Source organism: Thermocrispum sp. (assembly GCF_002919275.1).
GTDB classification, from domain to species: Bacteria; Actinomycetota; Actinomycetes; order Mycobacteriales; family Pseudonocardiaceae; genus Thermocrispum; species Thermocrispum agreste.
This window is the reverse complement of the sequence record NZ_PKFA01000003.1, coordinates 1-57,671: the sequence shown is the minus strand read 5'-3', so window position 1 is coordinate 57,671 and position 57,671 is coordinate 1. Positions and strand designations below refer to the sequence as shown.

The 57,671-nt window shown below is 69.8% G+C and carries 48 protein-coding genes, 1 tRNA gene and 1 pseudogene (1 of these 50 running past the window's edge); 20 read left to right on the top strand and 30 right to left on the bottom strand.

Translation table 11 applies throughout. The features are described 5' to 3' along the window. The 4 genes from CXP56_RS01070 to CXP56_RS01055 form a co-directional block, all read right to left on the bottom strand. Positions 1–311, bottom strand: the 5' portion of a protein-coding gene (locus CXP56_RS01070) for an NfeD family protein (protein ID WP_038044206.1). Its footprint begins 127 nt before the window's first position; the window shows 311 of its 438 coding nt (coding positions 1–311); it begins with the start codon at positions 309–311; its stop codon lies off the left edge, out of view. Between the two features lie 135 nt (positions 312–446). Continuing rightward, entirely contained in the window at positions 447–1,256 is an 810-nt protein-coding gene (locus CXP56_RS01065; protein WP_028845964.1) for a DUF3097 domain-containing protein, read from the bottom strand. 119 nt (positions 1,257–1,375) lie between these two features. Continuing rightward, positions 1,376–2,170 carry an SCO1664 family protein gene (locus CXP56_RS01060; RefSeq protein WP_028845965.1) on the bottom strand — a complete coding sequence of 265 codons (795 nt, stop codon included), beginning with the start codon at positions 2,168–2,170 and terminating at the stop codon, positions 1,376–1,378. A 2-nt stretch (positions 2,171–2,172) separates the two neighbouring features. Next, entirely contained in the window at positions 2,173–2,751 is a 579-nt protein-coding gene (locus CXP56_RS01055; protein WP_028845966.1) for a DUF3090 domain-containing protein, read from the bottom strand. 132 nt (positions 2,752–2,883) lie between these two features. Between CXP56_RS01055 and CXP56_RS01050 the strand changes: the two genes are divergently transcribed. Further along, on the top strand, positions 2,884–4,827 hold the full coding sequence (locus tag CXP56_RS01050) for a prolyl oligopeptidase family serine peptidase (RefSeq protein ID WP_286899223.1): 1,944 nt from the start codon (positions 2,884–2,886) through the stop codon (positions 4,825–4,827). On the opposite strand, the gene mptB is transcribed toward CXP56_RS01050, so the two are convergent. Next, positions 4,824–6,383, bottom strand: coding sequence for a polyprenol phosphomannose-dependent alpha 1,6 mannosyltransferase MptB (gene mptB, locus CXP56_RS01045; RefSeq protein ID WP_245566501.1), 1,560 nt, complete (start codon positions 6,381–6,383; stop codon positions 4,824–4,826). The genes CXP56_RS01050 and mptB overlap by 4 nt on opposite strands. A 119-nt stretch (positions 6,384–6,502) precedes the next feature. Between mptB and CXP56_RS01040 the strand changes: the two genes are divergently transcribed. Further along, the gene (locus CXP56_RS01040; protein WP_028845968.1) at positions 6,503–7,492 is read left to right on the top strand and encodes a malate dehydrogenase; all 990 of its coding nucleotides are present in this window, start codon (positions 6,503–6,505) and stop codon (positions 7,490–7,492) included. Positions 7,493–7,555: 63 nt separating this feature from the next. Here CXP56_RS01040 and CXP56_RS01035 read toward each other — a convergent pair whose 3' ends face one another. Genes CXP56_RS01035 through CXP56_RS01025 form a run of 3 tightly spaced genes read right to left on the bottom strand, consistent with a single transcriptional unit; the run spans position 7,556 to position 10,240 of the window. Next, complete coding sequence (locus CXP56_RS01035; RefSeq protein ID WP_028845969.1) at positions 7,556–8,272, bottom strand: histidine phosphatase family protein; 717 nt, start codon at positions 8,270–8,272, stop codon at positions 7,556–7,558. Positions 8,273–8,321: 49 nt separating this feature from the next. Further along, positions 8,322–9,158 carry an undecaprenyl-diphosphate phosphatase gene (locus CXP56_RS01030; RefSeq protein ID WP_028845970.1) on the bottom strand — a complete coding sequence of 279 codons (837 nt, stop codon included), beginning with the start codon at positions 9,156–9,158 and terminating at the stop codon, positions 8,322–8,324. Continuing rightward, positions 9,158–10,240 (bottom strand): LLM class F420-dependent oxidoreductase, encoded by a 1,083-nt coding sequence (locus tag CXP56_RS01025; protein WP_286899218.1) that lies wholly within the window; start codon positions 10,238–10,240, stop codon positions 9,158–9,160. Before CXP56_RS01025 ends, CXP56_RS01030 begins: the two co-directional genes overlap by 1 nt. Before the next feature lie 81 nt (positions 10,241–10,321). Between CXP56_RS01025 and CXP56_RS01020 the strand changes: the two genes are divergently transcribed. From CXP56_RS01020 to CXP56_RS01010, 3 genes are read left to right on the top strand one after another with little or no spacing between them, the layout of a single operon-like run. Then, entirely contained in the window at positions 10,322–11,293 is a 972-nt protein-coding gene (locus CXP56_RS01020; protein WP_286899216.1) for an aldo/keto reductase, read from the top strand. After that, the gene (locus tag CXP56_RS01015; RefSeq protein WP_051309375.1) at positions 11,286–12,059 is read left to right on the top strand and encodes a YncE family protein; all 774 of its coding nucleotides are present in this window, start codon (positions 11,286–11,288) and stop codon (positions 12,057–12,059) included. Before CXP56_RS01020 ends, CXP56_RS01015 begins: the two co-directional genes overlap by 8 nt. After that, positions 12,056–12,304, top strand: coding sequence for a DUF5703 family protein (locus CXP56_RS01010; RefSeq protein ID WP_245566502.1), 249 nt, complete (start codon positions 12,056–12,058; stop codon positions 12,302–12,304). Before CXP56_RS01015 ends, CXP56_RS01010 begins: the two co-directional genes overlap by 4 nt. A gap of 15 nt (positions 12,305–12,319) precedes the next feature. Here CXP56_RS01010 and CXP56_RS01005 read toward each other — a convergent pair whose 3' ends face one another. Next, positions 12,320–13,663, bottom strand: coding sequence for a M20/M25/M40 family metallo-hydrolase (locus CXP56_RS01005; protein ID WP_286899211.1), 1,344 nt, complete (start codon positions 13,661–13,663; stop codon positions 12,320–12,322). Positions 13,664–13,788: 125 nt separating this feature from the next. Here CXP56_RS01005 and CXP56_RS01000 point away from each other — a divergent pair. Then, positions 13,789–13,872, top strand: a tRNA-Leu gene (locus tag CXP56_RS01000). Between the two features lie 74 nt (positions 13,873–13,946). On the opposite strand, the gene CXP56_RS00995 is transcribed toward CXP56_RS01000, so the two are convergent. The 12 genes from CXP56_RS00995 to CXP56_RS00940 form a co-directional block, all read right to left on the bottom strand. After that, positions 13,947–14,201: a hypothetical protein gene (locus CXP56_RS00995; RefSeq protein WP_028845975.1), complete on the bottom strand. Its 255-nt coding sequence runs from the start codon at positions 14,199–14,201 to the stop codon at positions 13,947–13,949. Between the two features lie 575 nt (positions 14,202–14,776). After that, positions 14,777–15,484, bottom strand: a complete 708-nt coding sequence (locus CXP56_RS00990; protein ID WP_028845976.1) for a GntR family transcriptional regulator — start codon at positions 15,482–15,484, stop codon at positions 14,777–14,779. 81 nt (positions 15,485–15,565) lie between these two features. Further along, positions 15,566–16,303 carry a DUF1275 family protein gene (locus CXP56_RS00985; RefSeq protein ID WP_051309377.1) on the bottom strand — a complete coding sequence of 246 codons (738 nt, stop codon included), beginning with the start codon at positions 16,301–16,303 and terminating at the stop codon, positions 15,566–15,568. Beyond that, the gene (locus CXP56_RS00980; RefSeq protein ID WP_051309379.1) at positions 16,290–16,751 is read right to left on the bottom strand and encodes a hypothetical protein; all 462 of its coding nucleotides are present in this window, start codon (positions 16,749–16,751) and stop codon (positions 16,290–16,292) included. Before CXP56_RS00980 ends, CXP56_RS00985 begins: the two co-directional genes overlap by 14 nt. Before the next feature lie 20 nt (positions 16,752–16,771). Then, positions 16,772–17,884 (bottom strand): FAD-dependent monooxygenase, encoded by a 1,113-nt coding sequence (locus CXP56_RS00975; RefSeq protein WP_028845977.1) that lies wholly within the window; start codon positions 17,882–17,884, stop codon positions 16,772–16,774. 34 nt (positions 17,885–17,918) lie between these two features. After that, positions 17,919–18,713, bottom strand: coding sequence for an alpha/beta fold hydrolase (locus tag CXP56_RS00970; protein ID WP_051309383.1), 795 nt, complete (start codon positions 18,711–18,713; stop codon positions 17,919–17,921). Between the two features lie 111 nt (positions 18,714–18,824). Next, entirely contained in the window at positions 18,825–20,636 is a 1,812-nt protein-coding gene (locus tag CXP56_RS00965; RefSeq protein WP_028845979.1) for a dipeptide ABC transporter ATP-binding protein, read from the bottom strand. Beyond that, on the bottom strand, positions 20,633–21,505 hold the full coding sequence (locus tag CXP56_RS00960) for an ABC transporter permease (protein WP_051309386.1): 873 nt from the start codon (positions 21,503–21,505) through the stop codon (positions 20,633–20,635). Before CXP56_RS00960 ends, CXP56_RS00965 begins: the two co-directional genes overlap by 4 nt. Next, a complete protein-coding gene (locus CXP56_RS00955; RefSeq protein ID WP_028845981.1) occupies positions 21,502–22,509 on the bottom strand; it encodes an ABC transporter permease in 1,008 nt (335 codons plus the stop codon). The genes CXP56_RS00960 and CXP56_RS00955 overlap by 4 nt, the downstream gene beginning before the upstream one ends. Beyond that, on the bottom strand, positions 22,506–24,098 hold the full coding sequence (locus tag CXP56_RS00950; protein WP_286899201.1) for an ABC transporter substrate-binding protein: 1,593 nt from the start codon (positions 24,096–24,098) through the stop codon (positions 22,506–22,508). The genes CXP56_RS00955 and CXP56_RS00950 overlap by 4 nt, the downstream gene beginning before the upstream one ends. An 86-nt stretch (positions 24,099–24,184) precedes the next feature. After that, positions 24,185–25,987 carry a gamma-glutamyltransferase family protein gene (locus CXP56_RS00945; protein ID WP_028845983.1) on the bottom strand — a complete coding sequence of 601 codons (1,803 nt, stop codon included), beginning with the start codon at positions 25,985–25,987 and terminating at the stop codon, positions 24,185–24,187. 676 nt (positions 25,988–26,663) lie between these two features. Next, a complete protein-coding gene (locus CXP56_RS00940; protein ID WP_342665079.1) occupies positions 26,664–27,626 on the bottom strand; it encodes a bile acid:sodium symporter family protein in 963 nt (320 codons plus the stop codon). 320 nt (positions 27,627–27,946) lie between these two features. Here CXP56_RS00940 and CXP56_RS00935 point away from each other — a divergent pair, with 320 nt between their 5' ends. Both CXP56_RS00935 and CXP56_RS00930 read left to right on the top strand, forming a co-directional pair. Continuing rightward, positions 27,947–28,567, top strand: coding sequence for an MEDS domain-containing protein (locus tag CXP56_RS00935; protein ID WP_286899198.1), 621 nt, complete (start codon positions 27,947–27,949; stop codon positions 28,565–28,567). Next, on the top strand, positions 28,564–30,267 hold the full coding sequence (locus CXP56_RS00930; RefSeq protein ID WP_286899196.1) for a PucR family transcriptional regulator: 1,704 nt from the start codon (positions 28,564–28,566) through the stop codon (positions 30,265–30,267). Before CXP56_RS00935 ends, CXP56_RS00930 begins: the two co-directional genes overlap by 4 nt. A 109-nt stretch (positions 30,268–30,376) precedes the next feature. Here CXP56_RS00930 and CXP56_RS00925 read toward each other — a convergent pair whose 3' ends face one another. After that, positions 30,377–31,774, bottom strand: coding sequence for an aldehyde dehydrogenase family protein (locus tag CXP56_RS00925; RefSeq protein WP_028845987.1), 1,398 nt, complete (start codon positions 31,772–31,774; stop codon positions 30,377–30,379). A gap of 220 nt (positions 31,775–31,994) precedes the next feature. On the opposite strand from CXP56_RS00925, the gene CXP56_RS00920 reads away from it, so the two are divergent. Together CXP56_RS00920 and CXP56_RS00915 are read left to right on the top strand one after the other, a co-directional pair. Next, positions 31,995–33,569, top strand: a complete 1,575-nt coding sequence (locus CXP56_RS00920) for an FAD-dependent oxidoreductase (RefSeq protein ID WP_028845988.1) — start codon at positions 31,995–31,997, stop codon at positions 33,567–33,569. Beyond that, on the top strand, positions 33,566–34,312 hold the full coding sequence (locus tag CXP56_RS00915; RefSeq protein WP_028845989.1) for an SDR family NAD(P)-dependent oxidoreductase: 747 nt from the start codon (positions 33,566–33,568) through the stop codon (positions 34,310–34,312). Before CXP56_RS00920 ends, CXP56_RS00915 begins: the two co-directional genes overlap by 4 nt. Here the strand turns inward: CXP56_RS00915 and CXP56_RS00910 are convergent. From CXP56_RS00910 to CXP56_RS00890, 5 genes are read right to left on the bottom strand one after another with little or no spacing between them, the layout of a single operon-like run. Continuing rightward, positions 34,266–35,789: a lyase family protein gene (locus CXP56_RS00910; RefSeq protein WP_286899192.1), complete on the bottom strand. Its 1,524-nt coding sequence runs from the start codon at positions 35,787–35,789 to the stop codon at positions 34,266–34,268. The genes CXP56_RS00915 and CXP56_RS00910 overlap by 47 nt on opposite strands. After that, positions 35,786–36,754 (bottom strand): 1-aminocyclopropane-1-carboxylate deaminase/D-cysteine desulfhydrase, encoded by a 969-nt coding sequence (locus tag CXP56_RS00905; protein ID WP_286899189.1) that lies wholly within the window; start codon positions 36,752–36,754, stop codon positions 35,786–35,788. Before CXP56_RS00905 ends, CXP56_RS00910 begins: the two co-directional genes overlap by 4 nt. After that, positions 36,751–38,091: a 3-sulfopropionylcysteine synthase XcbD gene (gene xcbD / locus CXP56_RS00900; RefSeq protein WP_286899187.1), complete on the bottom strand. Its 1,341-nt coding sequence runs from the start codon at positions 38,089–38,091 to the stop codon at positions 36,751–36,753. The genes CXP56_RS00905 and xcbD overlap by 4 nt, the downstream gene beginning before the upstream one ends. 5 nt (positions 38,092–38,096) lie before the next feature. Next, complete coding sequence (locus CXP56_RS00895) at positions 38,097–39,008, bottom strand: XcbA family protein (protein WP_286899185.1); 912 nt, start codon at positions 39,006–39,008, stop codon at positions 38,097–38,099. Next, complete coding sequence (locus CXP56_RS00890; protein ID WP_245566503.1) at positions 39,005–39,769, bottom strand: phosphosulfolactate synthase; 765 nt, start codon at positions 39,767–39,769, stop codon at positions 39,005–39,007. The genes CXP56_RS00895 and CXP56_RS00890 overlap by 4 nt, the downstream gene beginning before the upstream one ends. A 172-nt stretch (positions 39,770–39,941) precedes the next feature. Between CXP56_RS00890 and CXP56_RS00885 the strand changes: the two genes are divergently transcribed. The 6 genes from CXP56_RS00885 to CXP56_RS00860 are packed head-to-tail and all read left to right on the top strand — an operon-like array spanning position 39,942 to position 47,089. Next, a complete protein-coding gene (locus CXP56_RS00885) occupies positions 39,942–41,306 on the top strand; it encodes an FAD-dependent oxidoreductase (protein WP_286899181.1) in 1,365 nt (454 codons plus the stop codon). A gap of 17 nt (positions 41,307–41,323) precedes the next feature. Further along, positions 41,324–42,097 carry an SDR family NAD(P)-dependent oxidoreductase gene (locus tag CXP56_RS00880; protein ID WP_286899179.1) on the top strand — a complete coding sequence of 258 codons (774 nt, stop codon included), beginning with the start codon at positions 41,324–41,326 and terminating at the stop codon, positions 42,095–42,097. A gap of 15 nt (positions 42,098–42,112) precedes the next feature. Further along, entirely contained in the window at positions 42,113–43,033 is a 921-nt protein-coding gene (locus tag CXP56_RS00875) for a CoA transferase subunit A (protein WP_286899177.1), read from the top strand. Beyond that, positions 43,030–43,860: a CoA-transferase subunit beta gene (locus CXP56_RS00870; protein WP_286899174.1), complete on the top strand. Its 831-nt coding sequence runs from the start codon at positions 43,030–43,032 to the stop codon at positions 43,858–43,860. The genes CXP56_RS00875 and CXP56_RS00870 overlap by 4 nt, the downstream gene beginning before the upstream one ends. Next, the gene (locus tag CXP56_RS00865) at positions 43,854–45,920 is read left to right on the top strand and encodes an acetate--CoA ligase family protein (protein ID WP_286899172.1); all 2,067 of its coding nucleotides are present in this window, start codon (positions 43,854–43,856) and stop codon (positions 45,918–45,920) included. Before CXP56_RS00870 ends, CXP56_RS00865 begins: the two co-directional genes overlap by 7 nt. A gap of 44 nt (positions 45,921–45,964) precedes the next feature. Then, positions 45,965–47,089, top strand: coding sequence for a cobalamin-independent methionine synthase II family protein (locus CXP56_RS00860; protein WP_286899171.1), 1,125 nt, complete (start codon positions 45,965–45,967; stop codon positions 47,087–47,089). Here CXP56_RS00860 and CXP56_RS00855 read toward each other — a convergent pair. Both CXP56_RS00855 and CXP56_RS00850 read right to left on the bottom strand, forming a co-directional pair. Continuing rightward, entirely contained in the window at positions 47,086–47,673 is a 588-nt protein-coding gene (locus CXP56_RS00855; RefSeq protein ID WP_051309390.1) for a cysteine dioxygenase family protein, read from the bottom strand. The genes CXP56_RS00860 and CXP56_RS00855 overlap by 4 nt on opposite strands. 166 nt (positions 47,674–47,839) lie before the next feature. Then, positions 47,840–51,466 carry a WD40 domain-containing protein gene (locus tag CXP56_RS00850; protein WP_286899168.1) on the bottom strand — a complete coding sequence of 1,209 codons (3,627 nt, stop codon included), beginning with the start codon at positions 51,464–51,466 and terminating at the stop codon, positions 47,840–47,842. Between the two features lie 357 nt (positions 51,467–51,823). Here CXP56_RS00850 and CXP56_RS00845 point away from each other — a divergent pair, with 357 nt between their 5' ends. Further along, positions 51,824–52,051: a hypothetical protein gene (locus CXP56_RS00845; RefSeq protein ID WP_028845995.1), complete on the top strand. Its 228-nt coding sequence runs from the start codon at positions 51,824–51,826 to the stop codon at positions 52,049–52,051. A 102-nt stretch (positions 52,052–52,153) separates the two neighbouring features. On the opposite strand, the gene CXP56_RS00840 is transcribed toward CXP56_RS00845, so the two are convergent. After that, positions 52,154–52,744 (bottom strand): Rv1733c family protein, encoded by a 591-nt coding sequence (locus CXP56_RS00840; RefSeq protein ID WP_028845996.1) that lies wholly within the window; start codon positions 52,742–52,744, stop codon positions 52,154–52,156. 1,018 nt (positions 52,745–53,762) lie between these two features. Between CXP56_RS00840 and eccCa the strand changes: the two are divergent. The 3 genes and pseudogenes from eccCa to CXP56_RS00820 all read left to right on the top strand — a co-directional run. Continuing rightward, positions 53,763–55,579 (top strand): annotated as a pseudogene (gene eccCa / locus CXP56_RS00830) (type VII secretion protein EccCa); the annotation flags it as partial. Further along, on the top strand, positions 55,524–56,582 hold the full coding sequence (gene eccCb, locus CXP56_RS00825; protein ID WP_286899160.1) for a type VII secretion protein EccCb: 1,059 nt from the start codon (positions 55,524–55,526) through the stop codon (positions 56,580–56,582). The pseudogene eccCa and the gene eccCb, both read left to right, overlap by 56 nt. After that, positions 56,579–57,671 (top strand): S8 family serine peptidase (locus CXP56_RS00820; protein ID WP_286899158.1); only part of this gene is annotated, 1,093 nt, incomplete at its 3' end. The genes eccCb and CXP56_RS00820, both read left to right, overlap by 4 nt.

The window sequence follows — 57,671 nt, the reverse complement described above, 5'->3', positions numbered from 1 at the left end:
AGCTTCACCAGGCCGCTGTTGCTGTCGATCTCGGACAGCGCCACGGCCTTGGCGCCGATCAAAGCCTCCGTGTTGGTCTTCATGCCGATGCCGTGCAGGAAGCGGCGCTTGAGCGCAGGCCGGGCGAAGATCAGCAGGCCCAGCGAGGCGATGCTGAACACCGCCACCGCGATCCACTGATTGTCGGTGAGCGCCGATGCGCCGGCACCGGCGAGCGCGCCCACACCGACCAGCACCAGCCAGAAATCGCCCGACAGCATCTCCGCGGCCATCAGGGCGATGCCCGCGCCGAGCCAGATCCACGCTGCCATGCGGCCTATCGTGTCAGATATCGCCCAGGTGTCAGTGACGATAGGCGCTGGCGTGATCTTGCCGTGATGTTCCGGGGCCGGTTCGGCGCCCTGGTATCACCCGAACGAAGGACAAGCCTGGTGCGGAATGCACCGTCAGCCGGACGTCCCCGTGGTGACGAAATCGATCAGCCGTTCCACCGCGCCGATGAGCGGCGTCTCCACGTCGCGATAGCTGCGGACTTTCGACAGGATGTGCTGCCAGCCCTCGTAGGGTTCACCCCAGCCCAGCGCAGCGCACACGCCTTCCTTCCACGGCCGGCCCGGCGGCACCGCCGGCCACTCCCCGATACCCAGCGACGCGGGTTTGATCGCCTGCCAGATGTCGACATACGGGTGTCCGGTCACCAGCACGTCGTCGTCGTCGATCGCCTGCACGATGCGGGACTCCTTGCTGCCGGGCACCAGGTGGTCGACCAGCACACCCAGCCGCCGGTGCGGGGCGGGACCGAAGTCGGCGACGGCGGCGGGCAGCAGGTCGATGCCGTCCAGCGGCTCGACCACGACCCCTTCGACGCGCAGGTCGTGGCCCCAGATGCGCTCGATCAGCTCGGCGTCGTGCTTGCCTTCCACCCAGATCCTGGACGCGCGGGCGGTCCGGGCCCGCAGCCCCTCCACGCGCACCGACCCCGATGCCGACAGGCGCTTGGACGGCTGCTTGCCCGAGCGCGGTTTGACCAGGGTGACCGGCTTGCCTTCGAGCAGGAACGCGGCGGGGGCCAGGGGGAACACCCGGTGGTTGCCGTGCCGGTCCTCCAGTACCACGCTGTCCTGCTCCACGCCGACGACGGCGCCGCAGAACCCGCTCGCCGGATCCTCGACCACCAGACCGGGATCGGCCGGAACCTCGGGAACCTGGCGCCGGCGCCTGCCGGAGAAGATGTCGCCGTAGGAATGAGCTCGCACGCGGCAGAGGGTAACGGCCGGGGCGGCGCCGCAGCGCCGTTCTCGCCCGCGCGTCGCCGGTTCCGCCGTGGTGGCGGCGTTCACGCCCCGCCGTCACGCGCTTGCGTCGGGGCGCGGCGTCAGAACAGCGGCCAGGGTATGGCCCGTACCTGCTCGGCCGGTGTGGGGAACACTCCGGCAGCCAGCAGCTTGTCCGTGCGATCGGCCAGTGCCCGGATCTCCGCGGACGTGATGTGTTCGGCCAGGTGCTCGCCGAGCTCACCGTCGATGGCGGCGCGCAGCTTGGCCAGCTTCTCGCGCGCGGTTTCCGGCAACGGCTCCCCCGCCCAGCCCCACAACACCGTGCGCAGCTTCGGTTCGGCGTGCAGGCAGATGCCGTGGTCGACGCCGTAGGCGCGGTCGCCCGGCCCGTGCAGTACATGGCCGCCTTTGCGGTCGGTGTTGTTCACCACGACGTCCAGCACCGCGAGTTCGGCCACGTCCGGGCGATCGGCGTGCGCCAGCACCACCGGTTCGCCGGATCGGTCGCGGGCGACGAGCACCTGGCGCCAGCCGTCCGGCACCTCGTCGGGCCGGTGCACGTCGACCAGCTCCTCGCCGGCGGTGTCGATCCACAGCTGGACCATCCCCGGCCCGAACGGCCCGTCCCGCAGCACGGTCGGTGGAATCAGCCCGAGGCCGCTATGCCGGGCGATCGTGTACGTGGCCACTTCGCGGCCGGCCAGTGTGCCGTCCGGGAAGTCCCACAGCGGGCGCTCCCCGGCGATCGGCTTGTACACCGCGTGCGCGGTGCGGCCGTCCAGCTCGACGGTGCAGAACAAGGTGGCGTTGGAGGCGTCGACCAGGCGGCCGGACAGCTCGAGGGTGCCGTGGGTGATCAGGGTGAGGTCGTCCGGCTCCGGCTGCCGCGTCACGGTCACTCGCCGCCAAACAGGCCGGGTTCCCGCCGGTACCCGTTCTGGCGCGGGCAGATGTGGCCGTCCGGGTCCAGCGGCTCGGCGCACAGCGGGCACGGCTTGCGTCCCGCGGCGATCACCCGCCCGGCACGCTCGGCGAACGCCCTGGCGTAGGCCGGTGACAGGAACACCCGGACCGCGTCCGGCCCTTCCTCGGTGTCGTCGAGGACCACCGTCTCGTCGATTTCCTCGTCGGTGACGGCCAGCAGTTCGATCACCACCGAGTCGGTTTCGGCGTCCCAGCCCAGCCCCATGGTGCCGACCCGGAACTCGGCCTCCACCGGCACTTCGAGCGGGTCGTTGTCGATCATGTCGGCCGGCGCCTCCGCCGGGATGTCGGCGTCGAATCGTGCGGCGACCTCGTCCAGCAGCGTGCTCAGCCGTTCGGCGAGCACGGACAGCTGCTGCTTCTCCAGCAGCACGCTCACCAGCCTGCTGTCGGAGCTGGCCTGCAGGTAGAACGTGCGGTCACCTGGCTGCCCGACCGTTCCGGAGACGAACCGGTCAGGATGGCGGAATACGTGAATGACCCTGGACATGGCAGCTCGAGACTAGGCTACCCAAATCTGCCCGGCATGATCGACCAGCGCGTTCGCCCGTGGCGTACGCGGCGGGACGGCACGGGGCGCAATGCGCAGCGGCGCAGGCGCGGTCGTGGCAAGGTGGCTGCCGTGACGACGATTGCCCCGTACGGAAGCTGGACATCCCCTATCACCGCACAGCAGGCCGCGGAAGTCGGCAGGCCGCCGCAGTGGACCGGATTCGTCGGTGACGAGGTGTGGTGGGTCGAGCCGCGCAGCACCGAGGGCGGCCGCTACACCGTCGTGCGGCAGACACCCGACGGGCCGCAAGAGCTGCTGCCTGCTCCGTGGAACGCCCGCAATCGGGTGCACGAGTACGGCGGCCAGCCGTGGACAGCCGTCGACGGCACGCTGGTGTTCACCAACTGGGACGATCAGCGGGTCTACGCCGTCTCCGTGGACGAGCAGGCGAAGCCGCGGCCGCTGACACCCGAGCCGGATCGCCCGCACGGGTACCGCTACAGCGACCTGCAGCCCGGGCTGCCCGGCGAGGCATGGATGGTGCGGGAGACCGTGACCGGACCGCATCCCACGGACGTGGTACGCGACCTGGTGGCCGTGACGCTGACCGGCGAGGTGCGCAGGCTGGGCGCCAGTCACCATTTCATGACCGCGCCGCACCTGTCGCCAGACGGTCGGCTGGCCGCGTGGATCGGCTGGGACCACCCGAACATGCCATGGGACTCCACGGAGCTGGTTGTGGCGGAGGTGCAGGCGGACGGCACGTTCGGACCACACCGCGTGGTGGCCGGTGGCCGGGACGTCTCGGTCTGTCAGGTCGCCTGGGATGCCGACGGTTCCTTGCTGGCGCTCATGGACCCCGACGGCTGGTGGAACCTGCACCGCCTCACCCTCTCCGCCGACGGGATGACGACCAAGTGCCTGTTCGCGGCGGAGGAGGAACACGGCGGGCCGCTGTGGACGCTCGGCCTCCGTTGGTTCGCACCGCTGGGCGGCGAGCACGCCGGCAAGTACGTGCTGCTGCGCAAGGGGCGGCCCGCGGTGCTCGACCCCGCAGCGGGCACCCTCACCGACGTCGACGTCGACCTCCCGTCGTGGGCACCGTCGCTGGCTGCGCGCGGTGGCCGGATCGCCGGCGTCGCCGCAGGCCCGAAGCAGCTCGGGCGGGTGGTGACCGTCGACCTGGATGCCGGGTCGGCCGTGGCCACGCTCAGCCATCCCACCACCGAGCTGCCCCCGGCCGAGTACCTGCCAGAACCGCAGGAGCGTTTCTTCAGTGGACCGGACGGGGACGTCCCGGCGTTCGTCTACCCGCCGACGAATCCCGACTTCGCCGCCCCGGAGGGCGAGCTGCCGCCGTACGTGGTTCACGTGCACGGCGGGCCGACCAGCGCGGTCAGCCCCACGGCCGACCTGCAGATCGCCTACCTCACCAGCCGCGGCATCGGCGTGGTCGCGGTCAACTACGGCGGCTCCACCGGCTACGGACGGGCCTTCCGGAACCGGCTCCGCGGCAACTGGGGCGTGGTCGACGTCGCCGACTGCGAAGCCGTCGCCAAGGCACTGGCGGCCGAGGGCACGGCCGACGGCAAGCGGCTCGGCATCCGGGGCGGCAGCGCCGGTGGCTACACGTCGGCGCTGTCGGCGGTGACGTGCACGACGTATGCGGCCGCGACGATCATGTTCCCGGTCATCGACATGCTCGGCTTCGTCGAGGGCGGTACCCACGACTTCGAATCCCAGTACCTGTTCGGCCTCGTCGGCACGCTGCCGGAGGACCGCCAGAAGTACGTGGACCGCTCCCCCATCACCCACACCGACTCGCTGGCCTGCCCGGTGCTGCTGTTGCAGGGCCTGGAGGACGAAGTGTGCCCGCCGGAGCAGGCCCAAGCGTTCGTGGACGCCATCCGGGGCCGCGGCATCCCGCACGCCTACGTGGCGTTCGAAGGCGAACAGCACGGGTTCCGGCGCGCCGAGTCGATCGTCACCGCGCTGGAGTCCGAGCTGTCCTTCTACGGGCAGGTGTTCGGATTCGAGCCGGCCGGTGTGCCGACGCTGCGGCTGGAGCGCTAGCGGTCGGGCGTTCGGCTGCGTCGCGGCTGCTCGCCGGCCTCGGCGGTGGCGCTGGGGGCTGCTCGGCGCGGGCGGATCTCCTGCCACCCCCGCGCCAGCAGCTCCCGCAGCGCCAGCGGTTCCGGCTGCACCATGGCCCGCGCCGCCAGGTACATGGCCACGAACACCATGGCCATGTACCACCAGTTGTAGAGCGCCTGCTCCCCGGTCGGGTAGAAGGCCAGCACGAGGAAGACCGAGCCGCCGACCACCACGGCCATGGCCCGTGGCGTCCAGGTGAAGCCGGCCGCCACCACCAGGGCCCAGGAGAAGTACCACGGCAGCGTCGGCGGTGCCAGCATGGCGACCGCCAGCAGCGTGATCGCCAGGTGCTTGACGGCCGTGACCCCGCCGTTGCGTGCTTGCCACCACTGCCAGGTCGCGAAGCAGGCCAGCACCAGCCAGGCCACCCCGCGCGCCCCGGTGACGAACGGCGATTGCGGGACGTCGACGAACAAGTCGGCCACGAAGTGCAGCAGCTGGCCGATCCCGGTCGGGAAGTTCAGCCAGTTCTTGATCAGTTGCGGGCCGTCCAGGGCGCCCAGCCAGCCGAAATTGATCGAGCCGAGCGACAACCAGGTGCCTGCGGCGTAGACCACGGCGAACAGGCCGACGGCGGGCACGAAAGCGGTGACGAAGTTGCGCACCCGCCCGCGCTCGGCGGGCAGATGGTTGGCCCAGATCCACACGATGAACGGCAGGACCAGCGCGCCGGTCGGCTTGATCAGCATGGCGAGGGTGCCGAGGAACACCGCGAGCAGGTGCTTGCGCTGCAGCGCGGCCAGTACGCCACCGGCCAGGAAGGCCAGCATGATCAGCTCGTTGTGCGGGCCACCCCACAGATGCACCACCATCATCGGGCTGGCCACGGCCAGCCACAGCGCGATCGCCGCCCGTCCGCCGAGGTGCGGGGCGAGCTTGGTCAGCACCCAGACCAGGGCGAGCAGGCCGGGCAGCAGGGCCAGCCGCAGCACGATGACGCCGAGGATGGGGTCGTCGCCGGTCAGCGTGACCACGCCCTTGGCGATGGCCAGGAAGAGCGGACCGTAGGGCGACGGGGTGCTCTGCCACGCCGTGTAGACGTTCTGCACTACGGTCGGCAGGCCCTCGACCATGTTCGGCGCGTTGGTGTAGGGGTCGAGGTCGTACAGCAGGGCGCCCTGGGCGAGATAGACGAACGCGTCGCGGGTGAACAGCGGCGGCGAGATCAGCAGCGGGGCCATCCAGCACGCCGCGGCGACCAGCACCGCGGTCGCGTCGGCCTTGCCCCGCAGCACGTACCGGCCGAGCCGGATCCACGCCAGCACGGTCAGCCCGAACCCGGCGTACAGCACCCAGGTGGCCAGCCATCGGCCGTGCCCGTAGCGGATCCACGACAGCGGGCCCGCTCCGATGACCGGGTCGGAGATCAGGATCCCGCCCGCGCCGAGCGCGGCGAGCATCATCAGCACGCTGCCGACCGTTCCGGCGGCGATCGTGCGCAGCGGCAGGCGCGAGGCAACGAATGTTGCGCGCACCTCGCGTCGAGACTGTTCCATATCGGAGATGAACGCTACACCGCCGCCCGGAGGCGGTGCCCAGGCGCTCTGGGTGGGATAGCATCCGCAACGATTCGACGTCGCGCATAGGAGTGCTCATGACCAACGCCCCTGTCAACGTCACCGTCACTGGTGCGGCTGGCCAGATCGGCTACGCCCTGCTGTTCCGCATCGCTTCTGGCCAGTTGCTCGGCGCGGACAGGCCGGTGCGGTTGCGGCTGCTGGAGATCCCGCAGGCGATGCGGGCGGCCGAGGGCACCGCGATGGAGCTGCAGGACGCGGCCTTCCCGCTGCTGGCCGGGGTGGACATCTTCGACGACCCGCGCAAGGCGTTCGACGGCGTCAACGTGGCGCTGCTGGTGGGGGCCCGGCCGCGCACCAAGGGCATGGAGCGCCGGGACCTGCTGGAGGCCAACGGCGGGATCTTCAAGCCACAGGGCGAGGCGATCAACGCGGGCGCCGCCGACGACGTGAAGGTGCTGGTGGTCGGCAACCCGGCGAACACCAACGCGCTCATTGCGCAGCAGAACGCGCCGGACGTGCCCGCCGAGCGGTTCACCGCGATGACCAGGCTGGACCACAACCGCGCCAAAGCGCAGCTGGCGGCCAAGCTCGGCGTGTCGGTGGCCGACATCTCGAAGATGACCATCTGGGGCAACCACTCGGCCACCCAGTACCCGGACCTGTTCCACGCGGAGGTCAACGGCAAGCCGGCCGCCGAGGTGGTCAACGACCAGCAGTGGCTGGAGAACGAGTTCATCCCGCGGGTGGCCAAGCGGGGCGCCGAGATCATCGAGGTGCGCGGCGCCTCGTCGGCCGCGTCCGCGGCATCGGCGGCCATCGACCACATCCACGACTGGGTCAACGGCACCCCGGACGGTGACTGGGTGTCCATGGCCGTGCCGTCCGACGGCTCCTACGGCGTGCCGGAGGGCCTGATCTCGTCGTTCCCGGTCACCTGCGCCAACGGGGAGTACTCCATCGTGCAGGGCCTGGAGCTGAACGAGTTCTCCCGTGCCAGGATCGACGCTTCCGTGCAGGAACTGGCCGAAGAGCGGGACGCGGTGCGCAACCTCGGCCTGATCTGATCCAGCGCCTCGCGCGTGCGACGGCCCGGCAGGGCGTTCCGGCCCGCCGGGCCGTTCGTCGTGTCAGGCTCCGGTCGTTCCGCCGACGACCGCGTCGGATCCGTCCGCGGGCGAACCGCTCCCCTGCCCCGGCTTCTTCTCGTCCGGCCTCGGGACGATCGATTCCAGCGAGCCGCCACAGTCGTTGACCCGCAGCACGAACGTGCGCAGCGGACTGTAGCGGACCACCGAGATGGACGCCGGGTCGATCACGATGCGCTGGAACGAGTCCAGGTGCTGGCCCAGCGCGTCGGCGAGCAGGGCCTTGATCACGTCGCCGTGCGAGCACAACAGCCACACCGCGTGCTCGCCGTGCTCGCGGGTGATGGCCGCGTCGAGCCTGCGCACCGCGGCCACGGCGCGCGCATGGACGTCGGCGAGCCCTTCCCCGCCCGGGAAGACGGCCGCTGACGGGTTGTGCTGCACCACCCGCCACAGCGGCTCCTCCACCAGGTCGGACAGTTTGCGCCCGGACCACTCGCCGTAGTCGACCTCGGACAGCTGCTCCTCGACGATCGGTTCGAGGTTGCGCTCCCTGGTCAGCGGCAGCACCGTCTCCGCGCACCGCTGCAGCGGCGAATGGACCACCGCGGCCAGCGGCACCTGGGCCAGCCGCCCGATCAGGTCGGTGGCCTGCCCGCGGCCGTGGTCGTCCAGCCCGACACCGGGCAGGCGCCCGGCCAGCACGCCGTCACCGTTGGCCGTCGAGCGAGCGTGCCGCAGCATGATCACGGTGCCCACGTGGTTCAGGTTAGCCGCAGATTCCGGCTCGTGGCCCGGGCGGCAAGGATCAGATGTCCGGACCCGCCTGCGGATCCAGCACCCCGGTGAACACCAGCACCAGCAGGACCACGCCGAGCACGATGCGGTAGATCACGAACGGCAGGAAGCTGTGCCGCTTGATGTAGGCCATCAGCCACGCGATCACCGCGTAGCCGACGCCGAACGCCACGACGGTGGCCAGCAGCGTCGGACCCCAGTCCGGTGAGGCGCCGTTGCCGATCTCGCGCAGCTCGTAGATGCCCGAACCCAGGACCGCGGGGACGGCCAGCAGGAACGCGTACTCGGCGGCGTCGGCCCGCTTGTAGCCCAGCAGCCGACCCGCGGTGATCGTGCCACCGGAGCGGGACACCCCCGGGATGAGCGCCATGGCCTGGGCGAACCCGAAGCCGAGGCCGTGCGGGACGGTCAAGTGGTCGAGGTCGCGGACCTGCCTGCCGTAACGGTCGGCCAGCCACAACAGGACGGCGAAGACGATCAGCACCATCGCGGTCAGCCGCAGGTCGCGGAACACCGAGTGGATCTGCTCCTGGAACAGCAGGCCCAGCACCACGATGGGGATCGAGCCGACGATGATCAACCAGCCCAGCCGGGCGTCCGGGTGATGCCGGTAGTCACGCCGGTACAGGGAGAAGAACCAGGCACGCAGGATCCGCCCGATCTTGCCCGCGAAGTAGATCACCACGGCAAGCTCGGTGCCGATCTGCGTCACGGCGGTGAACGCCGCACCCGGGTCACCCCAGCCGGCCAGGGCCGCGGTGATCCGCAGGTGTGCGCTCGAAGAGATCGGCAGGAACTCGGTCAGTCCCTGCACGATGCCCAAGATTGCCGCTTCCAACCACCCCACTACGAGACTCCTGCCTTGTCACATGCCTCGGCGGCCGCGCGCAGCGTCGCGACCGCGTCGAGCGAACCTGAACCACCGCCTGCCGGAAACGGCAGGACATTGAGGGTGCCGACACCGGCATCGGCGTACGCCTGCAGCCGGTCGGCGATGCGGTCGACCGGACCGAGCAGCGACGTGGCGTCCAGGAACTCCACCGGGATCGCCTGCATCGCCGCCTGGTAGTTGCGCTCGAGGTAGAGCCGCTGCACCTCGTCCGCCTCGCGCTCGAAGCCCATGCGGCGGGCGTGCGCGTTGTAGAAGTTCTTCTCCCGGCTGCCCATTCCGCCGAGGTAGAGGGCGGCGTAGCCGCGGACGGCGTCAGCGCACTTGCGCCAGTCCGGGCCCACCACCACCGGCACCGACGGAGCGATGTCGAAGCCGCCCGGCCCGGTGAGGGGCCGCCCGGCGGCGTCGGCACCGGCGCGCAGGTGGCGCACCTGCTCGCCGGCGTGCTCGGGCGAGAAGAAGACCGGCAGCCAGCCGTCGGCGATCTCGCCGGTCAGTTCCAGGTTGCGCGGGCCGATGGCGGCCAGATACACCGGCAGCTCGGCGCGTGGTGGCCGCAACTGCAGGTGCAGTGGCTTGCCTGGGCCGTCCGGCAGCGGCAGCGTGTAGTGCCTGCCGGAATAGCGCAGCTTCTCCCGGCGTAGTGCGCGCCGCACGATCTCGACGTACTCGCGGGTGCGTTCCAGCGGTGCGTCGAAGCGGACGCCATGCCAGCCTTCCGAGACGACCGGCCCGGAGACCCCCAGGCCGAGACGGAACCGGCCGCCGGTCAGGGTGTCCAGCGTGGCGGCCGTCATGGCGGTCATGGCGGGCGTGCGTGCGGGGATCTGGAACACCGCAGCGCCCAGGTCGATCGTGCTGGTGCGAGCGGCGAGGTAGCCGAGCACAGTGGCAGCGTCCGAGCCGTACGCCTCGGCGACCCACACGCAGGAGTAGCCCAACCGTTCGGCCTCGACGGCCACGTCGAGCCAGGCTTGCGCGCGGGCCGGATTGGCGGCCGTGCTCGACCAGTACCCCACGTTCAGTCCGAGTCGCACGGGCACGGACTCTATGGCTCGTGCGACTCGCCACCGCACGGGGGTGGCGCGAAGCGATCATCGCTGACATAGGCTGCCTGCATGCGGCAACGGCGGCTGGGCAATTCGGGTCTGCGGGTCTCCCGCCTGGGCCTGGGCACGATGAGCTGGGGGGAGGCCACCGACGCCGACGAGGCGGCCAGCCAACTGGCGGCCTTCGTCGAGGCGGGCGGCACCCTGGTCGACACCGCCGACGTGTACTGCGACGGCGAGAGCGAACGCATCCTCGGTGGGTTGCTCGACGACGTGGTGCCGCGTGACCACATCGTCATCGCCACCAAGGCGGCGGCGAAACGCAACGACGGACCGTTCGGTTCCGGGGCGTCGCGCGGTGCGCTGCTGAATGCGTTGGACGGGTCGCTGCGGCGGCTCGGGGTGGACCACGTCGACCTGTGGCAGGTCCACGTCTGGGACGGCCAGGTGCCGCTTGAGGAAACCTTGGCGGCGGCGGACCACGCGGTCGCCACCGGCAAGGTGCGCTACTTCGGGGTCAGCAACTACACCGGCTGGCAGCTGGCCGCCGCGGCGGCCGCTCAGCAGGGCGGGCCGAACCCGATCGTGTCGGTGCAGTCGGAGTATTCGCTGCTGGAGCGCGGGATCGAGCGCGAGGTTGTGCCTGCTGCCCGGCATTTCGGCGTGGGCTTGTTGCCGTGGGCGCCGCTCGGACGCGGAGTGCTGACCGGCAAGTACCGCGGCGGGACGCCGCCGAACTCGCGCGGCGCGGATCCCGGCTATGCCGGCTATGTCGATCATCACCGCAACGACCGGGCATCTCGCATCGTGGAGGCGGTAGCCACCGCGGCGGAAGGGTTGGGAACGTCACCGCTGGCGGTGGCCCTTGCCTGGGTACGCGACCGGGACCTTGTCGCGGCACCGATCGTCGGCGCCCGTGACACCGCCCAGCTGGCCGCTTCACTGGCGGCGGAGGAGCTCGAGCTGCCTGCGGAGATCACCGCGGCGTTGGACGACGTGAGTGCCATCGAGTTCGGATATCCGGAGCAACGCCGTGGCTGAGCGCGCGGTGGCCAGCTTGCTGGTAGCCGTGCTGGCGCTGACCGGGTGCGCGGACGGCGGTGACGGCACCAGCATGCCGGACGATCCCCTGCAGGTCACGGACAAGCTGGTCGCCGCCACCCCGGCCCGCTCCCCCGCCACCACGACCGAGCCTGCGGGCACGGTCCGGCCGGGTGAGCCGCTTCAGCAGGCGCATCGCACGGCTCGGCTCGGCGAATGGACGCTGATCGCACGCGGCAGGGACGGCATCGAGGTCCGGCGTGGCGGCAAGCGCGTGAAGATGATCACCGACGACCTGGCGAGCGCGGACCAGGTTTTCGTCGCCGACGGGCATGCCGCGGTGCTGGACCGGCTGCGCAGCGCGCTCTTCCAGGTGGACGTGGAAGCCGGCGAGGTGCGGCTCGGGTTGCGGGCGGGGCAAGGCGCCACGAACGGCACTGTCGACGAGTTCGGGCGGGTGCTGGTGGTGGACACCCGGCGCGGGGCGCTGCTGGCTTTCAGCCTCGAGCCGCTGCTGCTGCGGCAGCGCTATCCCGTGCCGGGGTCGCCTTACGGCATCGCCTACGACGCGCGGCGGAACGTCGCCTGGGTGACGGTCACCGAGACGAACGAGGTCGTCGGGTTCGACGTCGCGGGTGGCGAGCCGCAGGAACGATATCGGTTCCCTACCGTACGGCAGCCGAATTCGGTTACGGTCGATGCACACACAGGTGACGTGCTGGTGGCTTCGGGCGCCGGCGAAGGGAACCAGGTGATTCGACCGTGACTACCGGGGCGGTGGACGACGGGGACAACCAGACGGCGGTGGTCGACGGGAAGTGGGAGTACCGTCGGCTGCGCATTCCGCCTGGCGTGTCACGACCGACGGCTGCCATGCAGCTGGCCATCCATGCGGAGTTCTCCGGTTGGGAGCTGTCCAACGTGCGGCTGTACGCCGACGGGTCGCGCCGGGTGTGGCTGCGCCGCAAGCAGCAGCCTTCCAACGTGGGCCTGCCCGGGCTGATCACCTGACGCGACCGTAGCGCGTCAGCAGCTCCGCAGGAACCGGTCGAGCACGCGGGTGCCGAACTTCAGCGCGTCGACCGGGACGCGCTCGTCGACCCCGTGGAACAGCGCGGTGAAGTCCAGGTCGGCGGGCAGCTTGAGCGGGGCGAACCCGAAGCAGCGGATGCCGAGCTTGCTGAGTGCTTTGGCGTCCGTGCCCCCGCTGAGCATGTACGGCAGCGTGTGCGCCTCCGGGTCCTCCGCCCGCACCGCGGCCTTCATCGCCTCGACCAGCGGGCCGTCGAAGGTCGTCTCGACCGGGGGCAGCTCCAGCCACTCGCGCTCGACGTCCGGCCCCAGGATCTCGTCCAGTTCCCGGTTGAACGCCTCCATGCGGCCGGGGAGGATGCGGCAGTCCACCGTGGCCTCGGCGACCGACGGGATGACGTTGGCCTTGTAGCCGGCCTTGAGCATCGTCGGCGTGGCCATGTCGCGCAGGGTCGCACCGATGACACGGGAGACGTTGCCGAGCTTGGCCACTGCGGCGTCGAGGTCGTCCTCGGGAAACTCCAGGCCGGTGATCTCCGAGACGCCGGCGAGGAATTCGCGGACGGAGTCGGTGAGCACCAGCGGGAAGCGGTGATTGCCGAGCCGGGCGACCGCCTCGGCGAGCTTCGTCACGGCATTGTCGTGGTTGATCATCGACCCGTGCCCGGCCCGCCCCCGCACTCGCAGGGTCATCCACCGGATGCCCTTCTCCGCGGTCTCGATCAGGTAGGCGCGCTGGTCGTTGTTGAGCGTGATGGAGAACCCGCCGACCTCACCAATGGCTTCCGTGGCGCCCTCGAACAGGTCGGGGCGGTTGTCGACCAGCCACTGTGCGCCGTAGGTGCCGCCGGCCTCCTCGTCGGCCAGGAAGGCGAAGATGATATCGCGCGGCGGCACGATGCCTTCCCGCTTGTAGTACCGGGCAATGGCCAGCGTCATGCCCAGCATGTCCTTCATGTCGACCGCGCCGCGGCCCCAGACGTAGCCGTCCTGGATGGCACCGGAGAACGGGTGCACGGACCACTCGGTGGGGTCCGCGGGCACCACGTCGAGGTGACCGTGGATCAGCAACGCGTCGCGGCCGGGATCGGCCCCGGGCAGCCGGGCGAACACGTTGCACCGGTTCGGGGCACCGGACTCGACCATCTCGGTTTCGTAACCGACCTCCTGGAGCTTGGCGGCCACGTACTCGGCCGCTTCCCGCTCCCCCACGACGGTGGCCGGATCACCGGTGTTGGTCGAGTCGATCTGGATGAGTTCACTGGTCAGCACGACGGACTCGGCTGCGGCGGCGTCGATCCCGCCGGCAGCGGCCGGGCTTTCGTGGTGGGCGCACACATAGGGATTCCTACCATTGCCCGCCGCTGCGCGTGGTGAGGCCGACTGCGCCGCGCCGTGGTGAACGTCAACGGGACCCCCCGTGGCATTGATCTTGCCGCATCCGCTACCCTGGACGCCGCAAAGTCCGGGTGGCGGAATGGCAGACGCGCTAGCTTGAGGTGCTAGTGCCCGTTAAGGGCGTGGGGGTTCAAGTCCCCCTCCGGACACGGTTGCTAGTTCACCCGCGCTGCGGGCTGCATGGTTGCAGACGCGATCTTGTCCTCGGGCGCGTGCAGGACGTTCAAGCCCAGCGTCGAGTAGGCTTCGGCAAGCCGCTCTGGCTTGCCGTGTTCAAGGCATTTCGGACGTCGCCCAGCGAGTCGATCATGGCGTAGATCTCAGCCTCTGCGATGGCGTCGCTGACTGCTGCCGTGCTGAGGACCGCCCTGGCTGCGTCGCGTTCGGCACGGGTGGCGTTGATCGATTCGACCAGTGCGGCGGACTCTCCCCCGACTTCGATGGCGTCCCTGCAGCCTTCGTAGCCGCCTTTCGGCATCTCTCCGCGTACACTCCGCTCGCTCCCGCGCCGATGAGTCGACTTGAGTGCCGCCTGTCGATTGCGAACAGACCACAGCGGCAACCGTCGCATCGACATCGGCGCGGTAGAACAGCTGGCCAACCCAGTCATCGACCACATCCGGACAACGTCCGCCCGGATACAGACGGCTGGCGGGTGCTCAGCCACAGCAGCCGAACCGGGCGAGCGTGCGGGCTGGGCAGCGGACACCGGATGTCCCGGCGTCGGGTGAGCCGGACCTGCCAAGTCGGTGAAACGGCGGACACCGTGCCCACGCCGCCGCCCCCTACCACCCAATTCATGGTCAGCGCACCGATCCACTGCCAGCCGGTAGACGCGCTGAGCAGGGGCGAGATCTTGCAGCAGTTGCGCGCTGGATCGGCCCGTTCGATCTGCCGCGGCGGCATGGACGGCGCGTCAAGATGAATTGCGTCAGAGTCCTCGCGGGCGACCGCTCGCCGTGGCTTCAGCGTCTCACTCGCGCCGGACGGCCATACCGAGAGCCGGTCCCAGCCACAGATGCCGCCCGTTACGGACGTTCGGGACGCCCCGGTTCATGCCCGCCGCTCGTGCTCCTCGACGTAGCGCGCCAGCGACTCGCTGGCCGACTTGATGTGGTCGACCATCGCCCGCCGCGCCGCTTCGGCATCATGCGCCAGGATCGCTTCGGCGATTCGTTGATGCTCCTGCAGGTTCTGCTTCAGCAACCGCGTGTTGCCCTTGTACGCCGGGTAGCTCGAATTGAGCGGGAGCCTGCGGCCGATGTCTTCCAGGCTGAGCATCAGCTGCCGGTTGCCCGACCCGGCCACGATCGCGCCGTGGAAGTCGCTGTTGGCCTTCGCCCAGCGCTCGTTCGCCTCGTCCGACTCCGACAGCTCGGGGCTGCCGGTGTACCGCTCGATGGCGTCGGCGAAATCGTCGAGCGCGCGCTGCATCTGCAGCACCTGGGCGTCGTTGATCCGGTGCACGGCCAGCTCGGCCGCCAGCCCTTCGATGGCCGCTCGGACCTCTCCCAGCTCGCGCACGTCCCGGCCGGAGTGCCCGTTCACCCGGGCACCCCGGTTCTTGACGATCGTGACGATGCCCCGGGCGTGCAGGACTCGGAGTGCTTCCCGGACCGGGGTTCGGCTCACCCCGAACTCCTCCGCGATCGAGTTGTGCCGCAACCACGACCCGACCGGAATGACGCCGTTGAGGATCCGGCGCTGCAGCTCCTCGGCCACCCGGTCGCTGATCGACTCAGAACCCTCGATGTCGTCCATATGGGATACGCACTCCTCGCGATGGAATCCTCACCCCGGCTGTTGGTATGTAACGGGAGGATTATGCATCCACTCGCGTGATCAGCTTGGGGTGGTCCGCCCGAAACGTCTACTGCCAGACGGCAGTACCACGCCCAGCGCGAGGACCAGCACCAGGGGCACCAGTTGCGTCAGCGGTGCCAGCGCCCATGCCTTCGCGGTGAGCACCGCGCCGAGTGCGGCTCCGCCGATCAGCCCGAGCAACAACGCGGCGTTGCGCCCGACGCTGCGGACACCCCCTCCCGTCGCCAGCCGGACGACGAGTCCGGTGAGCGTGCCGGTCAGGTAGGTCGTCGACAAGCCCCTGGCGCCGAAGCGCTGCACGGTGCTGCTCTGCAGGCCCAGCGCCACAGCATGCCCGCCAAGCAGGATCAAGCGCACTGTTTCGCCACGCTCGGGCCCGGTGACCCACCAGACGACCGAGAGCATCACGGTCAGCACGGTCTGCACCGCCAGCGCACGGGTGACGGCGGCCGGCCACACCGGATCACCGGATTGCGGCAAGCCCGCCAGCCGTGCGCCGAGGGCGCACCCGACGACGAAACTGATGATCGCGCTGACCGCCAGCACGATCAGGCTCCCGTCGGCCGTCGCCGCGCCGACGCCGGTGATCACCATGTTCCCGGTCATCACGCTGGCGAACGCTCCGCCGAGCGCCAGGAATCCGATGGCGTCCGTCGCTCCGCTGTTCACCGCCAGCAGCACCGCGAGGCGGTCCCGGACACGTTCCTGCGCGGCGCGACGGGCGTCGTTGCGCTGCAGCTGGTCAGCCCCAGGCATACGTGACGCGCTTCTCCTTGGGCTCGACGAAGTCGTTCGGGTCGATGATGTCGTGGTCGCGACCGGACAGCCCGCGGCCGTTGGACTGTGGTTTGCCCGGTTCCTCGGTCGCCGACTCCCGCACCAGTTCGATGATGTAGTGGGTGACCGGGTGGTCCTCGAGGTTCTTCAGCCGGTGCGGTTTGAGGCCACCATGCCGGCCGACGGTCTTGAAGAACGCGTAGCCCGCCTCGGCGTTCTGGACATGGCTGAACTCTTCTTCCTCGTCGAACTCCATCGACGCGGCGCGGCCCGGCTGTGGCCACAGGATCAGGTGGTCGTACTGGTGCGAGTGGTAGAAGATCGCTTCACCTGGCTGCAGCGTCATCGCCCACACCCGCACGTGCTCGTTGGCGAAGATCAGTTCGTTTCCCGGGTCGGTGGAAAACCCCTGCGGTGTCGAGTTCATGATTTCTCCTTGTCGTCTGGTCACAGCCTGCTGGCTTCGAGTTCGCGCACTTCCTGCAGGTACGCCGCGATGGCCTCGGCGGTCGCGGGCACGTTGCGGTCGATCGACCCCTCGACGCCGGCTTGCGCACGGTCCACGTAGGGGCGCTGGCGCTTCTCGTACTCGGCGAAAGCGGCCGCATGGTCGTTCGGGTGCTTTTCCAGTGCCTCGGCGAGGAAGTAGCTGCCGCTGATGGCAAGCGATGTGCCACGCCCGGACAGCGGTGAGGCACAGTGGGCCGCGTCACCGACCAGTACCACCCGGCCCTTGGACCACGCCGGCATCTTGGTCTGACCGCATTCGTCGAAGTACAGGCCATCGCTTTCGCCCATACGCGCGACGAGCTCCTGGATCCGCCACACGTCGTCCCGGTAGACGCTGCGCAGGACTTCGTGGACAGCTGCCTGATCGCGGTAGTCGATGTCGAGCTTCGGCGACCGGAAGTACCCGGCCACGATCTCCTCGCTCGGCGTCTGCAGCAAGCTGAGCATCCGGCCGGGCGCCAAGTGCATCTGCCCAGGCGTGCCGGCAGGCGCGGGTGGGCCGACCGGCGCCAGGACGACGTAGACCCCGAGGAAGTTGACATAGTCTTCTTCCGGGCCGAACACCAGCGCGCGGGTCCGCGAGTGAATGCCGTCGGCGCCCACGACCAGGTCGTAGTCGTCCTCGGTCCCGTCACTCAGCACGACGTGGACCGAGTCGCCGTTGTCGGACAGCTCGGTGACCGTGGTGGAGAACCGCACATCGGTGTTCTCCTCGAGTGCTCCGGCCAGGATCGGCATCAACTTCGGCCGGGGGATCTCGATGTCGTCTGGCCGGTCGTTGGCGTACCTGGTGGAGAAGCCCGCAATGCGTTTTCCTTCGTCGTCGACGTACTCCGTGCCGACGGTCATGCTGATCTCGGCAGCTCGGATCTCGTGGTAGATGCCCATTTCCCGGACCATGTCCAGGGCATCGCCGCGCACGTCGATCGGCGAGCCGGTCGTCCGGACGGCAGGTGCCTGTTCGATCAAGGTGACCGTGTGGCCGCGGCGCTGCAGGGTGATGGTGGCGGACAGGCCGGCCACACCGGCCCCGGTTACCAGAACTTTCATGAGTGATCCGATCCTGTGGTGAGGTGAACAGCGGTCACGAATCGGTGCGATTCGCCAGCACGTGTTCCCGGACGAGCCGGGCGACGGGTTCCTTGAACTCCGAACTCAGGCCGTGCCGCGCGTCGGGCAGGCAGACGAAGGTGGCGTTGGGGATTCGTTCCGCGATGAACCGTCCGTCCTCGGGCCTGACCAGCGGGTCGTCGGCACCGTAGATGAGCAGCGTCGGCGCCTTGATGGTCCGTAGCTCCTCGTCCAGGTCGTGCGCCCGCAGCGACTGGATCCGGTACGAATCGGGGTCGCTGACCTGCCCGGCCATCATCGTGCGCAACCGCTCCAGCTGCGCCGGGTCGGACTGGCCGGCGGGGCTGAGGATGGCCTGGACCATGATGTCGAAGCGCTCCTCGGGCGGACGGGCCAGAGCGGCCTTGGTGAACTCGTTGACGTTCCGGAAGCTCGCGGGGGCCGCTCCGCAGATCAGGCTCTGCACGCGGTCGGGGTGGCGGATCGCGACGTGCAGCGACACCGCACCACCGAATGAGAACCCCATGATGTGGGCTCGCTCTATCCCAAGGGCGTCCAGCAGGGCCACGCTGTCGTCGGCGATGTCGCCGATTTCGTAGGGCTCGGTGCAGCGGAAGCTGTCGCCCACGTCCCGCTGGTCGTACGAGATGGCGCGAATGCCCTCGCCGAGCAGCGGGGCCAAGCCGGCGTACTGGCCACGATGGGACTCCCCGCCGTGATGCATCAGCAGGACCTCGCCCGAGCCGAGCTCGTGGTAGGCGATCGGCCCGTTTGCGGTCTCCGCCACCTTGACGGTGCTGAAGCTCATCGCGTCGACCTTCTCCTTCCGGACGAATGAATCCAGTTTATCACGTATTGCATCCCATATTGGGTGAAGTGATGCCGTCTTGCCGGTCGTGGCACGGTGTCCGCCCAGGCGCTACTGCTCGACGCGCGGAATCGAGGCGATCAGCCGCTTGGTGTAGTCGTGCTGGGGCCGGTCGAGGACGTCCGGTGTCGGGCCGGACTCGACCACCTTGCCGTGGTTGAGCACGTACACTCGGTCGGTGATCTGCCGGACGACGGCGAGGTCGTGGGTGATGAACACGTAGGTCAGCCCGAGGTCGGCCTGTAGCTCGCGAAGCAGGTTCAGGATGTGCGCCTGGACGGAGACGTCGAGGGCGGAGACGACCTCGTCGCACACCACGATGCGTGGGTTGCGGCTCAGCGCGCGAGCGATGGCCACCCGCTGGCGCTCCCCACCGGACAACTGCCCCGGCCAGCGGCGGGCATATCCGGCAGGCAGTCCGACCCGTTCCAGCAGCTCGGAGGTGGCCGTCTCGAGATCGTCCGCCCCGGCCAGGCGCAGGCCTTCACGGAGCGTGGATCCGATCGTCCTGGTGGGGTTCAGCGTCGACATCGGGTCCTGGAACGCCATCTGGACCAGCCCGCGCACCATCGCCCATTGCTGCCTGGACACCCGCTTCGCGGCCAGCTCCACGCCGCCCACCCGGACACTTCCCGCACTGGGCCGGGTCAGCCCGACCATCATGCGAGCCAGCGTCGTCTTGCCCGAGCCGGACTCCCCTACCAACCCGACGCTTTCCCCGGCGTACACGTCGACGTCGACACCGTCGACCGCGACTTTGTCCTGGAAATTCTTGCGGACGCCACGCATCTTGACGAGGAGGTCGCCCGGCTGGACCGTCTCCGCACCGGCAGCGGGACGGCCGGTCATGTCGTCGGTGACCAGGGTGATCTCATCGGCACGATCGCACCGAACCCGATGGGTCCCGGACTCATCAGTGGTGCGCAGTGACACCGGCGAACTGGTGCAGGCGGCTACCGCGTAGGGGCAGCGCGGGGCAAAACGGCACCCGTCCGGCCGGCTGCCGGGCGACGGGACGGAGCCGGGAATCGTCATCAGCCGCGGCACCCGATGATCCAGCGGCGGTTCGGCGGCCAGCAACGCCGCCGTGTACGGATGTCGCGGCCGGGCGCGGATGGCGTCCGTCTGCCCCGCTTCCACGATCTGTCCCGCATACATCACGTAGACGCGGTCGCAGGTGGCAAACGCGACACGGAGATCATGGGTGATCAGGATCAGACCCAGCTCGTGGGTCCTGCGCAGCCGGTCGAGCAGCTTCAGTACTTCCTGCTGTGTGGTGACATCCAGGGCGGTGGTGGGCTCGTCGGCGATCAGCACCCGCGGGTTCTCCGCGATCGCGGCGGCGATCCCCACCCGCTGCCGCATCCCGCCGGACAGCTGAAACGGGTACTTGTCGACCACGGCCGGATCGGTGATGCCGACCTCGTTCAGCCTGGCCACGGCCTCGGCTCGCCGCTCCGCCCTGGACAGCTTGCGCCCGTCTGCGCCCCGCAGTGCCGCGGTGACCTGGTCACCGACCTTCATCACCGGATTCAGCATGGTGAACGGGTCCTGCATGATGAAGGCGATCTCGTTGCCCCGCAACCGTCGCCGCGCCGCCTCGCTGAGCCGCAAGAACGACGTGCCGGCGACCTTCACGTCGCCCTCGCTGGTCAGCTCGGGCGGCAACAGGCCAAGAAGCGCGCGGGCGGTGACGGACTTGCCGCTACCGGACTCGCCGACGATCGCAATCGACTCCCCGGGTGCGACTCGCAGGCTGATCGACTCCACGATCGGCCTGCGGGCCCGGCCCTGCTCGAGCCAGACGCTGAGTGAGTCCGTGGCCAGACCGGCCTGCCGGCCGGCGGCGATGGTCGGGTTCATCGTTGTCTCCTCGCCTGGTCGTGCTTGCGCTGCAGGTATTCGCCGATCAGGTTGGTCGAGACGGCGAGCAGGACGATCGCCACCGCGGGAACGACGGCGGGCCACACGTTGGTGAAGATCGTCGCCCGGTTGTCCGAGACCATCCGGCCCCAGTCGGGCGCCCCGGGCGGGGAGCCGAGGCCGAGAAACGACAGCGACGAGAACTCCACCACGCCGTAGGTGAAGACCAGGAAGAACGTGGCGACCATGTTCGGCACGATGGTCGGCACCAGGTGCGTCAGGACGACTCGCCATGTGGGCAGGCCGAGCGTGACCGCGGCCTCCATGTACGGCAGATGCGCGCGCTCCATGACGGCGGCGCGCAGGTTGCGCACGTGCAGCGGAAGACCGAAGACGATCAGGACCGCCAACGTGATGCCGAATCCTCCACCGGTGACCCCGGCGACCACGATCGCCACCAGCAGGGCGGGCACCGAGTACAGCAGGTCCACCATTCGGCTGATCACGGCGTCGATGCGGCCACCGAAATAGCCCGCCGCAACGGCCAGCAGCGTGCCGACGACGGTGACGCCGACGGCCAGCAGGAGCGGGCCGAGCAGCGACGTCCGGGCTCCGGCGATGATCCGCGAGAACATGTCGCGGCCGAGCTGGTCGGTGCCGAGCAAGTGCTCGCCGCTCGGCCCTTGCAGGCTGGCGGCGGCGTCGATGGCGCCGGGGTCCACCGGAGCCAGGCCCGGGAAGATCGCGCAGGCCGCGACGGCGAGCAGGAAGAGCCCGGCCAGCGTGGTCAGGACCGGGATCCGCGGCACCGGGAGGCGGGCCGCGCGAGAACGGCTGGACGTGAGCGTGGAGTGTGGCACCGCGGTCATCGTGCGGACTCCAATCGAAGGCGAAGACGGGGATCGACCAGCATGCAGAGCAGGTCGACGACGAGATTGACCACCACGACGAGCGACGCCGCGCAGAGCGTCACGCCTTGGATGACGGGCATGTCCTGGTCGTGGATGGCTTCCACCATGAGGCTGCCGATGCCCGGCAGATTGAACACGCGCTCGACCAGGATCAACCCGGTGAACAGGCTGACCACGATGGTGCCGGACAGCGTTATCAGCTGGACACCCGCGTTCCGCAGCACGACGTTGCGCAGCGTCCACCAGCGTCCGAGGCCCCTGGCGCGGGCGAACAGCGCCTGGTCCTCGGCGAGAATCTGCCCGATCCGGACCCGGCTGATCCTGGTGGTGATGGCCAGCACGGCAATTGCCATGGTGGTCGCGGGCAGGACGAGGTGGGCGACGGTGTCGAGGCCCCCGTCGCCGATCCCCAGCGCCGGGAACCAGCCGAGCTCGATACCGAAGAACCACGCGACCACCGTGCCGAGGACGAACGCCGGAGTGCTTGCCGCGAGCGTCGTCATGCCCAGCGCGAACCGGTCGACACGGGACCCCGCCCGGTGGGCCGTGACGACTCCGATCGCCACACCGGCCACCAGCGCGATGACCCAGGTGAACACCAGCAGCGGCACCGTGACTGCAGCCGCCTCGCCGAGCAGGGCGGCCACGGGCCTGCGCTGGATCACCGACTCACCGAGCTCGCCTTGCAACAGCTGGCCGAGATACGTCCAGTACTGGTCGAGCAGCGGCCGGTCGAAGCCGTAGATCTGCCGGATGTTCGCCAGTTGTTCCTCGGTCGCCAGCTTGCCGGCGATGGCGTATTCCGGTCCGCCCGGAGCGGCATGGACGAACAGGAACACCACGAAACTCACCACGAGCATGACCACGATCGATGCGGAGATCCGCAGCAGCACGTAGCGCAGCAAGCCTGCTGGGATGCCTGGGCGTTTGCGGGCGGCTACCGGGGCTTCGGCGGTGGTCATCGGTTCACCCCCACCAGCAGATCCCAGCGCTGCATCCACCAGTAGTTGGTGAATCCGTTGATCGTCATTGGCTTCTTCAGGCCGAACGTCATGTCGGGAATCGCCAGCGGCAGCGACGCGCCCACGGCGTGGTAAGCCGCCAGCCCGGACAGGAGCGCTTCCCCACGCTTCGGGTCGCCGACCGGGATGGCGTGGCTGCGGGCCACCGCCGCATCGGCGGCCGGGGTGTTCTGACGTGTCAGGTTGAGGTGCGACTTCGCCGGGACGAAGTAGTCCATCGGCATGACCGGGTCGGGCGCGTTGCTGGAGAACTGGAACAGCAGGAGGCCTTCGTGCTTGCCGCGCAGGATGACGTCGACGTAGTCGTCACCCTTCTGCTCGAGCCGGACGTCGATTCCTACCCGTTTGAGATCCTGCGCCAGCGCTTGCGCCACAAGACTGGCGTCCGCGTCGGCGGACTCGACAGGGAGCGTCACACTGAACCCATTCGGCTTCCCGGCCTTGCGCAGCAGTCGTTTCGCCAGGTCGGGATCGAACGCGTTCGCCTTGTCGAACTTGCCAAGGGTGTTCTCGATCGCTTGCTTGCTCGCGACGCGTTCGAGCGTGGACACCGACACCAGGGTGCGGGCCACCTGCCCGTTGCCTGCCAGCGCGGAGTCGACCAGGCCTTGACGGTTGATGGCGTGCCGGACTGCGGCGCGCACGTCCGGATCGTCGAACGGCGGCTTCGTCACGTCCATCATCAGCATGATCAGTGACGTGCCGTCGATCGTGGTGAACGTGAAGTCCTCGACGGTCCGCACCGCTTTGATCTGGCCGGTGGGGATTTCGAAGATCGCGTTGGCCTCTCCGGAGTGCAGCGCCAGCAGCCGTGCCGAATCGTCCGACACGATGGTGAAGGTGATCGACGAGAACGCCGCCTCGTCACCCCAGTAGTGCGGGTTGCGCCCGATCGTCATCGTCTTGTTGGGCTCGAACTTGATCAGCTGGTACGGACCGGTGCCCAGCTGCCCCACGTCCGGGGTGCCCACTTTGTCCCCGTGCTTGTCGTAGAACGCTTTGCTGACGATGCCGGTCCGGGCGACCGTGTAGAGAAACAGCGAGTGGGGCCTCGCGAGCTCGACGGTGAGGGTGTTGCCGGAGACGGCGATCGACTTGATGGTTTTCATGACGATGTGCGTGGTGCTCATGTGGTCGTCGCGCATCGCCTGCTGGAACGTGAACTTCACGTCCTCGGCGGTCAGCTCGCTCCCGTCGCTGAATCGCACGCCGTCGCGCAGGGTGAAGACGAACTTGGTGGGCGTGACCTGTTCGAACGACTCGGCCACGTTCGGCTGGAAGCCTTCCCCGTCGTAGCGGATCAAGGGTTCGTTGACCAGCAGGAGCACGCCTTGCGTGGACACCCCGCCCTGCCATTGGTCGAACACCGGCTGCATCGCCTCGACCAGAACATGCAGCTCATCGGGCCGACCGGAGGAATCCGCGCCGCTGGACACCCCGCAGGCGGCCAAGCCGGCGAAGACGGTCAGCGCGGCAAGAGCCGCAGATAATCGTCGGCGCACGCGCCGTAAGCTCCCGTGCGGTTTCATGGTGCTGCCTCCTCGTGCCGGGTGAGCGGTGAACTTCGTCAGACGTGCGGTACGAACTGGGGCTTTCGGCACCGGGACGGCGGGGGCTACCGCCCCACCGCGTATCCCTGTGCACCACGCGGGTTGGCACCCGCGCGCATCTGGCCGGAGACCGGGTCCCGGTCGACGGCGGACAACCTGCCGAGGTTGCCGGGATTGGACACGGTGACGGCGTGTCCCCGGCGGCGCAGGCCTTCGATGACGTCCGCGCCGAGAGTCGCTTCCACGACCAGTCCGCCCGGGGTCCATTCCCGGGGCCAGAACGACTGTGCGACGGCGGTGGTGTGGAACATCGGCGACTCGATCGCCTGCTGCGGGCTGTAGCCGCCGACCAACGTGCGCAGCAGATACAGCAGTTGCCACTGGTCCTGCTGGTCTCCGCCGGGCGAGCCGAGCGCCGACACCGCGACGGAGCCGCGTTCCAGGATCGTCGGACTCAGCGTCGTCCTGGGCAGGCGGCCGGGACGGAGCGCGGACGGGCTCGCCGGGTCGAGCCAGGTCATCTGCAGGCGGGTGCCCAGGCAGAAGCCGAGTTCGTCGATCGTGGGATTGGACTGCAGCCAACCGCCCGACGGGGTCGCGGACACGACATTGCCGTGCCGGTCGATCACATCGATGTGCACGGTGTCACCACGGGTTTCCCCGGTCGGGCGGACGGTCGGTTCGCCAATCGCGGACGCATTGGTCACCGCGGCGTCCACCTCTGCTTTGGTGCGCAGCGGCGGGAAGTACGGGGAGGTGCCGGGAATTGTTCCCGGCCGCCATTCCGTCGACGCGCGAGACGTGATCAGCGCGGCACGCTGTTTGGCGTATTCCGGCGAAAGCAGGGTCCGCAAGACTCCGTGGTCGTCGCGAGCGTCCCCGTAGTAGGCATCGCGGTCGGCCATCGCGAGTTTGAGGGCCTCGGCGATGGTGTGCACGCCGCGCTCGGTCGACGGATCGAGGTCGGCATCGTCGAAATGGTCGAGGATGGCCAGCGTCTGGAGCAGAACCGGACCTTGTGACCAGAACCCCGCCTTGGCCACCGTGGTGCCCCGGAACGTCAGCCGTACCGGTTCCTCCAGTTTCACGGTGAACTCGGCGAAGTCGTCGACCGACAGCACCCCCGCGTAGTCGTTGCCGTCAGCATGACGGTGCCGGGTCTGGGCCGCTTTCGCGGCGGCGGAGGCGACGAATCCGGTCTTCCATTCGCGCAGCGCGGCCTCGATACGAGCTTCCCGGGTCGCGCCGGTGTCGGCGGCTGCAAGCAGGCGGCGCAACGTACGGGCGTACTGCGGGTTCTTGTGCAGTGTCCCCGGAGCGGGCGCCTGACCGTCGACCAGCCACAGCTTGGCGGACGTCGGCCAGTGGTCGCGGAAGAGATCGGCGACGGACGCGATGGTACTGGCCGCGTTCGGCAGCAGCGGATGCCCCACCTCGGCGTAGTGCAGGACGTACGACAGAACATCACGCAGCTCCCACGTGCCGAGTTCGCGCAAGATCACCAGCCAGGCCTCCACCGCGCCAGGTACGGCACTGGCGAGCGCTCCGGCTCCGGGGACGAACTCCAGCCCGAGCGACCGGTAGTGCGCGATGTCGGCGCCCTGCGGCGCGGGACCTTGCCCGTTGACCACCATGGTGTCTCCGCCGGCTGGAGTCACCAGCGCGACAAGGTCTCCGCCAGGCCCGTTCAGGTGCGGTTCCACGACGTGCATCACGAATCCTGCGGCAACGACGGCATCGAACGCGTTCCCGCCGCGTTCCAGCACGCTTTGCGCCACGGCGGAAGCGACCCAGTTGGTCGACGCGGCCATTCCGAACGATCCGGTCAGGGCTGGGCGGCTCAGGCGGTCAGGCGGAGCAGTGAACATGGCGGAAGTATGCAGTCTTCCTAAGTTGGATGCAATACTAAACTGATCGGATCCGCCTGATGTGAAGGTGCCTATGCTGCCTGTGCCTTACGTCCGTGGCTTGCCGCCGAAGGTGGAGCGGACCGCAACTGAGCCGACACGACGTGACGGTCAGTGTGAAAGCGGCCGGAACCAGCTCCCCCGGCCGGAGACCCGTTCGCGGCCAATGACAGTCGAAGGCGCGAGGATGTTTCCGGAGCGGGCCGCAGATGAGGAGGCATCGTCCATGCGAGGCGCTGCAAGCCCGCGAGTCAGGCGTCTCCCACCGACGAACGCCGCGCCTCGTCCCGTTGACGCGCGAGCGCTCTACGGCCGAGCGACGAGTACGCATGTCCTTCTCCGGACACGACCACTCACCTCACGGGACAATGCAGCCTGGAGCGACGCTGTCCGTGGATGATCGGGTCCGCCGGGCGACCGCCCGCTACCCTCGCATCCTTCGAGAACTTTGCCGGTTTCGCCGAGCCTCCGGTGTTCCGGAGTCTCAGACGAGACGGTCCCCAGGTGCCACGTACGGCATGCCGTTGCTCGATGTCGTGCAGAGCGTCGCCTGTCAGGCAACTGACAATGCCGCCTGCCGTGGGTGCTGCCCGAGGCACGCCCCGGGTGAGACGGCCATGTACGCCCGGAGGGGTGTTCAGCTCTCCGGCTCGGCGACGGGATTCTCGCGGTCTTCGTCGGACGTCGCAGGCACTCCCCCGCGACGCGACCAGTAGGAAGCGAGGATCGAACCGGAGACGTTGTGCCAGACGGAGAAGATCGCCGACGGCAGCGCGGCGACCGGGCTGAAGTGAGCAGTGGCCAGCGCGGCGGCGAGGCCGGAGTTCTGCATGCCGACCTCGATGCTGATGGCGCGCCTGGAGGGCACGCTGACCCGGCAGGCGGCCGCGATCCCGTAGCCGAGCAGCAGCCCCAGCCCGTTGTGCAGAACGACGGCGAGGATCACCAGCAGGCCCACCGACAGCAACGTCGCCGAGCTTCCGCCGACCACGATCATCACCACGATCGTGATCCCGGTGACCGACACGAGCGGGAGCGCAGGCAGCATCCGGTCGACGAACGACGGGACGAGCGCCCGCAACAGCAGCCCGATCACGATCGGCACGATCACGATCTGCACGATCGACACGAACAGCCCGCCCGCGTCGACCGGCAGGAACTCGTCGGCCAACAGCAGGACGAGCAGCGGAGTCAGCAGCGGCGCGAGCAGCGTGGAGACGGTCGTCATCGCCACGGACAGGGCCGTGTCGCCGCGCGACAGGTACACCATCACGTTCGACGCGGTGCCGCCCGGAGCCGAACCGACCAGCACCATGCCCGCCGCCAGCTCGGGCGACAGGCCGAGCACCACGGCGAGCCCGTAGCCGATCAGCGGCATCACCACGTATTGCGCGGCAACACCGAGCAACAGGGCCCACGGCCGCTTCGCGACGACCACGAAATCGCCGGCCCGCAGCGTCATGCCCATGCCGAGCATGATCACAGCGAGCAGCCAGGGAACGGCGGGAGCGCCCGCGGCGAACGTCTCCGGGGCCAGCAACGCCACTCCGCCCGCCACGACGACGATGAGCGCGAACCACCGGCCGACCACCGCACTCACTCGCTCAAGGGTCTGCATCTGCTCAACTCCGCTCCACGTCCGGCGCCTGACTCGTACCTGCCGCCACGAGTCGGACGCCATGGAATCACTCGTCGGTGTAACCCCCGACGCGGGGTCCGATTCTTCCGACTCGTACCGGCGTCGGACAACTTGTGCCGGACCGCGGCCATGCCCACCTGGCGAATGCGCCATCCGGAGGCCACCGGGTGCCCTCGGTTCGTCCTGGCAGGACGACGTTCTCCGGGTTCCTCGACCCAGTCGGACGTATCCTGCGTCACATTTCCGCCGTATGCTGGGCTCCCTGGAGGGAAGTGGTGACGATGCCGGGCCTCGACACGAACGCTGCCGTGCTCGACGGGCCCGGCGTGCACGTCACCGCTGGTGACCATCTCTGCGTCTTCTACCGCGGGCTGGCGGAACGCGACGAGATCCTGATCCCCTACCTGCGCCAGGGGCTGCTCAACGGCGACAAGTGCCTGTGCGTCGTCGACACCACCGAACCGGAAGCCGTGCTGGCCGCATTGGCGTCCGACATCGACATCACGGCTTCGGTCGCCGATCGCACCCTCGACGTGCGGCGGTCGGCCGACACCTATCTGCGCGGTGGTGCGTTCTCCACCGAAGCGATGCTCGAGTTCTGGGACGAGGCCATCGGCGGAGCCTGTGCCCAGGGGTATGCCTTCACGCGTGCCGTCGGCGAGATGACGTGGTCACTCAGCGGCCAGCCGGGGGTGGACGAGCTCATCGCCTACGAGGCCGAGCTGAACCGGTTCCTCCCCCGCTACCCGCAAGCGATCCTGTGCCTGTACGACCTGGAGCGGTTCTCTGGCGAGGTGCTCATGGACGTGCTGAAGACCCATCCGAAGGTCATCCTCGGGGGCATGTTGCTGAGCAACCCGTACTACATCGACCCGGACGAGTTCCTGGCGGGGCGGCGGTGAGCTCGGCGGTCGTTCCGGCCCAGCGAGCGGAGTCGGACCTGGCGCTGCGGCATCAGCTGGCCAACATGCGCGGCCTGCTCATTCTGTCGATGCTGATGACCGAAAGCTGCGACGAGGAGCAGATCCTGCGCCTGGCGGCCAGCTCGGTGCCGTCGGTCGCACGCTGCCGGGCCGAAGGCGCCTACCTCATCGAAGGCACCTGGAAAGCCGTCCAGGCCGCCCTGTCGGATCCGGTAGCCCGGGAGGCGGTCACCACCCAGTTGGCGGCACTCGGCCGCAACGGCGGGCCGGTGCGTCTTCCCGGCCGTGCCTGGTCGTGGGCACTGCCGTTGGGCAGCGTCGGAAGCTTCGTCGGTTACCTTCTGGTCAGCGCGGACGAAAAGGTGGACATACCCACCGAAGACGAGAAGTTCGTCTTGCACGCGCTCGCCCAGCAGACCGCCTCCGCGCTCGTCAACGCGCGAACGCACGCCAAGGAGCGGGCCACCGCCGCCGAGCTGCGCGCAGCGAACGAGAGCCTAGGGGCGACCGTGCAAGCGCTGAAACGCACCACCCGCATCCACGAACGCTTCACCCAGGTGTCCCTGGCCGACGAAGGCAGGGACGGCATCGCGGCGGCGCTGCACGAACTGACCGGCTACCCGGTGGCGATCGAGGACCGGTACGGAAACCTGCAATCCTGGGCCGGGCCGCACCGGCCGACCCCCTACCCCAAGGACCCGCCCGCACGGCGCGAACAGCTGCTCCGGCGCGCGCTGCGGGAAGGACGGCCGATCCGTGACGGCGGCAGGATGCTCGCGGTGGCCAGCCCGCGGCCGGACGTGATCGGAGTCGTCGCACTGATCGACCCCAGCGCCACCGCAGGGGACCAGGAACTGCTGGCGCTGGAGTACGCGGGCACCGTGCTGGCCATGGAGCTGGTGCGGTTGCGCAGCCTGGCCGAGACGGAGCTGCGGCTGCGGCGCGACCTGGTCGAGGAACTTCTGGCCGGCACCGACGAGGAAAGCGCGCTGGCGCGCGCCAGTGCCCTCTCCTACGACCTGGAACGGCCGCACTGGGTGCTGGTGCTGGAAGGCCGGGGCAGAACGCAGGACGCCGACATGTTCTTCCACGCGGTGCGCCGCGCCATGCGTGCTTCCGCGGTGGGGTCGATGCTGGTCACCCGTGGTGACACCGTGGTGGTGCTGGCCGACCGGGAGGTGGACTGGGAAGCGTTCCGGGAGACGGTGCTGACCGAGCTCGGCGGCGGCCGGTGCCGGATCGGCATCGGGGGCCGGTGCGACCGGCCGAGCGAGTTCCCCCGCTCGTACCGGGAGGCCACCATCGCGCTGAAGATCCAGCGCAGCGCGCGCGGCCCGGACCAGGCGGTCAGCTACGACGATCTCGGGGTCTACCAGCTGCTCGGGGAGGTCGAGGATCCCGCCGTGGTGGAACGGCTGGTACGGCGCTGGCTGGGCGCGCTGATCGACTACGACGCCAAGCGGCACTCCGAACTGGTCGAGACCCTGAGCCAGTACCTGGAATGCGGCGGTGCGTACGACCGGGCTGCCACGGCGTTGTGCGTGCACCGGAGCACGTTGAAGTACCGGCTGCAACGCATCCGGGAGATCTCGGGGCTGGACCTGACCGATCCGGACACGCAGTTCAACCTGCAGCTGGCCACCCGCGCCTGGCGGACGCTGCGAGCCCTGCGGTCGTGACCGGCCGACACCGCGGCCGCTGCGGGCGCGCAGGACGAACGCGCCCGGGGGCCGGCGGATCGAGACGCTGCCGCGGTCTCCCCCAGCCAGTCCTCCCGGCCGCGCAGCCTCACCGCCCGTAGCGGGCCCAGTGACGTGCGAACAGCTCCTCTTCGTCGATCGTGCGCGGCGGAATGGGCCGGGAAACCCAGGTCACGTTCACGAAGTGCCGGGCGTTGACGTTTTCCGTGGTGATGTTGCCGCCCCAGGTTCCGCAGCTGAGGCTGAGGGTGAACGGCAGCCCGTTGCGCGGGGAGCCTGCGCCTTCGTTGAGATTCTGATTGACCATCACGCGTGCGGTCTTCGTGCGCTCGGCCAGCAGCCGCACGTTCTCCTCCGAGGTGGAGTGGATGCCGCAGGTGTGCCCCAGGCCCTGGTACCCGGTGATGTCGTTCACCAACCGGATCGACTCGTCGATCCCGCCGCGGTAGCGGTACACCGCGAGCACCACCGACAGCTTCTCCCCGGAGAACGGGTACTCCGGTCCGGCCCCTTCCTCGGGCACCATCAGAAACGTCGTTCCGTCCGGCACGGAGAATCCCGCCTTTTCGGCGATGACCGAGGCGGACTTGGCGACGACGTCCGGCCGGGGCACCGAGCTGCCTTCTTTCCACATCGCCTGTTGCAGAGCCGACTTCTCCTCCGCCGAGCACAGGTAGCCGCCACGCGCCAGCAACCGGTCCACGACCGGCTGGTACACGTCGTCGTGCAGCACGATCGCGTTGTCGGCCAGGCAGCTCGTGGCCCAGTCGAACGTCTTCGCCGCGACGATGGCGTCGGCTGCGTCGTCGAGGTCGGCCGTCTCGTCGACCACGTGGACCGCGTTGCCGACACCGACCCCGTAGGCCGGGGTGCCGGAACTGTACGCGGCCCGGACCATGCCCGCGCCTCCGGTCGCCACGACCAGGTCGGCCTGCCGCATCAGTTCCTGCGTCGCCTCCAGCGACGGCTCGGCCACCACCTGTACGAGGTCCGCGGGCGCACCGACCTGCTCGCACGCTTCCCGCATGTACTTGACGACGGTCGCGGTCGTCTCGGCCGTGCGCGGATGCGGCGCGACGATGATGGCGTTGCATCCCTTCAACGCGAACAGCGTCTTCACCGGTGGCGTGGCGTCCGGTCCGGTCGTCGGGATCAGCGCGGCGACCACACCCACCGGCTTGGCGATCTTCGTCAGCCCGCGTTCGTGGTCTTCCTCGATCACCCCGACCGTGCGGACGTCGCGGATGTCCGACAGCACCCCCAGCACCCGGCGGTTGATCTTGGTGACCTTGTCCGCGTAGTTCCCGAAGCCACCCTCGTCCACCGCCAGCTTCGCCAGTGCTTCCGCGCGATCGGGCCGTGCCACCGCCCATGCCACGGCCGCGCACAAGTCGTCGACCTGTTCCTGGGTGTAGCCGGCGATCGCCTCCTGGGCCCGGCGCGCCCTCGTCACAAGCTCGGTCACTGTGTCGGTGCGTGAAGTCATGGGTCAACCTTGACGCAGTTCGAGCCGGGGCGATTCGGCTTGCCGGGGCGAACTCGCGGCGCTTGCTTGCCCGCGTGGGACGTGCTGCCGCCGGCCACGGTCACCATGTCCTGAGCGGCCAACCGACGCCCGGACCCTTGCCCCGCTGGGCCGGAGCCAACGCCCGCGCGCGGCCCTAGTGTCGGGATCACGTTCAGGACCGACTCGGGCGGTGGCAGTGGTGGACATCAGGAACACGAAGCTGAACCTGGCCGCGTGGAACGAACTCATCGAGGCCAGCCTTGCGGACGAGAAGTCCGAGCCGATACTCAACATCGACGGCGACGCCGATCCGGTGTACGACGCCATCTTCGTCGGCGGTGGCGCGGCCGGGCGCTTCGGCGCGGCCTATCTGAAGGCCATGGGCGGTCGGCCGTTGATCGTCGACGCCTGGCCGTTCCTTGGCGGGTCGTGTCCGCACCAGGCCTGCGTACCGCACCATCTGTTCTCCGAAGCCGCCGAGGAGCTCGACCGGATGCGCTGGTTCTCCGGGGAGATGTTCTTCCCGCCGTTCGATCCCGCCAGGGCGAGCATCCTGGAGATGGTCAAGGTCTTCCGCGCCGGCCGCAGCAGCGCGCATGCCTTCATGAACTGGCAGACCAAGGAACAGCTCGAGGTCGAGTACGTCCTCAACGCGCGCGCGACGATCGTCGACCGCACCACGGTGGAGGCGGCCGGGCGGCGCTTCACCGCCCGCAACCTGGTGCTGGCCATGGGTGCGCGCCCCACGAAACCCGACATTCCCGGCCTGGATGCGCACGGCGTCTACGACTTCGCCACGTTCGTGGAGGACATCGACTACGAACCGACCAGCTGCGTGGTCATCGGCGGCAGCAAGGTGGCGATGGAGTACGGCTCGTTCTTCCAGGCCACCGGCTGCCCGACGACCATCGTGTCACGGTCACCGCTGATGCGCACCAAGAACCTGCATCACGTGGACGAAGACCTGCGGCGCTACGTCGTCGACGGCATGCGCAAGCGCGGCATCACCACCCTGGAAGGCGCGCAGCCCGTCGCGGTCCGCTCGAACGACGGCCACGTCAGCGGGGTGACCGTGCGGCTGGCCTCCGGGCGCGAGGTCGAGCTGGAGACCGACTTCGTCTTCCTGGCCACCGGCGAACGGCCGACCGTCGATCACGCCCGGGACGTCCTGGGCATCGAGGTCTCCGACACCGGTCGCGTGGTGGTGGACCGGAGCATGCGCACCAGCGTGCCGGGGGTCTACGCGGTGGGAGACATGATCGACGGGCCGATGGAGATGTTCAAGGCCCGCAAGTCCGGCGTGACCGCGGCCCGCACCATCATGGGCGAGCACTGCGAATTCGACTACTCGGAGTTCCCCGACTTCCTGCACACCACGTACGAGGTCACGTGGGTGGGGCTGAGCGAGGCCGAGGCGCGGGAACGCTACGACGACGTCATCATCATCCAGATGCCTCCCACCGTGGCGGAGCTGGACACCGTGAACCTGCCGCTGCCGTGCGCCGAGGGCACGATGCTGTATGCGTTCCGCAAGCCGGAGCTGTCCGGTTTCCAGAAGCTCGTGGTCGACGGCGCCTCCCGCAAGGTACTGGGCGCCCACCACGTCGGCTACGGGGCCAAGGACGCCTTCCAGTACCTCGACTACCTCATTCATCGCCCGGAGGGCCTGACCATCGACGAGCTGGGCTGGATGAACGAGCTGTTCCTCAACCCCGAGCACTTCATCCAGCTGTCCCGGTTGCGCGCCGGCCGGAAGAGGCTGGAGAACCTGTGACCGCGCACGTGGCCGTGGTCACCGGCGGCGGGTCGGGCATCGGCGCAGCGATCTGCCGTCGGCTCGCCGCCGACGACTACACCGTTGCCGCGCTCGACGTCGACGCCGGCGCAGCCGAGAAGATCGTGAACCAGGTCGCCCCCGGCCGCGGGATCGCCGTCTACGCGGACGTGTCCGACCCGGAATCCGTCACCGCTGCGATCGACGGCGTCCTCGGTGAGTTCGGCCGCGTCGATCTGCTGGTGAACAACGCGGGCATCTCCGGCTCGGCCGAGGCCACGATCTGTCACACCACCCCGGTCGACGAGTGGGACCGGGTGATCGCGGTCAACGTGCGCGGGCCGTTCCTGTGCACCAAGGCGGTGCTGCCGTCGATGATCGAGCGCGGCTCCGGCCACATCGTGACGATCGCGTCGGTGGCCGGGCAGGTGGCGTTCCCGCAGCGGTGTGCCTACACCGCCTCGAAAGGCGCCGCGCTGATGTTCGCCAAGTCGATCGCGGTCGACTACGCATCAATGGGCATCCGTTCCAACGCGGTGTGCCCGGGGTTCGTACAGACCCCGATGACGCAGTGGCGCCTGGACGTCCCCGAACTGCGCCAGCGGGTGGAGAACGCGATTCCGCTGGGGCGCGTGGCACAGCCGGACGAGATCGCCGAAGCCGTCGCCCTGGTGGCCGATCCTCGGCTGCGCTATCTCACCGGGCACGCGTTGACCATCGATGGGGGCTGGACAGCGTTGTAGCGCGCCGCACCAGCTCCTCCTCGGCCCGTCCGGTCCGCTCCCGCACGGCCCGGCGCCAACCCTCGCCGGCCTCCAGCCGGGAGGCCAGCCGCTCGGCGACGGCACGCACTTGGTCGGGGGCACTGCCGCCGAGCGCGTGCCTGCCGAGTGCGTTCCCCGCGGGGTCCATGGCTGCGGCTACCTCCTGGTCAGTCAGGTCGAGCGTGAGCCCGAGCGTCTGTGCGGCCTGCTCCAGGCCTGCGGGCTGCAGCGCGTCCTGTCCCGCTTCGACTGCCGCCGCCACGGCGCGGCCGACAAGCCGGTATGCGGTGCGGTAGTCGAGCCGGTGGTGCAACACCAGCCATTCGGCGAGATCCGCTGCCCCGGTGAAGTGGCTTCCCGCCGCCTCGAACAGCGCAGCTCGCCGCACCCGCAGCGTGTCCACCACCCTCGCTGCCAGGGACACCAGTTGCTGTGCCAGTTCGACGACGGCTGCCAGCTCGCCGTAGGAGCGCAGCCAGTTGTCCGTGCGTGCCGACGGCGTGCGCTGGTTGACCAGCAGCCCGGTTGTGCGTCCGATGAGCGTGTTCGCCCCGGAGCGGATCACCGCCAGCGCGTACGGATTGCGTTTCTGGGGCAGCAGCACGGACGCCCGGCACAGCGAGGCGTCCAGTTCGACGTACCCGAAGCCGGGACTGGTGAAGATCTCCAGGTCTTCGGCGAGCCGGTCGGCGGTGGTCGCCGCCTGGGTGGCCGCCAGTGCGGCATCGGCCAGGCCGTCCACCGCCCACATCACGTCGCGCGTGTGCGGTCCGGGCGCGGCGAAGCCCAGCGCTCTGCACAGGCGGTCCCGGTCCAGCGGCACGCGGCTGCCCGCCACCCCGCCGACACCGGCGGGACAGAAGTCGAACCAGCGGTACGCGGCCTCCACCCGGTCCAGGTGGCGGGCGGCCTCGACGGCGAAACCGGCGAGGTAGTGCCCGAAGGTGGACGGCTGAGCCGGTTGCAGGTACGTCGTGTCGGCCCACACGGTGGCCGCTTCGTCCTCGGCACGCCGACGCAGCGCGGCCACGAAACCCGACACCGCTTCGTGCAGGGTCACCAGCCGTTCGCGCACGGCCATCCGGAAGGCGATCCGGCCCGCTTCCCGCCTGGTTCGGCCGGTGTGCAGCCAGCCGGCGACTTTGCCCAACCGTCGTTCCAGTTCACGTTCGCGGCTGTTGTAGGCGTCGCCGTAGACGGCGTCGTAGGGGAATGCGTCGGCCGGGGTGCGGACGAACTCCAGCAGGACCCGCAGCAGTTCCGCCATGTCCGATGGGGGGATGACCCCGACGTCGTGCAGCTCGAGCACGTGCGCCAGGTCCGCCAGGCCGAGCCCGCGATGCAGCAACGGCGCGTCGGCGAGTTCCGCCTGATACCCGGCCTCGACCAGTTCCGGAGCAGGCCCGGCGGCGATCCTGGTGTCGGCCCCGAGGTAGCCGTCCGGAGTGGTCGTCATACCGGCCCCTTCCTGGCGAACAGCGTCGCCGATCCCCCGGTGACCAGGAACACCACCGGCCCCTCCAGCCGGTCCGAGCGAGCGTGCGCGATCAGCGCGGCCATCGCCTTGGCGCCGAACACCGGGTCGAGCAGGATCCCCTCGGTGCGTGCCACCAGGGCGGTGGCTTCGTCACCGGCATCCGACGGCTTGCCGTAGCCGGGGCCGATGTAGCCGTCGAGCACGTGCACGTCGTCCGCCTCGCCGCGCATCGCAACCAGATCCGCTGCGCCGTCGGACAGGTGCGCCACCCGCTGCAGGCACTCCCGGACGGGGCGGCTGACGCTGACCCCCACCACCCGGTACGCACTGCCCAGCCACCGGGCCGCGGCCACCAAGCCGGCCTGGGTGCCGCAGGAGCCGGTCGCCAGCCACAGCGTCGCCGGCTTCAGCCCGGCCTCATGCAGCTGGCTGTCGACTTCCAGCCCGGCAAGGAGGTATCCGACCGCGCCGAGTGCAGTGGCGCCGCCGCGAGGAATCGCATACGGCCGCCGTCCGGCTCGCCGCAGCCGGGCACACAGCTCGTCGATGGTCCTGTCGACCGAAGAGCGTTCGGCGTCATAGGTGTAGTGGATCGTCGCGCCCGCCCACCGGTCGAGCAGCAGGTTGCCCACCGGCCGGCCGGGGGTGCCGTAGAAGACCAGGTGTGGTTCGAGACCGCACCGGCGTGCAGCGAGCGCGGCCAACGCCGCCCAGTTCGACTGCTCCCCCGCTCCGGTCACGATGCAGTCGCAACCACGTTCCATCGCGTCGGCGACCAGGAACTCCAGGCCGCGAGCCTTGTTGCCGCCGAGCCCGAGCCCGGTCAAGTCGTCCCGTTTGAACCAGACGTCCACGCCGAGCTCGGCGGACAGCCGCGGCGCCGGGTGCAGCGGCGTCGGCAATGTCGCCAGGGGCACCCGGGGCAGCGCGTCCAGTCCGTTCACTGCCCCACCACCCGGTTGATCAGCTGACCCGTCGCTCCCAGCGCGGCCGTCGGATCCAGACAGCGGTCGATCTCCTCGGCGCTCAGGTAGGTGGCGACGGTGGCGTCGGTGAGCAGAGCGGTGCGCAGGTCGACGCCGCGTTCACGCCCGGCCATCGCCGCGCGGTAGACGGCCTCGTGCGCGGCGTGCTTGCCGACGTGCGCGGCCAGTGCGTGCATGACCCGCTCGGACTGCAAGTAGCCCCTCGCGGCGTCGACGTTGGCTCGCATCCGGTCGGCGTGAACCTGCAGGCCTTCCAGCAGCCGGACGGCCAGCCTCACCGCGGCGTGCGTGTACAGGCAGATCTCCGGCACGATCGCCCACTCGGCTTTCCATGCCCGTCCGTCGCGCTCGTGCTCGCTGACCATGCCCTCCACGGCCACGGCGGCGTCCGCGCGCACCAACCGGGCCAGCGTGACCAGGTGCTCGGACAGCTCGGGATTGCGCTTGTGCGGCATCGTGATGCTGCCGACCTGGCCGGGCGTGAACGGCTCGGACACCTCACCGATCTCCGGGCGCTGCAGCTGGTAGATCTCCTGCCCGATCTTGCCGACCGTGGCGGTGATCAACGCCAGCACACCGGCGAACTCCGCCACCGAGTCGCGTGCGGTGATCCACGGTATGTCCGGCACACCCAGTCCGAGCCGCCGCGCGAACGCCTCCAACAGGGGCAGGGCACGCTCGCCCCAGAACTCCATCGTGCCCAGTCCCCCGCCGAGCTGGACCATCTCCCAGCGGGACCGTCCCTCCGCCAGCCGGCTGCGATGGCGCCGCAGCTCGGCCGCCCACACCGCCGCCTTGAAGCCGAACGTGATCGGCAGGCCGGGCTGCCCGTGCGTCCGCCCCGGCATGACCGTGTCCCGGTGGCGACGGGCCAGCGCGACGGCGGCCGACTCCAGCCGCGCGAGCTCGGTGACGACCAGGTCCGTCACGTCCCGCATGACCAGGGACGTCCAGGTGTCGGTCAGGTCCTGGACGGTCGCACCGTAGTAGACCCACTCCCTGGCGTGCTCGGGCAGCACTCGCCGCAGGCAGCGGATCAGGCCGAGTGTCGAGTGGCCGCAGGCCCTGGTCTCGGCGGCCACCTCCGCCAGGTCGAGCAACCCCACGTCGGCGTGCTCGGTGATCGCGGTGGCGGCGTCGGCCGGGACCAACCCCACCTCCGCCTGCGCCGTGGCCAGCGCAGCCAGCACGTCGAGCCAGCGTTGGATCTTCGCCTCGTCGTCCAGCAGTGCGTGCACCTCGTCGGTGCCCCACAGGTGCCGGTAGAGCACGGAGTCGGTGATGTGGGCGCCCATGACGCTCACCCGGCCGTGATCGGTTGCTCCGCTGGGTGGAGCCCGACGAGCATGCGCAGCGCGCCGCGCACCTCGTCCAGATTCGAGCCCCACGGTACGACGACGGAGCTGCCGACCTGCTGCACACCGCGCTCCAGCAGGCAGCACTTGGCCAGGGTCGGTTGCGCCGTCGCGGCCAGGTCGTGCGTGCTCCGTGGACAGATGTCCACCCGCGGCGCGTCGTTTCCGTAGAAGTGGCGATGGAACTGCGCGGAACGCTCACAGCCGACGAGCGTCCAGTCCAGGCGTTCGGCGGGCCGGGTGTCGAGGAATTCCAGTCGCCCGGCGATGTGCGTCCCCGCGCCACGGCAGGGCAGGAGATACGTGTCGGCCGGGTGCTCGGCCGCCAGCGTGCGCAGGTCGAGCACGTCCGCCACGAGCTCGATCGGCGGCAGCTGCTCGTCGAAGGCGATCGCCTGCTCGGCCATCGCCACAAGCTTCGGCGGTTCGGGCGGCACGACCTCGGTGACGGCGATCCGCACCGGCTGCGGCCGCCAGATGAAGTTGACGTGCTCGTGGCGGCCCTGTACCAGGTAGGCCTTGGCACCTGGCCGGGCGTGCGCCTGTGCGGCGCGGGCCAAGGCGGTGGCGTTGCCGACGTCCGTCTCCGGCGAGTGCACGAACACGACTTCCGGGCCCGCTGCCAGCACGCGCGCCTCGACGACCGGGGAGAACAGCGGCTCGTCGGACTCCCTGCGCACCGCGACCAGGGCGACGCGGTCCCCGTTGCGCAGGGCCAGGTAGTCGGTGCGGCGGTACACCTCGCGGCCGAGCAGCCACGCCTCCACGGCTTCCGGGGTCAGGTCCAGGTCCGTCTCCTGTACCGACAATCCGCGGTACGGGCGGGTGATCGTGTTCGGCGCGGGCAGCGGGATCATCGGTGCACCCTTGCGGTGTCCGCTCGCAGGCCCAGCCGCAGGGTTTCCACCGCGAGCGCATCCTCCAGCGGAATGTTGCCCAGGTTCACCTGCGGTCCGAAGTGGTCGATCAGCCACACCTGCTGCGGCTTGCGCGGTGCCTCGAAGATGACCCGGTCGACCGGCAGGCGCGTCTGGATCTCCTCGATCAGCTCGGTGCGCAGGCTGCCGTCGGGGTGATACAGCCCGACGGTGCCGCTCTCCCGGCCTTCCACCACCACCCAGCGGGCTCCGGCGGCCAGGTCGGATTCCATCTCGTCCACCCAGTCGGCGGCGACCACCGGCACCGTGCTGTCCTTGGCGCCGGTCTCGGCGAGCACGGTGAAGTCCGTGGACAGTCGCCGGATCAGCTCGGCCTTGCGGTCCCGGCCGATCGCGCACAGCCCGTCGGAGACCTCGACGGCGGCGACGCCGATCCCGTTCGCCCACTCCACGAGCTGGTCGACCTTGTCCTGCGCGTAGCAGATTTCCAGCAGTGTTCCCCCCAGGCAGAGAGTGATGCCCGCCGACCGGCACAGCATCGCCCGGTCCTTGGCTGCCGGGTCGACGTACGCGGTGCCCCAGCCGATCTTGAGCACGTCGACCAGGTCACCGGCCTGGGTGAGCACGGCCTCCAGATACGGCACCGGCACGCCCCTGTCGAGCACATGGGTGACTCCTGCGCTGCGCGGTTTGCCCGGGCGAGCAGGCAGGTCCAAGAACCCCGGCGAATCCCACACCACGATTGCCGACCTCCCGCACGACGCCGCTGGTAGTGCCTTCGACCGTAGGCGGCGGCAGCCGGGGCGTCTGTGTCCTGCCGGTACCAACGTCACCCGGCGCTTCGGCCCGCTGGGACATAGGAGCGCGGGCTTGCCTTCCCTACCGTGAGCGGCAGACGTGAGGAGTGATGGCATGCCTGGTCGACTGGTCGTTGTCGGCGGCGGCGCCGCGGGCATGTCTGCCGCGTCGGCGGCCCGGCGGACCGATCCGCACTTGGAGATCGTGGTACTCGAGGCCACCGGCTACGCCGCTTACGGGCTGTGCGGGCTGCCGTACTACGTCGCGGGCCTGATCGAGTCGGTCGAGTCCTTGGCCGCCTACTCCCCCGAGTTCTTCCGCCGCCGGCGGCGGATCGATCTGCGCCTGCATGCCCGTGTGCACAGCATCGATCCCGCCACCCGCACGGTGACCTACAGCCACGACGGCCATCAGCGGCGCCTCGGCTACGACCGCATCGTGCTGACCACGGGCGCCACCCCCGTCCGGCCGGACGTGCCGGGGCTGGACGATCCGCGGGTGTTCACCGTCCGTTCGCTGCCCGACGCGATCAGCCTGCGCAGCCTGCTGGACGCCGGACGGCTCGGCCGGGTGCTCATCGTCGGGGCAGGCTACATCGGGCTGGAGATGGCCGAGGCCTTCGTGCACCGGGGATCGACGGTCACCGTGGTGGAAGCCCTCGGCCAGGTGATGCCGAACCTGGATGCGTCCGTGGCCGCGCTCGTGGAGGAGGAAGTCCGGCGGCAGCCCGTCGACCTCCGGCTCGGCGCCAAGGTGACCGGGGTGACCAGGGTGGGAGACCGGCTGCTGGCCGAGATCGACTCGGACGAGGTGCTGGTGGACGCCGTCGTGCTGGCGACCGGTGTCCGGCCCGCGAGTGAGTTGATCGCCGGTGCGCGCGCCGACTCCCGTGGCTGGTTGCTGGTCGACGACCACATGCGTACGTCGGTGCCCGACGTGTTCGCCGCCGGCGACTGCATCGCCCCGTGGCACCGGGTGCTCGGCAGGCCCGCGGCGGTGCCGCTCGGCCCTGCCGCGAACAAGACCGGGCGGGTGGCAGGGACGGTGGCCGCGGGCGGTTCGGCGACGTTCCCCGGAATCGTGGGAACGGCCGTGGCGAAGGTCTTCGATCTCGCCGTCGCCCGCACCGGGCTCACCGAAACCGACGCACGCGCCGAGGGCCTGCCCGCGATGGCAACCGAGGTGACGGGGATGTCCCGCGCCAAGTACTACCCCGGCTCCCAGCCGGTGCACACCCGCATGGTGCACACCCCCGACGGCCGGCTGCTCGGTGTGCAGATGGTCGGCAGCGGCGACGGGGTCGCGAAGCGGATCGACGCGGTGGCCGTGGCGTTGCAGGCCGGGCTGTCCGTCTCCGAACTGGCCGAAGCCGACTTGGCGTACGCCCCGCCCTACGCCCCCGTTCGCGAGCCGGTACTGCTCGCCGCACAGGCGGCCGTCCGGCTGGCCAGCCAACCGCAATCACCCCGAGCGGCCTGACCCACCGGGAGGAGTCGATGTCCGGACGCATGCGAGGACGCACCGCAGTGATCACCGGCGCAGGATCCGGGATCGGACGTGCAGCGGCCGAGTTGTTCGCCGCGGAAGGAGCGGCCGTGGCCGTGTTCGACGTACGGCAGGACGCCGCGCAGGAAACCGTCGACAAGATCACCGCGGCAGGCGGGACGGCCATGGCGGTCGCGGTCGACGTGAGCTCCGCGGAGAGCGTGCAAGCAGCGATCGACCGGACCGCGGCCGAGTGGGGCGCGGTGCACGTGCTGTACAACAACGCCGGCGTCAACAGCACCGGCTCGGTCGCCGAGGCCACCGAGGAGGACTGGGACCGCTGCTTCGCCGTCAACGTCAAAGGCACGTTCCTGTGCTCCCGCGCCGCGGTGCCGCACATGCGGAAGGCGGGCGGCGGGGCGATCGTCAACCAGGCGTCGGTGGCCGCGCTGGCCGGCATCCCGAACTTCGCCGCCTACTGCGCCGCCAAGGGCGCGGTGGTGTCGTTGACCCGGTCGATGGCGGCCGACCTGGCTTCCGACGGGATCCGGGTCAACGCGATCTGTCCCGGCACGGTCTTCACGCCGCTGATGGAGCCGCTGCTGCGCGCCCGCGGTGACGGGGACCTGGAAGCGGGCCTGGCCAAGACGGTGGCCAAGTACCCGATCGGCAGGCTCGGCACACCCGAGGAGATCGCCCGGGTGGCGCTGTTCCTGTCCAGCGACGAGGCCTCGTTCATGACCGGTTCGATCGTCGCGTCCGACGGCGGCATGACCGCGGTGTGAGCGGATGGAGACGCCATGGCCTTTCATGTGAACCCGGACAAGCTCACCGGCCTGTCGCGCGCGATCGAGATGGTGCACGACGGGGCGGTGGTCGCGCTGGGCGGCGGGCTGTCCGCCCGGCTGCCGATGGCGATGGTCCGCGAGCTCGTCCGGCAGGGCCGCTCCGGCCTGCACGTCGTCGGATCGGCACACGGCATCGACGTGGACCTGCTGGTCGCAGCGGGAGCGCTGGCGGTGTGCGAGGAGAGCTACGTCGGCTTCGAGCAGGACTTCGGGCTTGCGCCCGCGTACCGCCGCGCCGCCCAGGCGGGCACCATCGAGGTCCGGGAGAGCTGCTGCGGCACCCTGATCGCCCAGTTGCGGGCAGCGGAAGCCGGATTGCCGTTCATGCCGGTCCGCGGCGTCGTCGGCACGGACATCCCCCGGCTCCACCCCGAGTACGGCTTCGTGACGTGCCCGTTCACCGGTGAGCGCCTGGTAGCGGTCCCGCCGCTGCGCCCGGACGTCGCGCTGATCCACGCCCCCATGGCCGATCGGCACGGGAACGTTCACCTGGAGCAGCCGTATGTCCTGGACGAGCGCTTCGCGGCGGCGTCACGGGAGGTGATCGTCTCCGTCGAGCGCGTGGTCTCGACCGAGGAAGTGCAGCGAGCGGGAATCACCGTGCCCGCGCATCTGGTGTCGGCGGTGGTCGAAGTGCCGTACGGGGCGCACCCGTCCTCCTGTTACCCCGACTACGCCTACGACCGGGCGCACATCGGCGAGTACGTGCGCGCGGCCGCGCAAGGTGGCGCCGCGCTGGAGGACTACCTGCAGCGCTACGTCACCGGAACGCCGTCCGAAGAGGCCTACCAGAAGGCCGTCGGTGAGGACCGGCTGCGCAGTCTCGGCACCTGGGCGGAATCGACCGAACAGTGGAAGGAGCTGTTCGTATGAGCTTCTCCATCGACGAGTGGTTCGTGATCACCCTGGCTCGCACGATCCGCAACCGGGAAGTCGTGTTCCACGGTTTCGGCAGCCCGTGCGCCCAGGTCGCCATGCACGTCGCCCGCACCACGTTCGCGCGCGACATGGTCCTGGTCGAAGGGGCGATGTACGCGATCAATCCCGATCCCCCGTTCATCCCGCCGACCAGCAACGACGCGAGCTTGCAGCGTGGCGCCGCCTACCGGATGCGGATCGAGGAGTTCTTCGACGCCGCGGCGCGCGGCGACGTGGACCGGATGTTCCTCTCCGGCGGCCAGATCGACCGGTACGGCAACACCAACGTCACCGCGATCGGGCCGCTGGAGTCCCCCAAGGTGAAGCTCGGCGGCGGTGGTGGTGGCTGCAATCTGTCCGCCACCATCCGGCAGCTGACGTTGTGGACCACGCGCCACCGGTCCGGCCGCACGCTGGTCGAGGAGTGCGATTTCGTCACCGACCTCGGCCACCGCACGCGGGCGGGCACCCGGTCCGAGCTGGGCTTCACCGGTGGCGGCCCGCAATGGCTGGTCACCGAGCTGGGTGTGTTCGACTTCGACGAGGAAGGGCATGCCAGGCTGCGGCAGATCTTCCCCGACGTCGACCCGGACACCGTGCGCGCGGCAACCGGGTTCGAGCTGCGCGTGGCCGCTGACCTGCGCCAGGTCGGCCCGCCCAGCAGCGCGGAACTGGCCGCGGTGCGCGGCATCGACCCGCTCGGTGTGCGGCGGCTGGAGTTCGCTCCCGAAGAGCTCGAGCGCACGTTCGACTTCCACGACGGACTCCCCTGCGCATGCTGAACGCCGTGTTCGAGCCGAGCCGGATCGCGCTGGTCGGCGCGTCCGATCGGCCAGGCTCGGCGGGCAAGATGTTCTGGGACAACCTGCGCTCGTTCCCCGGAGACGTCATCCCGGTGAACCCGCGTGCGCCGACCGTGGGCGGCGTGCCGACGGTACCCAGTCTGCGGAACGTGCGCGCCGATCTCGCGGTGCTGGTCACCCCCGCCGACACGGTGCCGGAGATCGTCGCGGAGGCCACCGGGGTCACCGCGGCGGTGGTGATCAGCGGCGGATTCGCCGAGGCCGGGCCCGCGGGCGTGCGGCGCCAGGAACGGCTGATGGCGGCCGCCCGCCGTGCCGGAGTCCGGATCGTCGGGCCGAACTGCTTCGGTGTGCAGAACTGCGCGTTGCCGATGAACGCCTCACTGTCCGGCGGACTGGCCGCCCCCGGCAGGATCAGCCTGGTCACGCAGTCCGGGTCCTACGGGATGGCCGTGCACACCGTGGGCGTCGACGACGCGGCCGGTTTCGCCAAGGTCTGCGCCACGGGCAACAAGGCCGACGTCGCCGACGCCGAACTGCTGCGGTATCTCGGTGCCGACCCGCAGACCCGCACCATCTGTGTGCTGTCCGAGTCGATGCCGGACGGCCGTGAGTTCGCCACGGCCGCGCGCGAGATCACCCCGCACAAGCCCGTCGTCGTCGCCCTGACCGGGCGTTCGCCGAGCGGCGCTCGGGCCGCGTTCTCGCACACGGCGGCGCTGGCCGGCCGGCACCGCATCGCCGTGGCCGCTCTCGAGGACGCCGGGGTGATCGTGGCACGGTCGGGTCTGGAGATGCTGGACACGGCACGAGCGCTGGACCACCGGCCGCTGCCTGCGGGCCGGCGGGTGGGTGTGGTGACCAACTCCGGCGGTACCGGCGTGGAACTCACCGACCTGCTCAGCGCCGCAGGGGCGCAGGTGCCGGAGTTCTCGGCCAAGTTGCGTGACGAGCTCGCGGCGGTGCTGCCGCAACTGGGCAGCCCGCGCAACCCGGTCGACGTCACGACGGCGTGGGATCGCTTTCCGGAGTTGTACCGGGCGGTCGTGGACCGGCTGGCTCGTTCCGGCGAGGTGGACGCGATCGTCGCCGTGCTGTTGCAGCGCGCGGCCAGTCCGGAGGTCGCCGCGGCGGTGCGCGCCGCCGCCGCGAGGAGCGACGTCCCGGTGTACGTGTGCTGGGTGGCCTCCCGCGGGCAGCGGGCGGGCGTGCAGCAGCTGGCGGATGTGCCGTGCTTCGACTGGCCGGAACGGACTGCCCGCGCGGTCGGGCACGCGGTCGGCCGCCCGCTCCCCCGCCATGCCATGCCGGCGGTCACGTCGCGCCGTCGCACGCCGCCGGGCCGGCTTCCCGTCGACGCGGGGGCTCGCTTGCTGGCCGAAGCCGGCCTCGACGTGCTGGCGTGGCGCCTGTGCGACACGCCTGCCCAGGCCGTCGCCGCCGCACGTGAGCTCGGCCATCCGGTCGCGGTGAAGGTGGTCCATCCCGCGCTGGAGCACAAGAGCGATCGCGGCGGGGTGCGGCTCGATCTGTCCGACGAGGGTGCGGTGGCCGAGGCCGCGGTGGACTTGCTCGCACTGGAAGCCGGCGCTCGCCTGCTTGTCCAACGCATGGGCACCGGGGTGGAGATCGTCGTCGGCGGGATACGCGACCCGTGGTTCGGGCCCGCGATCATGGTCGGGTTCGGCGGGGTGCTGGCCGACGTGCTCGACGACGTCGCCTTCGCGCTCGCACCGCTCGACGAGTCCGACGCCCACCGGCTGCTGCGCCGCCTGCGCGGATACCCGGTGCTCACCGGAGTACGCGGCAGGCCGCCGGCCGACCTCGACGCCCTGGCGCGCACCGTCGTCGCCGCGTCCGAGCTGCTGGCGTCCGATGCCGGCATCGCGGAGTTCGACCTGAACCCGGTGTTGTGCGGCCGGACCGGCTGCTGGATCGCCGATTGGCGAATCAAGGGCGGAATTCCGTCCCGCGGGGACAGGCCGGGCATGACGGATTTGGCCCTGCAAGGCGGGGAAATGCCGCGTGGTTCTCCGTAGCGTTCCTAGGTATCGCACACGTCCCCAGGAAGGTTGTGAGCACCATGCGAGTTGGCTCCGAAGACATCCTGCTCCCGACCACGATGGTCGGTAACTACCCCAACCCGCGCTGGTACGACGGTCAAGCGTTCGCCACGTTCCCGCAGGGCGAGTTCGTCTACGACTCGATCAGCCGGGAAGCGTTCGAGGACGCCGTCGCGGCGATCGTGCGCGACCAGGAGATGGCCGGGCTGGACGTGATCAGCGATGGCAAGGTGTACGGCGGGGACTCCCCCTACGGCACGATCGCCTATCACTACGCGCAACGGATGTCCGGGTACAAGATGTCCGGACCGCCGATCGGGTTGCCGATCTACTCGACGCTGTACGCGCCGACCTGCGTCGGTGAGGTGCGCCGGGAGCATCCGTTCCACCTGGCCAACCTGCGCGCGGTGCGCAAGGCGACCAACAAGCCGGTGAAGATCTCCTACACCGGCATCCAGGTACTCGCCGCGGCCACCAACAACCAGTACTACAAGGAGACCAAGGAGCTGGCGCTGGCCATCGCGAAGGCCTTCAACGAGGACTTCAAGGAGCTGGCCGACAACGGTGCCGACATCATCCAGCTGGACGAGTTCGTGTGGCCGTACGGCATGGGCGACTGGGAGATCGAGGCGCTCAACAAGGCGGTGGAAGGTGTGGACTGCCAGTTCTGGGTGCACACCTGCTGGGGCAACTACTCCGGCACGCCCGGCTACTTCCCGGACGAGGCCCCGCGCGAGTTCGGTGCGTGGGTGCTCGACCAGCGGCCCAGCGACGCCCCCGCCCCGGAGCGGGCCCGGGCCCTGTTCCCGCACGTGCTGGACGCCAACATCGACGCACTGAACTACGAGGTCGGCCGCACCGGGCCGGACGACCTCAAGCCGCTGGCCGAACACAACTGGAGCAAGCCGTTCGTGGCCGGTGTCATCGACGTCAAGTCGACGGTGACGGAGACCGCCGACGAGGTGGCCGACCGCATCCGGCAGGTGCTGGAGTACGTGCCGGCCGAGCGCCTCGGGCTGACCACCGACTGCGGCCTGATCAACCTGCCGAGGATGATCGCGCAGAGCAAGCTCAGGGCGCTGGCCGACGGCGCTCGCATCGTGCGCCGGGAGCTGGCGGCCAAGCGCGAGCCGCAGCCTGCCTAGCCCCGTCGGCGGGAAGCTGTCGCGGCCGGTTCGCCCGGCCGCGACATTTCCATGATCACGGCGGGATCGTAGACCACGTTGATGCTGCTGCCGAGCCTGCCGATGTCCGCCCCGTACAGGTGCAGGGAGATGGCGATCTCGTCGCCGGCGCAGCGCACATGGTGGATGTCGCGGCCGACCGGTGGAAGCCCGGTGACCGTTCCGGCGACGTTGTGGAACTCCCCGGTGGGCCGCAACCGCGGGCGGCCCGTGGTGTCGCGGGTGACGTCGAAGCGCTTCTCCACCTCGTGGCCGGCGTGCACGCCCGTGATGCACCAGGCGACGTGGTCGTGCACCGGTGTCTCCTGGCCGGGCAGCCACACCAGAGCGACGACGGAGAACCGTCCCTTTTCGTCCACGTGCAGGATGTGCTGCCGGTAGTGGTCGGGGTCCGGCTCCATTTCCTTGCGCTCGAGAAGCCGTTCGTCGCCGATGATGTCGGCGAGCATGGTCTGCGCCGATGCCGGCAGCTGCTCCGGATCGTCGACGTGGTCGGCGACGCGTGTGAGCCGGTCGGTGAACATCCGCATGAGTGTGCTGGGCATGGCGGGCGCCTCCCTTGGGTGATGCGCTGTCGCCGATTGTCCGCTTCTTCCGCGCTGCACACTTTGTCCTGGCAGGACGAAAACCCCTCGGCACGATCGTGCACCGTCCGGCATGGACGCGGACGCAGGGCACCTGGGACGCCTAGGCTGGTGCGCAGGCTCCTGATCACCCGGTCACGTCGCTCGTTGCCCGGCCATGTGCCGCGGGCGGCCCGGCGTCGGCCGCCTCGTCCTCCTGCGGCGCGAAGGCGAAGCTGTGCAGCCCGGCGGATCCCACCACGTACATCGTCTGCGACCGAAGGCTCCATGTCGCGCCCACCAGCGCGTCGTCGACCCGTGTCATGGCGGCCGCTGCCAGGGTGGGCATGGTCCGGACCTCCACGGCACCGGTCCTCGTCACGGCCGCCAGCCAGCTGCCGTCCGGGCTGAACGTCACGCAGCACACCGGGCCGTTCGAGCTGGTGACCGAGTGCAGCACTTCCCCGGTGGCCGCATCCCACACGCATATCGTGCCGTCGTGCGCACCGCCGGCCAGCCAGCTGCCGTCCGGGCTGAACGTCACCGACTTCACCGCGTGTGTGCCCACACTGAGCGTACGCGACTGCGAACCGGTCGTGGCGTCCCACAACCGTACGAATCCGCTGGCATCCCTCGTGGCGAGACGCCTGCCGTCCGGGCTGAACACGACCGCCTCTGCGACGCTGTCGGGGCTGTGCAGGGTCCGCTGGAGCGCCCCCGTCGCCGCATCCCACAGCCGTACTGATCCGTTCGCGTAGCAGGCAGCGATGCAAGCAGCATCCGGGCTGGGCGTCACTGAGCACACCGGGCCACTCGCGCCGTCGATCCTGCGCAGGTACTCCCCGGTCGTCGCGTCCCACAGGCGGACGGCGCCGTCGTGCCCTCCGGCGGCCAGCCAACTGCCGTCCGGGCTGAAGGCCAGAGACTTCACTTCGCTGCTACCGGCATGGAGCGTGTCCAGCAGGGCTCCGGTTGCTGCGTCAAGCAAACGGACGTCGCTGGCCGAGGCGACCGCCAGAAAGGCGCCGCTCGGCTTCACCGCCACCGCCGTCATCGGCCCGTTGAGGCCGGCTGTCGCACGTACCCGCTCGCCGGTCGCCGCATCCCACAGACGCACCGAGCCGTCGCGGTCACCGGTCGCCAGATAGGCGTTGTCCGCGCTGAAGGCGATGGAGACCACCGAGCTGTTGTGTCCGCTGAACGTGCGCAGCGGCGTCCCGGTCGTCGCATCCCACAAGCGAACGGTGCCGTCGTTGGCCCCGGCGGCCAGCCGGGTGCCGTCCGGGCTGAACGCCACCGACCACACCGGGCTGGTGAGGCCTCTGAACGTGTGCAGCAGCTTCCGGTCGGCCGCATCCCAGATGCGCACCGTTCCGTCACGACCACCGGCGGCCAGCCGGGTGCCGTCCGGGCTGAACGCCATCGAGCGCACCGCGCCCCTGAAGCCGGCCGGCAGTGTGCCTTGTGACCTCCCGCTCGCCGCGTTCCACAAGTGCACGCGCCCGACGTTGTCCCCGGTGGCCAGACACGCACCGTCCGGGCTGAGGACGACCAAGTTCATTCGCCTGGCGCTGTCGGTACCCGTCAGGTCCATGTCGTCGACCCTGGTCGTGCAGGTCTTCTTGAGAACGCCGCTCGTCGCGTCCCACAGGCACACCCGGAAGCCCTCGACCACGGTGGCGACCCGGGTGGCATCCAGGCTGACCGAGAGCGACTTCACCGGACCGACGGGGCCGGTGAGCTTGCTCAGCAGCTCGCCGGACGCCACGTTCCACAAGCGCACCGAACCGCGGTCGTTCGCGCCGCCGAGCCGGCTGCCGTCCGCACTGAACGCGACCGACTGCAGTTCGTGGCTGGGGCCGGTGAACGTCTGCAGCAGCTGACCGGTCGACGTACTCCAATGCCGTACGGTCCCTTCGTCGTCGCCGGTGATCAGACGGGTGCCGTCAGCGCTGAACGCCACGAACCGGGCCGCGCCGCTGTGACCGGTCAGCGTGCGCTTGAGCGCCGGATCAGGCAGGTCCGGTGGGAGCCAGGCGTTGCACAGCGCGGGCTTGTGCGGGCTGAAGCTTGCGAACACGGACTTCCATCGACGAAGCGGGCCGAGCCGGTTACACAGGATCGCTTCCAGGCTGTGCGACGGGTCGGTCGGACCGAGCAGATGCGCGGCGCGGGCGACGTCGGCGGCGAACCGCAGTGTTCCCGGCGTCCCGGCAAGTTCGAGGTCACTGGCCACCGCATTGGGGCCACGCTGCCGGAGCCGCGCCAGCATCCAGCGCACGTCCGTGGCGAGGGCCTCGGCTTCCTTGGTCCATCCCGCGTCGATCAAGTGCTCGACGAGGTGGTCCATGACGTAGTCGCTGCTGGCCGCACAGTGCAGGAACCCGCCGTTGCCCACCGTCCACCACGGCAGGCGCGGCCCCGGCGTCCGCTGGGCCGGGTCGACGGCCGGGAGTTCGTCGGCGATCGCGCGGCACAAGGCGGCGTTGGTCGCGGCGCGGCGGTCGCCGAGCTCGGTTTGCAGGTAGTCCCGGATGACGTCGTGCACGATCACGGCGCCACCCTCGACGTCCGTGGTCAGCGTCAGCAGCGACAAGCGCGCCATTCTCTCGCACGCCACCCGTGAGTCGAACTCGTCCTTGCCGGAGGTCGCCTTCCACAACAGCGCGACCAGCCGCACCGGGACGGCTTCGTTCTCGGCGAAGACGGCCAGCTCGGAAAACCGTTCCCTGGCGTCCAGCGACCACGGCTCACCCTGGTCCACGAGGTTGTCGATGGCTGCGCTGATGCTCGCGCCGACGGCGCGGTTCCGCTCCCGGGGGTCGTCGAGGTCGATCCGCTTCGCCGGGTCGAAGGAGGCCGGCCCGTGGCGCCGCAACCTGGCCAGCAGCTGGCTCGCCGCGTCCGCCGCGGGAATACCGGTGTCTGTCAAGGTCCTGATGTATTCGTTGGTGAGCCGCAGCAACAGCGCCCATCGCCCGGTCGCCGCCAGCAGTTCCTCGACACATGCGCCGGGCAGCTGGTCGCCGAGCTGGTGCTTGAGCACTTCTCGTGCCTGCTTGTCGGTCATGCGGTCCACGGTGATGCGCCGCGCGTCGGCAGGCAGCACGTCGGGATTGCGGGTGGTGACCAGCCGGACGCAGCGGTCGCGCGCACCTTGCAGGAACGGCTCGAGCTGTTCGCCGGCCCAGACGTCGTCGAGTATCAGCAGTGACCGCGGCCGCCGCTCCAGCCACTCGCCCAGCTTCATGCCCATCTGCACCGGGTCCTGACCTTCGATGGTCCTGCCGGTGATCCTGCGGAACTCCTGCGCGACCTTGGCGGCGATCTCCGAGCGGGTGCGGACCCCGCGACCGATCGTCACGAAGTACACCCGGCTGCCGAATCTCTTCTCGATCTGCTTGTTCTTGCTGACCAGGCGCGCGACAACGGTCTTGCCGACCCCGCCACCGCCGTGCAGCCCGGCCACGATCCCGACCGTGCGGCGCCCTTCCCCGCACGCGGCGTGCACGACCTGGTCGACCTCGTCTCGCGGAACCATCCAGTGTTCGGGATCGCCGGCCTTCGGCGGCGCCAGCACGACCCCGTCCTTGTTGGTCAGCAGCACGTGGACGGAGAGCACGGTCCCCACCACGGCCGCGATCGCGGCGATGATGTCCGCGACGATGGCGGCCGTCTCCCACCCGGACAGCACGAACGCCGTGACCATGTGTGCCACGGCAGCGACCCCCACTGCCCACACCGTGGCGATGGCCCACCATCTCAGCCTGGACATGGTGACATTCTGTCAGCAGCTGGTCTCATGCGGTATCCGAAAATGCCACTTCTTCCTCCGAGAGCGGCTTTCGGTTGCGCAGATTCTTGGGCGCGTTGCGCCGCCGCCAGGCGCGGCCGCTCATGTCACGGATCGGTGTCGAAGACCTCTTTTCCCGCCATCAGGCCCCGGACGATCGGGAAGCTCCAGAAAATTGGCACGTTCGGCAGTAGCAAGCCGTGCCCGGACCTGCCGTGTCGTAGTGGTCGTGTTCGGCACGGATGTCGTGAATGAGCTTCGGTGAGCCCGATCACCGATACGCACGAACGTCAGCGGTAGCAGCCAGGCAGGACGTCGTGATCGTCGAAGGACGACGCCATGATTCAGGCCGTCGTGCATTTCGTCTTCGGCGCCGACCGTGCTCGTGCCGTCGACGGCGAATTGATTCGGGTGGCAGCCAGCGCCCGGCGGGGCGTCCGAACCGGCGCGAAGATCGTTGCGGAACCCACATCGACATCACAACCCGGCGTCGGCGAGTGCGTCCTGATCACCGATTCCGGCGGCAACACCACCGGAATCATGGTTCTGTCGGGCAGTGACGATTGACCGGTCGCTCGATTTCGGCCCGAGCCGTCGAGAGGACTCTTCGCGATCATTCCGGCGCTGACTGTCGGCTGATCGTCCTCACCGACCGCGGACGTGGATGACTCAGTTCGTGCCCCACGTCCGGCTCACCCGATGCCATTCTGCTGCCCACGCGGCATATCGCCGACGGTTGAGCAGCCAATGCCCCAGGCAACAGACGGTCGCCAGCAGCGCGACGAAGCCGAGCCACATCCGCGTCGCGTTGAGCGCCGCATTCAGTGCTGCTTCTTCGTCCGTGAGTGGCTGCGGCACCCGTTCCCCCCGGCCGTCCACCCACACCGTCACTGTGACGCCCGCCTTCGACCCCGCTGGCACGTGCGCGGTTCCGGTGTGGCGGCCCCCGGCTGCGGTCCACTCCACCGGGGCGCTCACCGGGGCGACCGTCCCCGGATGGGCTGGTGGTGCGTCGCTGACCAGCGTCGCGATCGTCGGTCGGCTCTCCGCCCGTTGCCGATCCGCCTGCTCCAGCAGATCCGCGTGCACGGTGGAACCGATGACGCCCACGACCGGCAAGGCGCCGAGCGCGGCCGTCACGCAGAAACCCACCACGGCAGCCTCGATGCGGTCCGCCGTGCGCACCAGCCCGTTCCGGGACCTGAGCAGCCGCAACCACTGGGTCATCCGGGCAGGCCGGTGGCTGGCCTCCTCGCCCATGACTGCAACGGTCGTCCGCCGCAAGGACGACGACGAGGGCCGCAAGTCCCTGCCGCGGTGGACTTTGGCAGGCCATCCCTGCCCGGGAACCACATGCAAGAGGATCCGGCAGCGCGAAAGCAAGCGATCATGATGGCTGACCGGTTGCTCGTGTCCGGCGACGTTGGAGTTCGTCGTCGTGTCCGGCGACCTGAGCCAGATCCGGGTGCAGGTCCGCAAGAGCGCCGAGAAGCAGCGGGAATCGCTTGCCTGGCGGCACCCGGACCCGAACGGGCTGTGGTCGGTGGCCATGTCCGGGCGGCTGTGGGAACGGCGCGCGGCACACGGCGACTTCGCCGAGGTCCGCATCGGCACCGGCACCCAGCGGCTGGCCCTGCAGATCTCGCCGGTCAGCTCCAAGCCGATCTCCGACCTCGAACCGCTCTCCGCGCGGGCGCTGCGGAGGTTCATCAACGCGCACAGCACGGTGGCGAACCTGCCGACGTCGCTGTTTCTGCGCGGCTTCTCCACCGTGAAGTTCAGCGGTGACATCTCCGTCGTCCGCGCCATGACCAGGGCGATGCTGGCCCAGCTCGCGACGTTCCACTCGCCGGAGGACCTGCGCATCGCGGTGTGCGCCAGCCAGGACAGGGCCGAGCTGTGGGACTGGGTGAAGTGGCTGCCGCACTCCCAGCACCCGGTCGAGCAGGACGGTGCAGGCACCGTCCGGCTGCTGGCCGACGGGGTCGACGCGCCCACCGAGCTGCTGGACGCAGAACTGAGCGATCGCGGCCGGTTCGAGGCAGCGGCCTCCCCCAGCGCGGACGAGCCCTACGTGGTGATCGTGCTGGACGGCGTGGAGGTGTCGGCCGAGTCCCGGCTGGCGGGCACGGGGTACCGCAACACTGCGGTGCTCGACCTGGACGACTCGGTGCCCGGGATTGGCCGCGCCACCCTGCGGCTGGACGTCACCGAGGAGAAGGTCGAGATGGTCCGCACCGACCGCACCGGCCAGGAGAGCCGCACCCCGATGTGCGTGCCGGACCAGCTCAGCATTCCCAAGGCCACCGCGCTGGCCCGCACGATCGCGCCGTACCGGCTGGGCGGGACGACCGACGTCTCCGAACCGATGGTGGCCAACTTCGAACTGCCCCAGCTGCTCGGCATCGACGATCTGGAGACGTGGGATCCGGCGCAGACCCAGCAGGCCCGCGCGGGCCTGACCAGGAACCGGTTCCGCATCCCGATCGGCATCACCGAAAGCGGCACACCGATCGAACTGGACATCAAGGAGTCCGCGCAGGGGGCATGGGCCCGCACGGGCTGCTCATCGGCGCCACCGGATCCGGCAAGTCCGAGCTGCTGCGCACGCTGGTGCTCGGGCTGTCCATGACGCACTCGTCGGAGATCCTCAACTTCGTCCTGGTCGACTTCAAAGGTGGCGCGACCTTCCTCGGCCTGGAGGATCTGCCGCACGTCTCGGCGGTGATCACCAACCTCGCCGAGGAGGCCACGCTGGTCACCCGCATGCAGGACGCACTGCAGGGCGAGTTGCAGCGCCGCCAGGAGTTCCTGCGCGCCACCGGCTACAGCTCGTTGCTGGAGTACGAGAAGGCGCGGCTGTCCGGCACCCCGCTCGACCCGATGCCCACGCTGTTCGTCATCGTCGACGAGTTCAGTGAGCTGCTGACGTCGCACCCGGAGTTCAGCGAGCTGTTCGTGATGATCGGCAGGCTCGGCCGGTCGCTCGGCGTGCATCTGCTGCTGGCCAGCCAGCGCATCGAGGACGGCAAGATGCACAAACTGGAGAGCCATCTGTCCTACCGCATCGGCCTGCGCACGTTCTCGGCCATGGAGTCCCGGTCGGTGATCGGCGTCCCGGACGCCTACCAGCTGCCCAACGCGCCCGGCAACGGCTACCTGCGCAGCGACGTGGCGACGTTGATCAGGTTCAAGGCCGCCGACGTCTCGGGGCCCTACCGCAGGCGGACTCGTGAGCAGCGGCGGGAGGAGGTGCGGCAACAGGTCGTGCCGTTCAACGTGGGGCGGGTGGCCCTTCCCCAGGCGCCGGCACCATCTGCACCCGCCACCCCGGACGAGGGAGAGGAAACCGGCGAGTCGGTGCTCACCGTGGCCGCGGAGAAACTGGTGGGCGTCGGCCCGCCCGCGCATCAGGTCTGGTTGCCGCCGCTGGCCGACCCGCCGACGCTGGACCAGCTTCTGCCCCCGCTGGTCAGCGATCCGGACCGCGGCTTGCAGGCGATGGACTGGCAGGGCCTCGGCAGGTTGCGCGTCCCGGTGGGCGTGGTGGACAAGCCGTTCGAGCAGAGCCGCGACCTGTATGTGGTGGACCTGTCCGGGCCGGGCGGGCACGTCGGCATCGCCGGGGCGCCCCAGTCCGGCAAGAGCAACCTGCTGCGCACCCTGATCTGCTCCATCGCGCTGACCCACACGCCGAAGGAGGTCCAGTTCTACTGCCTGGACTTCGGTGGTGGGACGCTCGGCCCGCTGGAGAAGCTTCCGCACGTCGGCGGGGTCGCCACCCGGATGCAGGAGGAGCGGGTGGCCCGCACCGTCGCGGAAGTGCAGTCGCTGCTCGCCGACCGGGAACGCCGGTTCGCCGAACACGACGTGCAGAGCATGAACGAGTACCGGGAGCGGCGGGCCAGGGGGCGAGTTCGCCGACGACCCGCACGGCGACGTGTTCCTGGTGGTGGACGGCTGGGGCGCGCTGCGCTCCGAGTTCGAGCAGTTCGACGTGTCGTTGCGGTAGCTGGCCGCCCGCAGCCTGTCGTTCGGCGTGCACCTGGTGGTGACCACCAACCGGTGGTCCGACGTGCACAGCGCACTGCGTGACCAGTTCGGCACCCGGCTGGAACTGCGGCTCGGCGACAAGATCGACTCGATGATCAACATGCGCAAGGCGGGCGAGATCCCGCAGATCCCCGGTCGGGGCATGACGCCGGACCTGAAGCATTTCCTGTCCGGTGTGCCGCGCATCGACGGACGGTGCACCGATCAGGGCCTGGCCGAGGCGACCCGCGAGCTGACCGAGGCGGTCGCGGAATCCTGGCGTGCGGACCGGGCTCCCGCAGTGCGGATGCTGCCCACCGTGCTGCCCACCGTGCTGCCCGCCGAGCAGCTGCCGCCGCCCACGATGCCGGGGCCGAGGATCCCGCTCGGCCTCGGCGAGCTCGACCTGCAGCCGGTCTGGCACGACTTCGGCACCAAACCGCACCTGACCATCGTCGGCGACAGCGGCAGCGGCAAGACGGCGGCGCTGCGGCTGATCATCAGGTCCATCGTGGCGGCGTGCTCGCCCGAGCAGGCGCAGATCCTGCTGGTCGACCCCCGGCGCGGGTTGATCGACGTCGTCCCCGAGGCGTACCGCCGCGGTGTCGCGGTGTCCGCCCCGGCCGCCGAGGATCAGGTCGCGGAGCTGACCGGCGAGCTCAGACGCCGCGTGCCCGGCTCCGACATCAGCCCCGCCCGGCTGCGCAAACGGGACTGGTGGAGCGGACCGGAGATGTTCGTCGTGGTCGACGACTACGACCTGCTGCTCGGTCACGCCAGCGGGCCGTTCGGGGCGATGATCGAGCTCATCCCGCAGGCGAGCGACATCGGCTTCCACATGGTGATGGCGCGGGCCGCGGCCGGATCGAGCCGCACCACGATGGAACCGGTCACCCGGCGGCTGCAGGAGTCCAACACGCCGGAGCTGGCGCTGTCCATGCCGCCCAACGAGATGCCCCTGCTCAACGGCCAGCGCGGCAAGCAGCTCCCGCCGGGCCGCGCCGTGCTGGTCACCCGGCGGGGCGGAGTCGGACTGCAGATCGGATGGACGGAGGAACCGGCGTGAGCAGAAGGCTGCGCGGCTGCGCGGCCGCGGCGGCACTGGGGATGGCGCTGACCCAGGCGCCATTGCCCGCGTTCGCGCAGGACGGCGGCGTGGTCGGTCAGTGCACGCCGCCGTCGGTGATCCCGATCAAGCAGAAGTCGTGGGCGCAGCAACGGATGGCGCCCGAGCGTGTGTGGCATTTGACCAAGGGCCGCGGGATCGTCGTGGGCGTCGTCGACACCGGCGTCAGCGGCAAGGCCCCTACCCTCCGCGGAGCGGTGTTGCCCGGCATCAGCCTGCTCCCCGGCAGCGCGGTGAAGACCGGTGACGGTGACTGCTTCGGCAGCGGGACGTTCATCGCGGCACTGATCGCGGCGCGCCCCGACCCGGACCCACACGTGCCGTTCGCCGGCCTGGCCCCGGAAGCGACGATCTTCCCGGTACGGGTGGACGACGACCCGCCCAAGATCCAGAACCACACAGCGCTCGCCGAGGCCATCGCGGTGGGCATCAAGGAAGCCACGGACGCAGGTGCCAAGGTCATCGCGGTCGGCCTGGTGGCCACCGTGGGCATTCCGGCGCTGCGGGCGGCGGTGGACTACGCGTACGACCACGACGTGCTCGTCGTGGCGTCAGCGGCGACACCGAAACCGGGTCAGCTCGCCTTCCCGGCGCGGCTGCCCGGCGTGGTGGCGGTGGCACCGATCGGTGAAGACGGGCCGTCGAACGCCGCCCTGGGCGCCGAACCCACGCTGGCCGCCCCCGCGGTGAACCTCATCGGGGTGGGACCGGAGGGCAAGGGACATCGGGTGGCCTCCTCGCCTCAGCTGGCCGTCGGCTACGTCGCCGGAGTGGCCGCGCTCGTCCGGGCACATCACCCTGAGCTGCCCGCCGAGGACGTCGACCAGCGGCTGCGGATCTCCGCCGACCACCCGTCGACGGCACTGCCGCACGACAGCCTCGGCTACGGCGTGGTGAACCCGTATGCGGCGGTGACCATCGTGCCCGACCGTGACCCGGCGACAGCGGCACCGCCGGAAGACGTCGACCTGGGCATACCTCCGGAGGAGGACCCTACGCCGACGCACCGCGCCCTGTGGTGGACGGGGG

Excerpts from the sequence above, each read along its gene's own strand:
- CXP56_RS01055 (WP_028845966.1), bottom strand. The coding sequence starts at position 2,751 with ATGTCCAGGGTCATTCACGTATTCCGCCATCCTGACCGGTTCGTCTCC.
- CXP56_RS01040 (WP_028845968.1), top strand. The coding sequence starts at position 6,503 with ATGACCAACGCCCCTGTCAACGTCACCGTCACTGGTGCGGCTGGCCAG.
- CXP56_RS01020 (WP_286899216.1), top strand. The coding sequence starts at position 10,322 with ATGCGGCAACGGCGGCTGGGCAATTCGGGTCTGCGGGTCTCCCGCCTG.
- CXP56_RS00995 (WP_028845975.1), bottom strand. The coding sequence starts at position 14,201 with ATGCCGAAAGGCGGCTACGAAGGCTGCAGGGACGCCATCGAAGTCGGG.
- CXP56_RS00990 (WP_028845976.1), bottom strand. The coding sequence starts at position 15,484 with ATGGACGACATCGAGGGTTCTGAGTCGATCAGCGACCGGGTGGCCGAG.
- CXP56_RS00985 (WP_051309377.1), bottom strand. The coding sequence starts at position 16,303 with ATGCCTGGGGCTGACCAGCTGCAGCGCAACGACGCCCGTCGCGCCGCG.
- CXP56_RS00980 (WP_051309379.1), bottom strand. The coding sequence starts at position 16,751 with ATGAACTCGACACCGCAGGGGTTTTCCACCGACCCGGGAAACGAACTG.
- CXP56_RS00975 (WP_028845977.1), bottom strand. The coding sequence starts at position 17,884 with ATGAAAGTTCTGGTAACCGGGGCCGGTGTGGCCGGCCTGTCCGCCACC.
- CXP56_RS00970 (WP_051309383.1), bottom strand. The coding sequence starts at position 18,713 with ATGAGCTTCAGCACCGTCAAGGTGGCGGAGACCGCAAACGGGCCGATC.
- CXP56_RS00965 (WP_028845979.1), bottom strand. The coding sequence starts at position 20,636 with ATGAACCCGACCATCGCCGCCGGCCGGCAGGCCGGTCTGGCCACGGAC.
- CXP56_RS00960 (WP_051309386.1), bottom strand. The coding sequence starts at position 21,505 with ATGACCGCGGTGCCACACTCCACGCTCACGTCCAGCCGTTCTCGCGCG.
- CXP56_RS00955 (WP_028845981.1), bottom strand. The coding sequence starts at position 22,509 with ATGACCACCGCCGAAGCCCCGGTAGCCGCCCGCAAACGCCCAGGCATC.
- CXP56_RS00950 (WP_286899201.1), bottom strand. The coding sequence starts at position 24,098 with ATGAAACCGCACGGGAGCTTACGGCGCGTGCGCCGACGATTATCTGCG.
- CXP56_RS00945 (WP_028845983.1), bottom strand. The coding sequence starts at position 25,987 with ATGTTCACTGCTCCGCCTGACCGCCTGAGCCGCCCAGCCCTGACCGGA.
- CXP56_RS00935 (WP_286899198.1), top strand. The coding sequence starts at position 27,947 with ATGCCGGGCCTCGACACGAACGCTGCCGTGCTCGACGGGCCCGGCGTG.
- CXP56_RS00925 (WP_028845987.1), bottom strand. The coding sequence starts at position 31,774 with ATGACTTCACGCACCGACACAGTGACCGAGCTTGTGACGAGGGCGCGC.
- CXP56_RS00910 (WP_286899192.1), bottom strand. The coding sequence starts at position 35,789 with ATGACGACCACTCCGGACGGCTACCTCGGGGCCGACACCAGGATCGCC.
- xcbD (WP_286899187.1), bottom strand. The coding sequence starts at position 38,091 with ATGGGCGCCCACATCACCGACTCCGTGCTCTACCGGCACCTGTGGGGC.
- CXP56_RS00895 (WP_286899185.1), bottom strand. The coding sequence starts at position 39,008 with ATGATCCCGCTGCCCGCGCCGAACACGATCACCCGCCCGTACCGCGGA.
- CXP56_RS00885 (WP_286899181.1), top strand. The coding sequence starts at position 39,942 with ATGCCTGGTCGACTGGTCGTTGTCGGCGGCGGCGCCGCGGGCATGTCT.
- CXP56_RS00880 (WP_286899179.1), top strand. The coding sequence starts at position 41,324 with ATGTCCGGACGCATGCGAGGACGCACCGCAGTGATCACCGGCGCAGGA.
- CXP56_RS00875 (WP_286899177.1), top strand. The coding sequence starts at position 42,113 with ATGGCCTTTCATGTGAACCCGGACAAGCTCACCGGCCTGTCGCGCGCG.
- CXP56_RS00870 (WP_286899174.1), top strand. The coding sequence starts at position 43,030 with ATGAGCTTCTCCATCGACGAGTGGTTCGTGATCACCCTGGCTCGCACG.
- CXP56_RS00865 (WP_286899172.1), top strand. The coding sequence starts at position 43,854 with ATGCTGAACGCCGTGTTCGAGCCGAGCCGGATCGCGCTGGTCGGCGCG.
- CXP56_RS00860 (WP_286899171.1), top strand. The coding sequence starts at position 45,965 with ATGCGAGTTGGCTCCGAAGACATCCTGCTCCCGACCACGATGGTCGGT.
- CXP56_RS00855 (WP_051309390.1), bottom strand. The coding sequence starts at position 47,673 with ATGCCCAGCACACTCATGCGGATGTTCACCGACCGGCTCACACGCGTC.
- CXP56_RS00850 (WP_286899168.1), bottom strand. The coding sequence starts at position 51,466 with ATGTCCAGGCTGAGATGGTGGGCCATCGCCACGGTGTGGGCAGTGGGG.
- CXP56_RS00845 (WP_028845995.1), top strand. The coding sequence starts at position 51,824 with ATGATTCAGGCCGTCGTGCATTTCGTCTTCGGCGCCGACCGTGCTCGT.
- CXP56_RS00840 (WP_028845996.1), bottom strand. The coding sequence starts at position 52,744 with ATGGGCGAGGAGGCCAGCCACCGGCCTGCCCGGATGACCCAGTGGTTG.